Origin of the sequence: Microbacterium sp. CH12i (assembly GCF_000685355.1) — a bacterium.
Classification (GTDB): domain Bacteria; phylum Actinomycetota; class Actinomycetes; order Actinomycetales; family Microbacteriaceae; genus Microbacterium.
Genome location: NZ_JHET01000016.1, coordinates 1 through 56481 on the forward strand (window position 1 = coordinate 1; position 56481 = coordinate 56481).

59 protein-coding genes and 7 pseudogenes (1 of these 66 only partly in view) are annotated in these 56481 nt (G+C 62.7%); 17 read left to right on the plus strand and 49 right to left on the minus strand.

Annotated features, from left to right (window positions below; genetic code table 11):
• Together DC31_RS16065 and DC31_RS16070 are read right to left on the minus strand one after the other, a co-directional pair.
• Positions 1–653: M48 family metalloprotease (locus DC31_RS16065; protein ID WP_152545465.1), on the minus strand; the 653-nt coding region annotated here is incomplete at its 3' end.
• 8 nt (positions 654–661) lie between these two features.
• Entirely contained in the window at positions 662–1018 is a 357-nt protein-coding gene (locus DC31_RS16070) for a BlaI/MecI/CopY family transcriptional regulator (protein WP_036282004.1), read from the minus strand.
• Positions 1019–1213: 195 nt separating this feature from the next.
• Here DC31_RS16070 and DC31_RS16075 point away from each other — a divergent pair.
• A pseudogene (locus DC31_RS16075) lies at positions 1214–2864 on the plus strand (cytochrome ubiquinol oxidase subunit I).
• Positions 2865–2986: 122 nt separating this feature from the next.
• On the plus strand, positions 2987–3949 hold the full coding sequence (gene cydB / locus DC31_RS16080) for a cytochrome d ubiquinol oxidase subunit II (RefSeq protein WP_327036891.1): 963 nt from the start codon (positions 2987–2989) through the stop codon (positions 3947–3949).
• Positions 3950–4207: 258 nt separating this feature from the next.
• Here cydB and DC31_RS16085 read toward each other — a convergent pair whose 3' ends face one another.
• From DC31_RS16085 to DC31_RS16100, 3 genes are all read right to left on the minus strand, one after another.
• Complete coding sequence (locus DC31_RS16085) at positions 4208–4828, minus strand: M23 family metallopeptidase (RefSeq protein ID WP_235201572.1); 621 nt, start codon at positions 4826–4828, stop codon at positions 4208–4210.
• Positions 4829–5251: 423 nt separating this feature from the next.
• Entirely contained in the window at positions 5252–5515 is a 264-nt protein-coding gene (locus tag DC31_RS16090) for a hypothetical protein (RefSeq protein WP_152545466.1), read from the minus strand.
• 1003 nt (positions 5516–6518) lie between these two features.
• The gene (locus DC31_RS16100; RefSeq protein ID WP_051607180.1) at positions 6519–7205 is read right to left on the minus strand and encodes an NAD(P)-binding domain-containing protein; all 687 of its coding nucleotides are present in this window, start codon (positions 7203–7205) and stop codon (positions 6519–6521) included.
• Between the two features lie 430 nt (positions 7206–7635).
• Here DC31_RS16100 and DC31_RS16105 point away from each other — a divergent pair, with 430 nt between their 5' ends.
• A complete protein-coding gene (locus DC31_RS16105; RefSeq protein WP_081813926.1) occupies positions 7636–8796 on the plus strand; it encodes a fatty acid desaturase family protein in 1161 nt (386 codons plus the stop codon).
• Positions 8797–8800: 4 nt separating this feature from the next.
• Here DC31_RS16105 and DC31_RS18860 read toward each other — a convergent pair whose 3' ends face one another.
• The 14 genes from DC31_RS18860 to DC31_RS20385 all read right to left on the minus strand — a co-directional run bounded on the left by DC31_RS18860 (position 8801) and on the right by DC31_RS20385 (position 19816).
• Positions 8801–9067 (minus strand): hypothetical protein, encoded by a 267-nt coding sequence (locus tag DC31_RS18860; RefSeq protein ID WP_051607183.1) that lies wholly within the window; start codon positions 9065–9067, stop codon positions 8801–8803.
• 936 nt (positions 9068–10003) lie between these two features.
• On the minus strand, positions 10004–10657 hold the full coding sequence (locus DC31_RS16115; protein WP_051607184.1) for a copper resistance CopC family protein: 654 nt from the start codon (positions 10655–10657) through the stop codon (positions 10004–10006).
• On the minus strand, positions 10654–12561 hold the full coding sequence (locus DC31_RS16120; RefSeq protein WP_051607186.1) for a cytochrome c oxidase assembly protein: 1908 nt from the start codon (positions 12559–12561) through the stop codon (positions 10654–10656). Before DC31_RS16120 ends, DC31_RS16115 begins: the two co-directional genes overlap by 4 nt.
• Positions 12558–13067 carry a DUF3515 domain-containing protein gene (locus DC31_RS16125; RefSeq protein ID WP_051607188.1) on the minus strand — a complete coding sequence of 170 codons (510 nt, stop codon included), beginning with the start codon at positions 13065–13067 and terminating at the stop codon, positions 12558–12560. The genes DC31_RS16120 and DC31_RS16125 overlap by 4 nt, the downstream gene beginning before the upstream one ends.
• Positions 13067–14572: an apolipoprotein N-acyltransferase gene (gene lnt, locus DC31_RS16130; RefSeq protein ID WP_036282011.1), complete on the minus strand. Its 1506-nt coding sequence runs from the start codon at positions 14570–14572 to the stop codon at positions 13067–13069. Before lnt ends, DC31_RS16125 begins: the two co-directional genes overlap by 1 nt.
• A 79-nt stretch (positions 14573–14651) precedes the next feature.
• A complete protein-coding gene (locus tag DC31_RS16135; RefSeq protein WP_036282014.1) occupies positions 14652–15596 on the minus strand; it encodes a cytochrome c oxidase assembly protein in 945 nt (314 codons plus the stop codon).
• A gap of 78 nt (positions 15597–15674) precedes the next feature.
• Complete coding sequence (locus tag DC31_RS16140; RefSeq protein WP_036282017.1) at positions 15675–16010, minus strand: DUF6804 family protein; 336 nt, start codon at positions 16008–16010, stop codon at positions 15675–15677.
• Positions 16011–16012: 2 nt separating this feature from the next.
• Positions 16013–16549, minus strand: a complete 537-nt coding sequence (gene lspA / locus DC31_RS16145; RefSeq protein WP_081813934.1) for a signal peptidase II — start codon at positions 16547–16549, stop codon at positions 16013–16015.
• On the minus strand, positions 16539–17219 hold the full coding sequence (locus tag DC31_RS20035) for a copper resistance CopC family protein (RefSeq protein WP_051607190.1): 681 nt from the start codon (positions 17217–17219) through the stop codon (positions 16539–16541). Before DC31_RS20035 ends, lspA begins: the two co-directional genes overlap by 11 nt.
• Positions 17212–18126, minus strand: a complete 915-nt coding sequence (locus tag DC31_RS16155) for a cation diffusion facilitator family transporter (RefSeq protein ID WP_036282170.1) — start codon at positions 18124–18126, stop codon at positions 17212–17214. The genes DC31_RS20035 and DC31_RS16155 overlap by 8 nt, the downstream gene beginning before the upstream one ends.
• 16 nt (positions 18127–18142) lie before the next feature.
• Complete coding sequence (locus tag DC31_RS19775; protein ID WP_235201573.1) at positions 18143–18388, minus strand: NAD(P)-binding domain-containing protein; 246 nt, start codon at positions 18386–18388, stop codon at positions 18143–18145.
• 14 nt (positions 18389–18402) lie between these two features.
• On the minus strand, positions 18403–19155 hold the full coding sequence (locus DC31_RS17275; protein ID WP_235201574.1) for an NAD(P)-binding domain-containing protein: 753 nt from the start codon (positions 19153–19155) through the stop codon (positions 18403–18405).
• A gap of 2 nt (positions 19156–19157) precedes the next feature.
• Positions 19158–19535, minus strand: a complete 378-nt coding sequence (locus DC31_RS20380; protein ID WP_327036892.1) for a DsbA family protein — start codon at positions 19533–19535, stop codon at positions 19158–19160.
• Entirely contained in the window at positions 19532–19816 is a 285-nt protein-coding gene (locus tag DC31_RS20385) for a DsbA family protein (protein WP_327036893.1), read from the minus strand. The genes DC31_RS20380 and DC31_RS20385 overlap by 4 nt, the downstream gene beginning before the upstream one ends.
• Before the next feature lie 738 nt (positions 19817–20554).
• Between DC31_RS20385 and DC31_RS16180 the strand changes: the two genes are divergently transcribed.
• On the plus strand, positions 20555–21862 hold the full coding sequence (locus DC31_RS16180) for an Nramp family divalent metal transporter (protein WP_051607192.1): 1308 nt from the start codon (positions 20555–20557) through the stop codon (positions 21860–21862).
• 100 nt (positions 21863–21962) lie between these two features.
• On the opposite strand, the gene DC31_RS16185 is transcribed toward DC31_RS16180, so the two are convergent.
• Positions 21963–22430 carry a hypothetical protein gene (locus DC31_RS16185; RefSeq protein WP_036282027.1) on the minus strand — a complete coding sequence of 156 codons (468 nt, stop codon included), beginning with the start codon at positions 22428–22430 and terminating at the stop codon, positions 21963–21965.
• Positions 22431–22702: 272 nt separating this feature from the next.
• Entirely contained in the window at positions 22703–23563 is an 861-nt protein-coding gene (locus DC31_RS16190) for a cytochrome c oxidase assembly protein (RefSeq protein WP_235201575.1), read from the minus strand.
• A gap of 683 nt (positions 23564–24246) precedes the next feature.
• On the opposite strand from DC31_RS16190, the gene DC31_RS16200 reads away from it, so the two are divergent.
• The gene (locus tag DC31_RS16200) at positions 24247–25620 is read left to right on the plus strand and encodes a M23 family metallopeptidase (RefSeq protein ID WP_051607195.1); all 1374 of its coding nucleotides are present in this window, start codon (positions 24247–24249) and stop codon (positions 25618–25620) included.
• Between the two features lie 11 nt (positions 25621–25631).
• Here the strand turns inward: DC31_RS16200 and DC31_RS16205 are convergent.
• A pseudogene (locus tag DC31_RS16205) lies at positions 25632–26071 on the minus strand (SulP family inorganic anion transporter); the annotation flags it as partial.
• On the opposite strand from DC31_RS16205, the gene ctaE reads away from it, so the two are divergent.
• Both ctaE and DC31_RS20665 read left to right on the plus strand, forming a co-directional pair.
• Positions 26070–26774 carry an aa3-type cytochrome oxidase subunit III gene (ctaE, locus tag DC31_RS16210; protein WP_051607197.1) on the plus strand — a complete coding sequence of 235 codons (705 nt, stop codon included), beginning with the start codon at positions 26070–26072 and terminating at the stop codon, positions 26772–26774. The pseudogene DC31_RS16205 and the gene ctaE sit on opposite strands and share 2 nt — an antisense overlap.
• Positions 26775–26884: 110 nt before the next feature.
• A pseudogene (locus DC31_RS20665) lies at positions 26885–27010 on the plus strand (c-type cytochrome); the annotation flags it as partial.
• Between the two features lie 163 nt (positions 27011–27173).
• Here the strand turns inward: DC31_RS20665 and sdhD are convergent.
• Both sdhD and sdhC read right to left on the minus strand, forming a co-directional pair.
• The gene (sdhD, locus tag DC31_RS16220; protein ID WP_036282036.1) at positions 27174–27626 is read right to left on the minus strand and encodes a succinate dehydrogenase, hydrophobic membrane anchor protein; all 453 of its coding nucleotides are present in this window, start codon (positions 27624–27626) and stop codon (positions 27174–27176) included.
• Positions 27626–28060 carry a succinate dehydrogenase, cytochrome b556 subunit gene (gene sdhC, locus DC31_RS16225; protein WP_081813929.1) on the minus strand — a complete coding sequence of 145 codons (435 nt, stop codon included), beginning with the start codon at positions 28058–28060 and terminating at the stop codon, positions 27626–27628. The genes sdhD and sdhC overlap by 1 nt, the downstream gene beginning before the upstream one ends.
• Positions 28061–28239: 179 nt before the next feature.
• Here sdhC and DC31_RS16230 point away from each other — a divergent pair.
• A pseudogene (locus DC31_RS16230) lies at positions 28240–28548 on the plus strand (sugar phosphate nucleotidyltransferase); the annotation flags it as partial.
• 308 nt (positions 28549–28856) lie between these two features.
• Here DC31_RS16230 and ctaF read toward each other — a convergent pair.
• From ctaF to DC31_RS16260, 7 genes and pseudogenes are all read right to left on the minus strand, one after another.
• Positions 28857–29290 (minus strand): annotated as a pseudogene (gene ctaF, locus DC31_RS16235) (aa3-type cytochrome oxidase subunit IV).
• A 3-nt stretch (positions 29291–29293) separates the two neighbouring features.
• A complete protein-coding gene (gene ctaD, locus DC31_RS16240) occupies positions 29294–31042 on the minus strand; it encodes an aa3-type cytochrome oxidase subunit I (RefSeq protein ID WP_051607199.1) in 1749 nt (582 codons plus the stop codon).
• 126 nt (positions 31043–31168) lie between these two features.
• Positions 31169–31345: a hypothetical protein gene (locus DC31_RS20670; RefSeq protein WP_442921917.1), complete on the minus strand. Its 177-nt coding sequence runs from the start codon at positions 31343–31345 to the stop codon at positions 31169–31171.
• Positions 31346–31360: 15 nt separating this feature from the next.
• Positions 31361–31624, minus strand: a complete 264-nt coding sequence (locus DC31_RS20675) for a hypothetical protein (protein WP_442921916.1) — start codon at positions 31622–31624, stop codon at positions 31361–31363.
• Positions 31625–31841: 217 nt separating this feature from the next.
• Positions 31842–33745: pseudogene (locus DC31_RS16250) on the minus strand (heavy metal translocating P-type ATPase).
• Complete coding sequence (gene cmtR / locus DC31_RS16255) at positions 33742–34101, minus strand: Cd(II)/Pb(II)-sensing metalloregulatory transcriptional regulator CmtR (RefSeq protein WP_036282042.1); 360 nt, start codon at positions 34099–34101, stop codon at positions 33742–33744. Before cmtR ends, DC31_RS16250 begins: the two are co-directional and overlap by 4 nt.
• A 7-nt stretch (positions 34102–34108) precedes the next feature.
• Positions 34109–35091, minus strand: a pseudogene (locus DC31_RS16260) (arsenic resistance protein).
• Between the two features lie 247 nt (positions 35092–35338).
• On the opposite strand from DC31_RS16260, the gene DC31_RS16265 reads away from it, so the two are divergent.
• The 3 genes from DC31_RS16265 (at position 35339) to DC31_RS16275 (ending at position 37244) form a co-directional block, all read left to right on the plus strand.
• Complete coding sequence (locus tag DC31_RS16265) at positions 35339–36274, plus strand: DUF3560 domain-containing protein (protein WP_051607201.1); 936 nt, start codon at positions 35339–35341, stop codon at positions 36272–36274.
• Positions 36275–36372: 98 nt separating this feature from the next.
• Entirely contained in the window at positions 36373–36570 is a 198-nt protein-coding gene (locus DC31_RS16270) for a hypothetical protein (RefSeq protein WP_152545467.1), read from the plus strand.
• Positions 36571–36608: 38 nt separating this feature from the next.
• On the plus strand, positions 36609–37244 hold the full coding sequence (locus DC31_RS16275; protein ID WP_152545468.1) for a hypothetical protein: 636 nt from the start codon (positions 36609–36611) through the stop codon (positions 37242–37244).
• Here the strand turns inward: DC31_RS16275 and DC31_RS19780 are convergent.
• The 3 genes from DC31_RS19780 to DC31_RS18280 all read right to left on the minus strand — a co-directional run bounded on the left by DC31_RS19780 (position 37230) and on the right by DC31_RS18280 (position 40463).
• Entirely contained in the window at positions 37230–38516 is a 1287-nt protein-coding gene (locus DC31_RS19780) for a hypothetical protein (RefSeq protein ID WP_235201576.1), read from the minus strand. The genes DC31_RS16275 and DC31_RS19780 overlap by 15 nt on opposite strands.
• Complete coding sequence (locus DC31_RS16285; RefSeq protein ID WP_036282051.1) at positions 38516–40135, minus strand: hypothetical protein; 1620 nt, start codon at positions 40133–40135, stop codon at positions 38516–38518. The genes DC31_RS19780 and DC31_RS16285 overlap by 1 nt, the downstream gene beginning before the upstream one ends.
• Positions 40136–40232: 97 nt before the next feature.
• On the minus strand, positions 40233–40463 hold the full coding sequence (locus tag DC31_RS18280; protein WP_152545469.1) for a hypothetical protein: 231 nt from the start codon (positions 40461–40463) through the stop codon (positions 40233–40235).
• Positions 40464–40568: 105 nt separating this feature from the next.
• On the opposite strand from DC31_RS18280, the gene DC31_RS16290 reads away from it, so the two are divergent.
• Positions 40569–41045 (plus strand): helix-turn-helix transcriptional regulator, encoded by a 477-nt coding sequence (locus DC31_RS16290; RefSeq protein ID WP_036282197.1) that lies wholly within the window; start codon positions 40569–40571, stop codon positions 41043–41045.
• A gap of 116 nt (positions 41046–41161) precedes the next feature.
• Here the strand turns inward: DC31_RS16290 and DC31_RS16295 are convergent, their stop codons facing one another.
• The 6 genes from DC31_RS16295 to DC31_RS16325 all read right to left on the minus strand — a co-directional run bounded on the left by DC31_RS16295 (position 41162) and on the right by DC31_RS16325 (position 44956).
• Positions 41162–41905: a hypothetical protein gene (locus DC31_RS16295; RefSeq protein WP_036282054.1), complete on the minus strand. Its 744-nt coding sequence runs from the start codon at positions 41903–41905 to the stop codon at positions 41162–41164.
• Between the two features lie 11 nt (positions 41906–41916).
• Complete coding sequence (locus DC31_RS16300; protein WP_036282057.1) at positions 41917–42204, minus strand: hypothetical protein; 288 nt, start codon at positions 42202–42204, stop codon at positions 41917–41919.
• The gene (locus tag DC31_RS16305) at positions 42204–42971 is read right to left on the minus strand and encodes an HNH endonuclease family protein (protein ID WP_036282060.1); all 768 of its coding nucleotides are present in this window, start codon (positions 42969–42971) and stop codon (positions 42204–42206) included. Before DC31_RS16305 ends, DC31_RS16300 begins: the two co-directional genes overlap by 1 nt.
• 52 nt (positions 42972–43023) lie before the next feature.
• A complete protein-coding gene (locus DC31_RS16310) occupies positions 43024–43344 on the minus strand; it encodes a hypothetical protein (RefSeq protein WP_036282063.1) in 321 nt (106 codons plus the stop codon).
• Positions 43334–43636, minus strand: a complete 303-nt coding sequence (locus DC31_RS18555; protein WP_036282066.1) for a hypothetical protein — start codon at positions 43634–43636, stop codon at positions 43334–43336. The genes DC31_RS16310 and DC31_RS18555 overlap by 11 nt, the downstream gene beginning before the upstream one ends.
• A gap of 420 nt (positions 43637–44056) precedes the next feature.
• Positions 44057–44956 (minus strand): hypothetical protein, encoded by a 900-nt coding sequence (locus tag DC31_RS16325; RefSeq protein ID WP_036282071.1) that lies wholly within the window; start codon positions 44954–44956, stop codon positions 44057–44059.
• Between the two features lie 185 nt (positions 44957–45141).
• On the opposite strand from DC31_RS16325, the gene DC31_RS16330 reads away from it, so the two are divergent.
• The 4 genes from DC31_RS16330 (at position 45142) to DC31_RS18290 (ending at position 47377) form a co-directional block, all read left to right on the plus strand.
• On the plus strand, positions 45142–45456 hold the full coding sequence (locus DC31_RS16330; RefSeq protein WP_152545470.1) for a hypothetical protein: 315 nt from the start codon (positions 45142–45144) through the stop codon (positions 45454–45456).
• Positions 45457–45500: 44 nt separating this feature from the next.
• The gene (locus DC31_RS16335; protein WP_036282076.1) at positions 45501–46547 is read left to right on the plus strand and encodes a PDDEXK nuclease domain-containing protein; all 1047 of its coding nucleotides are present in this window, start codon (positions 45501–45503) and stop codon (positions 46545–46547) included.
• Between the two features lie 180 nt (positions 46548–46727).
• A complete protein-coding gene (locus tag DC31_RS18285; protein ID WP_152545471.1) occupies positions 46728–46979 on the plus strand; it encodes a hypothetical protein in 252 nt (83 codons plus the stop codon).
• Entirely contained in the window at positions 46979–47377 is a 399-nt protein-coding gene (locus DC31_RS18290; protein WP_152545472.1) for a hypothetical protein, read from the plus strand. Before DC31_RS18285 ends, DC31_RS18290 begins: the two co-directional genes overlap by 1 nt.
• Positions 47378–47390: 13 nt before the next feature.
• Here the strand turns inward: DC31_RS18290 and DC31_RS16345 are convergent, their stop codons facing one another.
• From DC31_RS16345 to DC31_RS16365, 4 genes are all read right to left on the minus strand, one after another.
• A complete protein-coding gene (locus DC31_RS16345) occupies positions 47391–47849 on the minus strand; it encodes a prepilin peptidase (protein ID WP_036282084.1) in 459 nt (152 codons plus the stop codon).
• Positions 47797–49425, minus strand: a complete 1629-nt coding sequence (locus DC31_RS18560; protein ID WP_160173265.1) for an AfsR/SARP family transcriptional regulator — start codon at positions 49423–49425, stop codon at positions 47797–47799. Before DC31_RS18560 ends, DC31_RS16345 begins: the two co-directional genes overlap by 53 nt.
• A 50-nt stretch (positions 49426–49475) precedes the next feature.
• Positions 49476–50960: a LysM peptidoglycan-binding domain-containing protein gene (locus tag DC31_RS16355; RefSeq protein WP_036282089.1), complete on the minus strand. Its 1485-nt coding sequence runs from the start codon at positions 50958–50960 to the stop codon at positions 49476–49478.
• A gap of 1028 nt (positions 50961–51988) precedes the next feature.
• A complete protein-coding gene (locus tag DC31_RS16365) occupies positions 51989–52633 on the minus strand; it encodes a hypothetical protein (RefSeq protein ID WP_036282094.1) in 645 nt (214 codons plus the stop codon).
• Between the two features lie 29 nt (positions 52634–52662).
• On the opposite strand from DC31_RS16365, the gene DC31_RS20680 reads away from it, so the two are divergent.
• A complete protein-coding gene (locus DC31_RS20680; protein WP_442921918.1) occupies positions 52663–53805 on the plus strand; it encodes an RNA-guided endonuclease InsQ/TnpB family protein in 1143 nt (380 codons plus the stop codon).
• A 25-nt stretch (positions 53806–53830) separates the two neighbouring features.
• Here DC31_RS20680 and DC31_RS17280 read toward each other — a convergent pair whose 3' ends face one another.
• The 5 genes from DC31_RS17280 to DC31_RS16395 all read right to left on the minus strand — a co-directional run.
• Positions 53831–54205 (minus strand): hypothetical protein, encoded by a 375-nt coding sequence (locus tag DC31_RS17280; RefSeq protein ID WP_051607203.1) that lies wholly within the window; start codon positions 54203–54205, stop codon positions 53831–53833.
• A 7-nt stretch (positions 54206–54212) separates the two neighbouring features.
• Complete coding sequence (locus DC31_RS16380; RefSeq protein WP_036282204.1) at positions 54213–54656, minus strand: hypothetical protein; 444 nt, start codon at positions 54654–54656, stop codon at positions 54213–54215.
• Positions 54653–55081: a hypothetical protein gene (locus tag DC31_RS16385; protein WP_081813933.1), complete on the minus strand. Its 429-nt coding sequence runs from the start codon at positions 55079–55081 to the stop codon at positions 54653–54655. Before DC31_RS16385 ends, DC31_RS16380 begins: the two co-directional genes overlap by 4 nt.
• A 136-nt stretch (positions 55082–55217) precedes the next feature.
• Complete coding sequence (locus DC31_RS16390; protein WP_036282097.1) at positions 55218–56105, minus strand: hypothetical protein; 888 nt, start codon at positions 56103–56105, stop codon at positions 55218–55220.
• Positions 56102–56481, minus strand: the 3' portion of a protein-coding gene (locus DC31_RS16395) for a type II secretion system F family protein (RefSeq protein WP_036282100.1). The gene runs 496 nt beyond the window's last position; the window shows 380 of its 876 coding nt (coding positions 497–876); the start codon falls outside the window, past its right edge; it ends in the stop codon at positions 56102–56104. Before DC31_RS16395 ends, DC31_RS16390 begins: the two co-directional genes overlap by 4 nt.

Genomic DNA, 56481 nt, shown 5'->3' on the forward strand with positions numbered 1-56481 from the left:
GCGCCAGGCACGGAACGCCAGCAGCAGGATGCGTGCCGCTGCTCGACGTGCGCGCGCTCGTGCGCGATCACCGCGACGAGCTCGTCGGCGTCGAGCCGGTCGAGCAGGCCCTGCGAGAGCACCGTGACCGAGCCGGCGCCGCGCGGCAGGCAGTAGGCGACGGGCACCGCGTCGTCGAGCACGCGCGTGCGCGCCCGGGTCGGATGCGGCGCGGTGAGCATGTCGAGCAGCTCCAGGTGGCGTCGGCGCTGCCTGGTCACCTGCACGATCGTGACGCCCAGATGCACCAGCAGGTAGATCGCCAGCACCGCCGCTGGCACCAGCGCGAACCACGGCATCGCGGGCGCGACCGCGAGCCCGATGAGCGCGAGCGCACCGATCATCGACAGCCCACCGGCAAGGCCGACGCCCTGCCAGACGAGCAGCGCGATCACGGGCGCCCGCATGGGCCAGCCAGCGCGCGCGAGCCAGATCGGCACGGGCCACGCGAGCAGCAGCGCGACGAGGCCCAGCATCACCGCAGCCCACACGATCGCGCCGTGCGGGATCACGATCGCGCCGTACGGGATCTCAAGCGCGCCCGGCAGCACCCCGAGCGCACCACCCGCGATCGCGCCGTCGATCGCACTCACGGTCGCCAGCAGCACGCTCACGCCTGCGATCAGCTCGTGCCGCGCAGCAGCTGTCGCAGGGTCGTCGCGTCCTCATCGGAGACGCTGCCGACGAAGCGAGCGAGCGCCGCGGAGCGATCCTGCGACTCCCCCAGCACCTCGTGCATGAGCTCGGCTACGTGGTCGGCGCGCGAGGCGACCGCCGTGTAGCGGTAGGGCCGCATGGCGCGGTCGGAGGCGACGAATCCCTTCTTCTCCAGCCGCGAGAGCACCGTCAGCAGCGTCGTCACAGCGAGCGAACGCCCTGCGGCGGCCAGCTGCTCCTGCACGTCGTAGGCGCTCACCGGCGTCGGCGCATCCCAGACCGCATCCATCACCGTGCGCTCCAACTCGCCGAGCGTGCTCATCAACTGCCTCCTGCACCCTGCCGCGCCGAGCGCGACCGGAACGTGTCTGCGGGCGCGTGTCGCCCATCCGTCACCTCGATCCTAGCGCGCGTTCTACCAGCGTCGAAGTTCTTCTATCGATTGTCGAACTAGTTCTACGCTGTGTAGAATTACTGCCGGCGGCATCCATCGCCCGAAACCTCGCAAGGAGACCGCGTGGAAGTCCTCGACATCGCCAGGTGGCAGTTCGGCATCACGACCGTCTACCACTTCATGCTCGTGCCGCTCACGCTGGGCCTGGGCATGACGATCGCCATCATGCAGTCGATCTGGGTGCGCACGGGCGACGAGAAGTACCTGCGCATGGTGAAGTTCTGGGGCAAGCTTTACCTGATCAACTTCATCCTGGGCGTCGCGACGGGCCTCGTGCAGGAGTTCCAGTTCGGCATGGCCTGGAGCGAGTACTCCCGCTTCGTCGGCGACGTCTTCGGTGCCCCGCTCGCGCTCGAGGGGCTGCTGGCGTTCTTCGCCGAATCGACCTTCCTCGGCATCTGGATCTTCGGCTGGGGCCGCTTGCGCAAGAGCCTGCACCTCGCGGCGCTGTGGTGCGCCGTGATCGGATCGTGGCTCTCTGCCTACTTCATCATCGTCGCCAACTCGTGGATGCAGCACCCTGTCGGCGTCGAGATGGGCGCCGACGGCCGCCCGGTCATGACTGACTTCTGGGCCGTGCTCACCAACAGCACCGCGCTCGCCGCCGTCACCCACACCCTCTTCGGCGCGCTCATCGTCGCCGGCATGTTCCTCATCGGCATCAGCTGGTACCACTTGTGGCGGCGGCGCCACGACGGCATCGACACGGTGGCGACCGGTGTGGCGACCGGCGCGAGCACGGGCATGACGGGCACGGCGGGTGCGTCGGGTCGCGTCATCGTCGGCGCCGCGCCCGCGGTGCCGGGCCGCGACCGCACCGACCACGGCGTGTGGCTCTGGTCGCTGCGCTTCGGCGCCGTGATGGCGATCGTCGCCTTTGGCGGCCTGACCCTCACGGGCGACTGGCAGGGCAAGCTCATGTACGAGCAGCAGCCGATGAAGATGGCCTCCGCAGAGGCCGCGTGCCACACCGGCTCGTCGTTCTCGGTCCTCTCGCTCGGCGACCCCGGCTCGACCGACTGCTCGGATGTCATCACGCTCATCGAGATCCCCGGCGTGCTCGGCTTCCTCGGCACCGGCGAGTGGGGCGCCGACATGCCCGGCATCTCCGACCTCGAGCCGCAGTACCAGAACCAGTATGGCGAGACGATCCCGAACGACGAGCTCTACGGCTCGTTCGCGGGCAGCGAGGTGCAGTACGTGCCGCCGATGTGGGTCACCTACTGGGGCTTCCGGCTCATGATCGGCCTGGGCGCCATCACCGCCTTCGGCGCGCTCGTGGCGCTGTGGCTCACCCGCCGAGGCACCGTGCCGCGATCCCCGTGGATCATGCGCCTGGCGATCCTCGGCATCCTGGCGCCCTTCGCGGGCAACATCGCTGGCTGGATCTTCACCGAGATCGGCCGCCAGCCCTTCGTCGTCGCCCCCAACCCCGACCCCTCGGGCATCGACGGCGTGTTCATGTTCACCGCCGCCGCCGTCTCCCCCCGGCGTCACCGCGGGCGAGATGCTCTTCTCCGTCATCACGCTGACCGCCGTCTACGCGGTGCTCATGGTGGTCGAACTGTTCCTGCTCGTGAAGTACGTGCGGGGTGGGGTCGCAAGCGCGATGCCCGAGCTCGCATCGGCGCACCGTGACCCTGACAGCGGCGGCGACACCGAAGAATCCGACGACAACGACCGCCGCGACGACGTGCTCGCCTTCGCCTACTAGCCGCCCGAGAGAAGAACAGGAACCATCATGGAACCGCTCGCCATCACCTGGTTCGTGATCATCGCCGTGCTCTGGATCGGTTTCCTCGTGCTCGAGGGCTTCGATCTCGCGTCGGCATGCGCATGCTCTTCGCCACCCGCGACGAGCGCGAGCGCCGCGTCATGCTCAACACCATCGGGCCCGTCTGGGACGGCAACGAGGTGTGGCTGATCACCGCCGGCGCCGGCATGTTCGCGGCCTTCCCCGAGTGGTACGCGTCGCTGTTCTCGGCCCTCTACGTGCCGCTCACGGTGGCGCTCGTCGGCCTGATCCTGCGCGCGGTCTCGATCGAGTGGCGCGGCAAGGTGCACACCGCGCGCTGGCGCGGCGCGTGGACGGCGGGCATCGGCCTCGGCTCGCTCATCGCCGCCTTCTGCATCGGCGCGATGCTCGCGCTCACCTCACTCGGCCTGCCGATCGACGACAACGGCGACCGCGTCGGCGGCCCCTTCGTGTGGCTCGGTGCGCCCGCAATCATCGGCGGCCTCGCGGTCGTGGGCTTCTCGCTCGCCCACTCGGCGACCTTCCTGGCGCTGAAGGCCGACGGCCCCGTGCGGCAGCGCTCGGCGGCCTTCGCCGCCCGCTGGGCGCCGCTGTGCCTCGTGCCCGCCGCGGTGTGGGCGCTCTGGGTGCAACTCGAGCACGGCGGCAACGCGGTGTCGTGGACGCTCGTGGTGCTCGCCGTCGTCGCCGCCCTGTTTGGCTGGGGCCAAGCGAAGCGCCGCCGAGAAGGCCTCGCGTTCACAGGCTACGCCGCCTTCGGCCTGTTCGGCGTGGCGGCGATCTTCGCCGGCATGTTCCCGCGCCTGCTGCCCTCGACAGTCGACCCGGCCTTCGACCTCACGCTCATGAACGCCGCCAACAGCCCCTACACGCTCGGCGTCATGACGGTCATCACCGCCATCAGCCTTCCGATCATCCTCGCCTACCAGGCGTGGAGCTACTGGGTCTTCCGCCGCCGCGTCACGCCCGACATGATCCCCGACGCCCACATCGTGCTGCCCGCGATCCTGCGCGACAAGGATGCGGTGGCCCCACGCGCGTAACCCCTGCCAGGGGCTAGCGGTTATCTAAATCCTCATCCGTGTACTCGGTACTGCTCGGGGCCTATTCAGAAAACCCAGGTCGTACGGAGCACCACACGAGCAGCAGTGAGATGCCGTCAAGGGAAAGCGTGTCGGTTACGTTCATGGCAGTTCCTCTGGTGATCTGGATTTGGAGCGGTCAGGGGCGGGGTGGGGTGGGTAGCGGGATAGCAAACAAGTACGGCAGCGACACATCCTCGTCGACGGTCAGCTCGTCAATCACCCCGCGTTCGCCTGGAGCCAGGTCAGTGAGTCCACGGCGGTGCCGTCGATGTACACCTCAAAGTGCAGATGGTTCGCGGTAGAGCGGCCGGTGCTTCCGACCAGGCCGATCAGTTCCCCGGCGGAGACGGTTTGCCCGACGGCGACCTGCCGGCTCCCGGTCCGCATATGCGGGTAGACCGTCCTCACCCGCTGACCATTCACCACGGACTCCAGGATGACGGTCACGCCGTACGCGGAGTAGCTGTCCTGGGAAATCCTGACGACACCGTCGACGGCGGCGAAGACGGGGGTGCCCCCCGCGGCCAGCATGTCCGTGCCCATGTGCGCCCCGCCACGGGCCCCGAAGCCGTCGCCCACCGTGAACGGTCCACCCAGTGGCCACCGTACGATCCCGCTGCCCGGTGCCACCATGCTGTAATCGAGCCGAGGCGAGGCGAGCTGCGCGTTCGCGCGTGCGCGCGCCGCGGTCGCTTCGTCCGCTTTCTTCTGCCGGATTTCTTCCGGTGTGGTCGCGGAATAGCTCCCCCGCGTGAGCGGAGCCACAGACACCTCGGAGGCGACGACGAGAGACTGCGTTTCCTCGGAGGCGAGCTGCTGAATCGTCTGAGCGTCCACGTCCGTGGGGCTGACAGCGTATGAAGGCAACGCGAACGCGGTCGTCAGGCCGCAGACCACTGTGAGGACGGTGAGCGTCCGCAGTGAACGTGCGGCTGTCGTGGCGCGGCGGCGCTGTCTAGGGTGCGCTGTCCTTTTCTGGTGGGAGTCAACCCCCCGTCGCCGGTCAGCGTCGAGACGAAGGCTACGTCGAGAGGGAGGCCCCTCGGGCGGTTCACCCCCGAGAAACTGAGCCTGTTCGGTCACGATGACCCTCCTTCGTTCGCAATCCAGTCGATCCTCACGGTGCGTCCTCCGTCGTCCGCCGAGCGCGAACCCGAGCAGCGGCGCCCCGACGAGTCCCGCCCGTCCCCGCAGGCGAGGGTGGAAAGAGCGCTGGGCGATGCCGAAAAGGCCGACAGTAGTGCCTCGAAGACGACCGGCTCACCGCTCCACCGGGATCTCCACGACCTGGAAGTCGCTGACGATATAGTCCTTGTCATTCCCGTCGCGGTACTGCTGCGCGACCGAGTCGCTCGCGGCGCAGCCGGTGAGGATGCCCGCCAGGAGCACCCCAGCAGCGGCCGGGAAGACCACGCGGGTAATGGACTCTCCCCTATTTCTATTGCGACGGGCACGGGCGACGGCACGCGGGCCGCTGGCAAGTCCGCGACCGATCGCGAATTGTCGTATCTGCTTGGGAGTCAATGGGGCGCTCCTCATCTTTCATATCGGGCCTCTGTCGAGAAGACCGGGCTATCGAGAGAACTACGTGTGAGCTCTCGTCGCGTCTGGTGGCTACCCGGGATCGGGCGGTGATGCGCCGGGAGTTTGTATGGTCTCGACGCCGCGATGACACCGGACTCGGATGAGCGTGAATGTCGCCTCGGGTGTGTGGCGAAACGGCGATCCCCTGCGGTCAGCTGACCCGCGACTCGGGACGAGTTCATCGACATTCGCGAGTGCGGTATCCATACGATTCGACGCCATCAAGATACGCCTCGGCGTGAGCGTCAGGCACGGCTACAAAGCGCACCTGTGCACGACTTCGCAGCGCTCTTCGTGAAGGATAGCGAGAATCAGATTCGGGACAAGCTCAGTTGAGTCAGAGACAGTGCGCTTGCTCGCGGACGCGCAAATGGTGCGGGAATCGACGGCAGGACGAATGTGACCGACACGCGGTCAAGAGGAGTGGGTCGCTGTAATAGCCACTTGCGGAGAATTGCGAAGACAAGACCGCACATCACGCCAAGGGCGCAGAGGGCCGATCCAACGAGTGCGCTGGTCCCTGGTGCGCTGTCCAGAACGGCGTCGCCTCGCGGACCCGCATGCGCTGAATCGTCGTCATCGCCGACAGTGTTGTTCTGCGGGCTCGGTTGCACAAGCGTTGCCGAGGCAAAGATTGTGTCATCGGTCTTCTCATAGGTTGCGCACGCTGCCCCGATTGCAAGAAGCATCGTGAAACACACAGTGATGATGAGACTCATTATCACTGGTCGCCCGGACCACTTCTCGAAGTGGAGGCCGCGGGCTGAGGTCATCGCTTCACTATATCTCCCCGCAATTGGCCGATCGAATTCGATCGATGTGTCTTTGCGGAACGTTGAGCACGTGTGAATCGAGCACTCTTCGCGGATATCGGACTCGGTGGGCGATCGGTGGATCGAGCACGCTGCTGCTATGACCTGCGGACATCATGATGACTTTCCTTTCAGGGACGGTCGGTGACGTGTCGAGCGACCGTGAGTGCATCCCGCCATGCACCGTCGATCGTGTCGGCACCTCGGCGGCTGTAACCGGGCATCCCGGCAACGAAAAGACCGGGAATTGTCGTCTTCGTGCGCGACCGCTGCTCGTGCGGCGCCAGGTGAGGAAGCCACGCATCTCCCGGCAGATACCCGGTGGCGAGGATCACCGAAGTCGGCTGCATCTGCGACCCATCAGCGAACGTCACCATCGCACCCTCCGCATTCACCACGGCAGGAGCCCGCGTGATTGCACCGGATACTCCGGCAGAGTGGGTGAATACTGGCTCGGGGCGCCGCCTGCCTGACAGCCATGACACTGTCGTACCTGCGGTCGCGACGTATCGTTCTCGTGGCCGGTATCGGCGCGGTGTTCGTGACGAGAGGGTGACGTCGTGGGAACCACACAGTTCCTCCGCGATCTGCACACCGCTATTGCCTCCGCCGACGATCAGTACGCTCCCGGATGGTATCTGCGCGGGATACTGGTACGCATTCGAGTGCTGCACGATTCCCGGAACGGTCAATGCTCCGGCCCAGCCCGGCATCCATGGCACCGCGGCGGCGCCGGTCGCGCACACGACGTTACGGGTCTGAACAAGCCCGCCGGATGTCGACAGCTGCAGTGCGAAACCCTCACCGAGGCGTTTCACCCCAACGCGATCTCAACCGTTGCGAGGTAGTCAAGCATCTCGTCCGCCCGGGGATAACGGCACTGATCCCCAGGGAACGGGAATGGCGGAAGCGCGCTGCCTAGGTTCCAAGTTAGGAGCTGGGCAGTCATGACGCGACGAGATGGGAGCGCAGGTGCTAGTGGGCCTGTTCGTTAGTTCGTCGAGGTTCAGGTCCAGGCTGTGGGGTCGGCGAGGTAGAGTCCGCAGGCAGTGTCCAGTGCGTCCTCGCGAGCCTTGCCGAAGCGCGTCGCGCGCTCGAAGGGACCCCGCGACGTGCCGGCCGTTCCATACGACAAACGCTGCATCGTCATCTGAGCCCCGCACGTTCCTGACCATCCACGCCAAGCATCCTGCCGTATACGCAGTAGCGTATACGGGTCGGGTTAGCCTTGGACGAAGCGATCGGCAGATGCCCTTGGCTTCACAGCTCAAGGGCTCCGATCGTCAGGAGAGCAACATCTCCACCGCACAGGTCGAACAGACCACAAGCACTCTTGGACGCGTGCGGCAGACCTATGCCAGCAACGCCGATTTTCCTCCGATGGCCAAGGCCTATCAGAACGTCTCGCGGGTCGTGCGTGAGATGGGACTGCTGCAGCGCGCCCCACGCTTCTACAGCTTCGTCGCCGCTGGCATCGCTCTCGCACTCGGCGGAGCGATCACCGGATTCATCCTGCTCGGCGACAGCTGGTTCCAGCTGTTCGTCGCCGGCGCCCTCGGCGTCATCTTCACGCAGATCGCCTTCCTCGCCCACGAGGCCGCCCACCGTCAGATCCTGACCTCGGGACCGGCGAACTTCCGTCTTGCCCGCATCCTCGCGGGCTCCATCGGAATGAGCTACGCATGGTGGGACAACAAGCACACCAAGCACCACGGCAACCCCAACATGGTCGGCAAAGACCCCGACATTGATGTCGACACGATTTCGTTCCTTGAAGAGGACGCTGCAAAGTCGCGCGGTCTCATCCGGCTGATCACTCGCAAGCAGGGCTGGCTGTTCTTCCCGCTGCTCACGCTCGAGGGACTCAACCTGCATTACCTCAGCATCAAGTACCTCCTCACGGAGAAGAAGGTCAAGGGCCGCTGGACCGAGCTCGGGATCATCGCACTGCGGTTCGCCATCGTGCTGACTCCGATCTTCCTCTTCCTGCCGCTGGGTATGGCCTTCGCCTTCATCGGCGTGCAGATGGCCGTGTTCGGCGTCTACATGGGCGCATCGTTCGCCCCGAACCACAAGGGCATGCCGATCATCGAACCGGGTGCTCGTCTCGACTTCTTCACCAAGCAGGTGCGCACCTCTCGCAACGTCAGCGGCGGATGGTGGGCGACGTGGATGTTCGGTGGCCTGAACTACCAGGTTGAGCACCACCTCTTCCCGAACATGCCGCGTCTGCACCTGTCGAAGGCCCGCGGAATCGTTCGTGACTACTGTCTCTCCAACGATGTGCCGTACACCGAGACCACGGTCCTGCGCTCCTACGCGATAGTCATCGATTACCTAAACCGCGTGGGGCTCGCCGCTGGCGACCCGTTCGACTGCCCGGCTGTGACGCAGTTCCAGCGGGCCTAGGCATTCAGGCGGCGCGCGACACCCAGCCGGCCTCGTGCAGGCGCTGGAACGCGTCCAGCAGCAGATCGAGCGTGAACTCGAACTCGGACTGATCGTCGCAGGCTCCCTGCGGATTGCGCATCGCGGCATCCATCGCGACCGCCGTGACGTGCGGATAGTTCGTCGTCATGAACTGCATCATCTGCTGCTCTTCCTCGGATGGCGGCACCGGCGCTGGTGCGGCCGAGAACGCCTCGGGGTTGAATCCCCAGATTGTTATGTCGCAGGACATCGGTGACAGTTCTGTATCAGGACATCGGTGGCAGTTTCGGTGTTTTTGGGGCTCTTCGCAGTTGAGGGTGTAGCTCCTGGCGGGCGCGTCCGGACCGCCAAACCATACAGATCGTGGGTTCGTCGGGTGCGTTCATCGCGATACCGCCAGTGACCGAGTCAGAGCGCGAGCTCGAGAGGACGGGCCCGCTGCGGTGCTGGAGCCGCGATCTCGTCGCCCGAACAGATGATTTTCGGCGGCATCTTGCTCGGACACCGAGAACGCAACGTCAACTACACCCGTCCAACCGACACCGGAACAGTGAACCAACGCGTCGAATATCGCATCACGCCGACGTTGAAAGGCTGAGGGTCAAGTATTCGGCGGCGATTCCCTGGTCGATTTTGACCACATTGCATCGACCTCATCGCCAAGGTTGATCTTGGCCACGCCAGAGTCCCCGAGGAAGCTGTCAACGGTGACTCCGCGAACGCAGATTACGGCCGCAGCGCGCGCAGCTCACTGACTGAGCGTGGCGGAGCCAGCGACCTGTGCGCACGGAGGGAAAGCCGTGGCGAGTGCTTCCCACTGGCAGATACTGCGACTATTGCTCCCGCAACGCCCCCGATTTTCTCCGCTATGCAGCCGCTGCAGCCGAATGGACCACCTCAACAGAAACCAGCTCTGCAAGCGTTGCCTAGCCACGGATCTGCTCGATGCCGTGTTCGACGTAGGGATGCTGACCGTGCAACCAAAATTGGTCGCGCTCGATGAGCATCTACGTGCGGCCAAGCCAGCCTATATCCTCACCATTCGGAAGCGATCTCATGTCTGGCGCGCGGTCATGCGGGTGACGGCGCTACGAGAACCGGTGAGCCAGGAGCATTTGGATGAGATGGGCTCGCCCCGTGCTTGTAAAAGTAGTCGATGATCCAGAACGAGGATGCCACAGCATCGTCATTTGTCCGCGCGTCGCTTCCGGACTCTACTCACGATGAGTGAGATGACGATGATCCCGCCACCGACGATGACTGCCGTGATGATGAGTGGGACTACGATTCCGGCCGCCTCGTCCTGCTGCTGCGGTGCAGTGGAAGGGGTTGCTTCTGGCGTGACTGTTTGATCCGCATCTGGTGAGGGTTCGGCAGGTAGCGCCCCGGGCTGTACCCGAGTGTCCTCGTTTCCACAGGCCGGCAGGTCCCAGCCGAGGCCTGGTTCTGCGTCGTCAGCCGGCGCGTAGGTGAACTCGTATCCCTCGGAGATAGGGTGCCCGTCGCTGGATACGGCGTTCCACACGACGGAGTAGACGCCTGGTTCGCCGAGCTGCACGGGCGTTGACAGCACGTTGAGGTCGATGGTGGAGCACGAGGATTCGTAGAACAGGCCGTCGGGGCCTTGGATCTGCGCGAAGCTCGATTGGCTGAAATCGACGAGCTCACCACTGAACGTGAGGAGCACTTCGTCGACTTGTGTCACGGTCTCCTCTGCGGCAGGTGATGATTCCAATAGGTTGTCGTGCGCATATGCTGCCGGGGCGGCCGTACCGAAGGTCGCGGCGGCGACGAACGCCATGATTGCGCCAGCGAACCAGGGGGCTTTTCGGGTGGTCATTGTGTGGGTGTCCTTTCATATGACTCGTGTGATGCAGGTATAGGTGTCGGAGTCGGCGATTGGTTGCGACGAATAATGACGGCGATGGTCACGATGGCGAGGGTCGCTCCGATGGATAGGGCGATCGTTCCGCCCAAGAATTGGTCCTGTAGCGGGGTGAGTCCCCAGGTTCGTCCCATTGCGCCAAACCATTCCGAAACCATGAGGTCTGAGCGGGTCATGCTGATGACAGCAAAGAGCGTCGAGGTCAGCGTGAGAACAATGAGCGTGCCGAGAATCCATCTGTTTGGCACTCGCGGCATTGAGCCGCCGACACGGAAGAGCGAGGTGACGAACAGGCAGCCCACGACGAGAAGGTGGGTGACGAGCCACTCGTAACCGAGCTGGTCATACAACGACCACCTCAACAGGCCGGTGTAATGAATCAGCCACAATGAGCCAGCGAACAACGCTGCGGTGAAGACGGGGTGAAGAGCCAGTCGCTTCACCGGGCTCTGGGCGACTTGCAGCAACCACTCGCGAATGCCTTGCGTGTCATCGTTTCGTGGATGAATGGCGTTGACCGCGAGGGTGAGGGGTGCGCCCCCAACGAGAAGGAGGGGTATGGCCAGGATCAACAAGCACAGTGAGAGAAGCCGCACGCTCATCAGGTAGTCGTCGTAGACGGCGATGGGGCCGCTGGTCACCCAGAGGAGCAGTCCCATCGCGGCGATCCAGCTCACGGTCCGCCGAACGGGCCAGCTCATCTCTCGGCGTCGCATGCGTCGGACGCCTGCGATGTAGAAGAACACTCCGAACGCTGTCAGGAGCACCCAGAGCAGATCTGGATTCCATGCGGTGAACCACTGTCCGAGGGTGAGCTCGGGCGGCAGCGGGGCCTCATTGAGGATCTCCGCAGCGGTGGTCTGAATGACCGTCTCGGTGTCTGCGGGCGCCGCCGTCCGGGCGAGTGCGGCCGCTGCCCCACTCGCGATTCCCATGAATGCCAGTTCGACGCATACGAACACCCAAAATGCGCCACCCCCGGAGGCCGCTTTCGCGATGAGTCGACGACGATAGAGGGCGCCGAGGGCCCCCATCAGTAGCAAGGCGAAAATCTTGGCGAGCAGCATCAGTCCGTATGGCGATGTCAGGTCCTCCCACCGCCCAATGGCAGTGAGCGCGCGTGCGTATCCCGAGACGGCGACGACAATGAACGCGACTAACGCCAGCGTGGAGTATCTGTTGAGGAGATCGGCAAGTGAGGTCTGCGGGACAACGGGACGAACGATGACGAGCATCGTCAGCCCGCCGAGCCACACGGCAGCGGAGATGACGTGGAGTATGAGTGACATGACGGCGGCGTCATGGTTGGCGAGCTCGCCAGAGTGCCCCTGAGTGGCCATAGGCACAAGAGTGATGAGAGCCAATATCGTCGTGATGATTACTGGACCCTGCCCGCGCACGGCGAAAGCCAGCAATGTCACGCCGGCGGCAAGGACGGTGGTAATCAGCCATGCACGCCCGAGTTCCGTGTCCAACAGAAACCGGCCAAGCTGTGCGCCGAACTCTGCCCCGAGGTTCACTTCCGGGTTGAAAGATGACAAGAACGTGAGGAAGGCGACGGTCCCACTTGCGACGGTGAGGACCGCGGCCCCGGCGGAAGCGACATTCAGCGCCAAGTTGAACGGCTTCGTCCCGGCTTTGAGCCCATACAGGGCGAGGACAAGAGTTCCGACCATCACTGCGCCACACAGGTTGACCAGCAGCTTCGCAAAGGGGAGCCCCCACCGCACCAGAGTCCCGGGATCGTTACTGAACCGCGGGGCCGCACCCCCACCGATCATCAGACCGATAGCGACAGCAATGACGGCGGCAAGCACGAGAATGGTCGGTCCGGTGACGCGCAGAACGGCAGAGTTCACGGGGTATCGTCCTCGGCTTGCACGTCTTCTTCGGTCTCATCTTGGGTGACTGGCGCCGTACACTCACCGTTCTTTGGCAGCTGCTGGACGGCTCCCGCTAGGGACTGGAGCGCACTGTCGGCGGATAGGACCGTTGTGTCGATGTACAACTGCACGGCAGGTTCACGCCCGTAGGTCGTGACCGTCAGATTGGGGGTCTCCGAGTCGTCGACAATCCAATCCACACCGCTCAAACTCACACATTGCAGTGTTGTGGGGGCAGGTGGTTCCAGACCGCACGTGAAGAGCACACTGCTGGGTGTCCCCCACGCGGCCGTCGCCTGAGCGTCGGTCCACACGCGACTCTGGTCGCCGAGAGAGTCAGGAAGGCGCACGGTCACTTCTGCGCACAACGGGTCATTGGCCTCTGGTGCGGGTTCCATGTGAATGGTGGGGGTACATCCACTGAGCCCAGCTAGCACGCCTGCTGCGGCGAGAAGGACGACGAGGCGAGGCATAGTTTTCATCAGTTGTTCCGTTTCCTGCGCGTGGCACCGGCGGTCCGGCTTCGTAATTTAGTGAACGCGGCAGCAAGCAGCGCCACTGCGCTGGTGACGCTCAAGACGGGGCCGATCCAAGGCATCAGAACAACAGCTGGGGTGGTGCCATCGTTGAGGGTCACTTCAGTGACCCGTGCACCAGCCGTGTCCACAGGGATTTCTGAGAGCACCGTTCCATCCTTGCCGATAATTTGACTCGTGCCGGTGGTGGAGACGTTGACAACTGTCCGCCCGGTTTCGATGGCGCGCATACGCGCAGTGGCGAGCTGCTGCAGGTTCTCGTCTGTGCCTCGAAAGTCGGCGTTGTTTGTCTGAAATACATAGAGCTGCGCACCAGCATCCGCGCCTTCTCTGATCACGTCGTCGTAGATCACGTCAAAGCAGATCGCCAACCCGATCCGCGTGCCGTCGACGTCCATCACCGGGGCGTTCGACCCAGGAGTGTATTCCCGCTGGATCATCCCGACGAGGTCGGGGGCTAAGGCTTCATAGAACCACCGATCTGGCACGTACTCCCCGAATGGCACTGGGTTGGCCTTATCGTGAAGCTGAATTGCGCCGTCACCATCCCAGAGCATGGAGGTGTTGTAGGTTTTTCCGTCACGCGTCGTCGCCGCGTTCACCAATGCTGGAGCCCCCATGTTGTCGACGAGCCGGTCAAGTCGGGCGGCGGCCGCGGGATCTTTGAGCGGATCCGCATCGACGGAACCTTCGGGCCACACGAGAAGATCCATCGACGGTCCCACCAGGGGTGCGCTCGCGTCTTCTTGCGCGTCCAGGATGTCTCCGGCGGATTTGGTGTCGAAATAGCCGCTCGGGCCGTTGCCTTGCACCCATCCGACTCTGAACGTCCCGGCCTGCTCGGTAGGGAAAAGCGGCATGAGGAGGGTGAGCAGGACGACGAACACAGGCGGAATCCACCCCTGCCATCGTCGTGTGTTCAATGCCTGGAGCGCGCTGGCGCAGATGACGACCAAGATGAATGACAGCCCCGTTGTTCCCACCCACGAAGCGGCTTCGGAGAAGGGTGAGTCCACGAGCGTGAGACCTGTCCGTGCCCACGGGAATCCGCCGTACGGCCAGTTGCCCATGATCGTTTCTCTCAGCACCCAAAGTCCTGCCACCCATGCAGATACGAGAACTGATCGGTATCGAGAAGTTGTGGCGGCGAACCGATAGGCGAGCGTGATCAAGATGCCACCGGCGCCGAACAGGATCGATTCCAGGCCCGCCAACGCCACCCACGGGATTGGTCCCAGGTATCGGGACACCCACGAGAGGTGTGTGAAGTAGAAGGCCGCACCATAGGCGAGCGAGACGAGGAAGGCGGCCGGAAGCGAACGTCCTTGCAGCGTCCAGAGGGCGACTGTCACGCTCACGAAAGCTACGGGCCACCAGCCGAGTTCGGGGTATGCGAGGTCTAGCCCGGCGCCGGCCAGTACCGCTGCGATCACCGCCACAGGCAGCGGCATCCGGGGCAGGCTGCCACTGGAAGGGCGTTCCTGTAGGTCACGTGACCTTTCGTTGCGCGCGATACGAGAGGTCGAGGTGTCAGCGGTCAACATCATGCGCGTTCAGCTTGTTCAGGTACGTGTTGTATGCATCGAGTTCTGCATTGCCATGGACGTCGGCGTAGCGATCTGCGGCAGCGGCTGAGGTGGTATCGGCGCGGAACCACCTATGCATGATGTACACCAGCATCAACACGGTCGGTGCTTCACCGTAGGACCACGCCAACCCGCCAGCTAGGCGTTGATCGTCGAGCGGGTCGATGCCGAGCGCTTCGGTAGGGGCGACGAAGGAGCCCACGAGAATTGTGCTGCCCATCATGAGGAAGACTCCGAAAAATGCGTGAAGTGCCGCCTCGGCAAAGACATCCAGAGCACGACCGGCGTGCCCGAGCGTGATCGGCAACGGATCTGAGGACAACACCGGGATGGTGAACAGGACCCCGGCAGCAAGAAACCCGACCTCGAGCGCAATGTGCCCTCCGGGCAACGCGAGGATGACGTCCGCGGCATTCGCTAGATACAACCCGTAGAACGCCAGAAGATAGAGCGGGACAGTGCACCACGGACTCAGCACCCAGCGCGCAGCGCGACTCCGTAAACCGAGATGCGCCATCCGGAGGAAAACGCGCCCGATGCCCCGATGCGGTGCCGCGCGCAGCAAGAGCGTCCCGAGGGATCCCAGCACCAGCAATGGCGGCACCATCATCATCAGTGTGAGCTGTTGGAACATGAACACCGACACCAGCGCATACCCGTACGCCTCGACCCCGAGACCAGTGATCGCGGCAAGGAGCACACATCCGAGAAGGAAGCTGACAGTTCGCCACACCGGCCACCGCCTGCCCTTCACCCACAATCTGAGCGCCCCGGCGAGGTAGATGCCGGCGAGAAGGACCGCGATGACCGGCAGCAGGGGGAACGGCGACCCGGTAGGTGCGAGCAGCGTCTCCAGGGTCGGCGGAGTCTCAGGGATCCAGTCGTTCATCGATCCGAATCCACCCAAAGAGCTCGTCCACGGTGACAGTTGATGTGAGTCGCGCCGCTATCAACACCGTCCGCCGATTCATTTTCTTATCACCTTTATTGTTGCGCCAGCCACGATAAAGACGACCGCCGCCGCCGGTTGAGCTGCTATCCAAACCGTTCCGGAAAACGGAAAGGATGCCACGGGGTTCCAGACCACGGCAATGGCCACAAACACCGGAATCCACCACCAGTGGCGCGCTTGCAAGGCAAACCAGGCCACGATCAACGCGAAGATTGCCGCCACAAACTGAACCAGGGGCAACCAGTTCGCCTGGATCAGCGCCGGGGCCATGAACAAGATGGCGGCGGCGATCAGGCTCGGCGCGAGAGCGTTTCGCTGGTAACGGGAAGGGGTCCGTTCTTTCCGGTTCATTGTTAGCTCACCGTCTCCTCGTGTGATGTGTGCTCGGTTGCGATCGTGTCGGGTTCTGCACGACGTGGACGACTCGCTCGAAGGCCGGCGATAACGAGCAGGCAAGCGCCGATGCCGAGGGCGACGTCGGCGAGATTGCCGATGAAAAGGTTCCCGTACGCCAGAAAATCGGTGACATGTCCGATACCGAACCCGGGCGGAGAGAAGAGCCGATCGATGAGGTTGCCGACAGCACCTCCCAGGATGAACCCGAATCCGGTCGCTGCCCAGGCGTTGCGGGTGAGTGCAGCGGCAACGACCAGCCACACGGTTGCACCGACTCCGATGAGCGTGATGAGTCCGGTGACGCTGGCACCAAAGGAAAAGATCGCGCCCGGGTTGAACGCCAACTGAAGCCCCAACACGTCACCCAGCAGCGGAATGCGACGATCTTCACTCAGCTCACTGATCGCCAAGAGCTTGGTGGCTTGATCCACCAGAACTACGACCGCTGCGACGATGACCGCGAGTCCAAATCGACGGACCCGCTCACCCATCATCGCTCGCATTCTCCGCTTCCTCACGGTCGCGACGGCGACGCTGACGGCCCATCAGCACCACCCCAATGACACCGCCAGCGAGGATAAAGGCGAACATTACGAGATAGAGACCAGGAGGAAACACGGCACCACCGGACGGCGTGGATCCATAGCCCTTCGCCGATTCGGGCGCAGAAGCGGTCGGCTCGGGAGTCGGGGCCGCAGCGTCGGACGCTGACGGCGCAGGAGTGGGACTGTTGGACTCGGCAGGGGCAGGGTCCGCAGGGGCAGGGCCCGCGGCGGTATCTTCCACGGTGTACAAGTACTCGCCGCTGATCGGATGTCCGTCGCTGGATACCACCTTCCAGCGGACCGTGAAGACACCGGCGGTCGCGTCGGGTGCGAGATGCTGAGTGATCGAAGCTGCGCTGACTTGGGGTGCGTCGATTGCGACGTTCGTTCCGCCGGCATCGATGACCTCGATAACCGATGCGCTTTCCATGTTCGTGAGGTCCGCGGTGAAGGTCAGAGTGATTTCAGCCGGCGAGCCGTCGATGGTGGCCTCGGCCTGCGGGTACGAGGAAACAAGGTCGTCGTGAGCGGCAGCAGGTGACGTAATGCCGAGCACACTGGCTGTGACGGCCAGCAGTACGACAAGGGCGGCGGTTGGTGCGTTGTGATTCTTACGCATGGGTGAAAGGTTCTCCGGGGTGCGATTCGGGTTCGATTTGGAATGTGGAGTGTTCGATGCTGATGGCGAAATGTTCAGTGACGCATTCCTGGAGCGTTTTCAGTAGCGCAGCGGAGTCGTCCATGGTGACGGTGTCATCGACGACCACATGCGCGCTCAGGGTGGGCAGGTCGGTCGAGACCTGTGTGGCGTGGAGGTCGTGAACGGCAACAACGTGTGGGAGTTCGAGGATGTGTCGTCGAACCTCGTCGAGATCGAGGTCTTTCGGTGTGGATTCCAAGAGAACCCGTCCTGAGGCTCGGAGCAGGATGAGCGTGCGCGGGATGATGAGTAGTGCGATGAGGATCCCGGCGACGGCGTCGGCCTGATACCAGCCCAATGTTGCGATGAGGATGGCGCTGGCGATGACTCCCACCGACCCGAGCGCGTCGTTTATGACTTCAAGGAACGCGGCGCGCATGTTCAGGTTGTGTCCGCGGCCACTCATGAGAACAAGCAGTGATGCGACGTTGGCGACCAGGCCCACGATGCCGAAGAACAGCAGGCTGCCAGAGGCGATCTCCGGCGGTTCGAACAGGCGGCGGATACCTTCGACGAGTGCGAAGATGCCGACGCTGAGCAACAACGCGGCCTGGGCGAGCGCGGCGAGCACCTCAGCGCGCCGCAGTCCGAAGGTATACCGAGGAGTGGGCGGACGGTTCATCAGATGTGCCGCGGTGAGGGCCATCGCCAGGCCGATGACGTCGGTGAGCATGTGCGCAGCGTCGACAAGCAACGCGAGGCTGCCGGTGAGAATTGCCCCGATTACCTCGATGACGAATACCGACGCGGTGATGGTGAACGCGATCAGCAGACGCTTTCGGGGAGTGCCGTCGTCGGAAGCGCCGTGGCTATGACCTGCGGACATCATGATGTCTTTCCTTTCAGGGACGGTCGGTGACGTGTCGAGCGACCGTGAGTGCATCCCGCCATGCACCGTCGATCGTGTCGGCACCTCGGCGGCTGTAACCGGGCATCCCGGCAACGAAAAGACCGGGAATTGTCGTCTTCGTGCGCGACCGCTGCTCGTGCGGCGCCAGGTGAGGAAGCCACGCATCTCCCGGCAGATACCCGGTGGCGAGGATCACCGAAGTCGGCTGCATCTGCGACCCATCAGCGAACGTCACCATCGCACCCTCCGCATTCACCACGCAGGAGCCCGCGTGATTGCACCGGATACTCCGGCAGAGTGGGTGAATACTGGCTCGGGGCGCCGCCTGCCTGACAGCCATGACACTGTCGTACCTGCGGTCGCGACGTACCGTTCACGGGGCCGGTATCGGCGCGGTGTTCGTGACGAAAGGGTGACGTCATGGGAACCACACAGTTCCTCCGCCAGCTGCACACCGCTGTTGCCTCCGCCGACAATCAGTACGCTCCCGGACGGTATCTGCGCGGGATATTGGTATGCACTCGAGTGCTGCACGATTCCTGGAACGGTCAATGATCCGGCCCAGCCCGGAATCCATGGCACCGCGGCGGCGCCGGTCGCGCATACGACGTTACGGGTCTGAACAAGCCCACCGGATGTCGACAGCTGCAGCGTGAAACCCTCGCCCAGGCGTTCCACCCCGAGGGCGCGCGTCCCCCACAGCGTTTTCACCCCCAACGCGGTCTCAACCGTTGCGAGATAGTCAAGCATCTCGTCCGCTCGGGGATAACGGCTCTGATCCCCAGGGAACCGAAATGGCGGAAGTGCGCTGTGACGGGCATTACTGAGGAGCGCCATCGAGTGCCAACGGCTCGCCCAGCTGCGCTGCCCTTGCGGGGCTGCATCGATGACGACGAAGTCCTTCTGAGGCTCAAGTCCTCGCGCGTACAACGCAGCGGCAACGGCCAGCCCCGAGTGCCCGGCGCCCACGATGATGACGCGTCGATGCGATAGTGCCCGGACCATCACTACTTCTCGTTCACCGCTGACTCGATGCTGTCCTCAAGGTCGGTCAATTTCTCTAAGGTGACCGGCTCCCCGTTTACGAAGAATGTCGGGGTACTGTTGACGCCGAGTTGCTCGCCATCGGTCAAGTCCAACTCGACGCGCTCTGCGGTTGCAGGGTTCGCTACAGCCTCATCGAATGCCTCCATATCCAACCCGAGCTCTTCAGCAAAGCCTCGGAACAGGTCAGCGCGTGATTCCTGTGCCTCACCCCACTGCGTCTGCGTCTGGAACAGCCGGTGATACATGTCCTCCAGCCGCCCCTGCTGCGCCGCCGCTTCGGCAGCGATAGCGGCATTCTTAGAGTTGAAGTGACCAGGCAGAGGGAAGTAACGGATCACATACGTGATCTCTCCGTCGTACTTCTCCCGGAGTCTTCGACAAGAGGGTAGAACGACCCGCAGGCCTCACATTCGAAGTCGAGGAACTCGACCACCGTCACCGCGCCCTCACCTCCGTCGTCGAGAACGTGCGAGTTCTCTCGCGTCACCTGCGGGCTATCACCGCTTTCCGCCACGGACGCGGCATTGTTTTGATTGACGAGGACATAGACCAACACAGCAACAAGCAGCACCAACACAATCGCCACGGTGGCGATAGTCGCCTTCACAGAAGATTTCACAAAACACTCCAAACACAGACCAAAGGACACGGATCCCGGCGGCAGCCAGGCGAGAAGTCATCAAACTGATGACCGTGTGCGGTCTATGTCAGGTGCGAGAAAGAGAGAGCTGCGTCAGAGAAAGAGGTGCGATAAAAGCCCGCCCCGTTTGTTGAGCGGGCACACTGGTCCGCGGCAGGCGGCAAAGGGTGCGCAACGTCACCCGCCTGAAGAGTGAGCGTGCGACAACGAAAAGGAGGAAGCAGCAGATGATACCCAGCAGGCATGCCGCAACGCCGAGCATCACGGAGTCGCTGACGACATCAGAGATCGCGGCTCCGGCCAGATTCGCTGTCCCGCCAGCACCAGATGAGTCGGCTTGCGGCAACGTCGCCGATACAAGCGATGAGGAAGCAAGAGGAGTCGATTCTGCCTCGTGATGGCTACCGATCGAAGCTCCAAGGATCAGGAGCAGTGCCAACCCAATCCCCGTAATGATCCTCGTTATCAGAAGCCTGTCGCACAACATCGCATTCGCGCGCCTGCTGGCCGAGTGGTTCATGTCGATACGATTCTAACAGCCGCGTAGGCCAAGACAGCGGCGGCCATCCTCCACCAGGATGGGTCTGACTGATGGTTCCATGCGATGAGGCATGGCACTAAAATTTCGGTGTGCCTAAAAAAGTCGCCGAGGCAGCGGAGCCTCACGCCTACCGTCTTGCACGACGTCCGTCTGCTGCCCCTCGTCTGGCTTGGCTCATGGGCCCGGCTCTCGTGGCTGGGGTGGCCTATCTTGATCCCGGCAATGTGGCCAGCAATATGACTGCTGGTGCCCGCTATGGCTACCTGTTGGTCTGGGTAGTGGTGATCGGCAATGTCATGGCGTGGTTGATCCAGTATCTGTCTGCCAAGCTCGGCATCGTCACGGGGCAGAGCCTGCCCGAAATCCTCGGTCGCTGCATCCGCAATCCCTGGGCGCGACGTGCGTACTGGCTGCAGGCGGAGCTGGTCGCGATGGCCACCGACATCGCTGAGGTCATCGGCGGGGCGGTCGCGCTGTGGCTGCTGTTTGGCATCCCGCTCCTGTGGGGCGGGATAATCACGGGCGCGGTTTCGATCGTGCTGCTGCTGATCCAGTCGCGACGCGGACCACGCACTTTCGAGTTCGTCGTCATCGGGCTCGTCGCGGTCATCGCGATCGGCTTCACGTTCGGAGTGTTCCTCGTACCCCCCGACGCGGTCGGTATCGCCGGCGGTTTGATGCCGCGCTTCGAGGGCGCCGACTCGGTGCTGCTGGCAGCCTCGATCCTGGGGGCCACAATCATGCCGCACGCGATCTATGCCCACAGTGCTCTGAGTCGAGATCGCTTCCACCCAACCAATTCACCCAAGCGCATGTCTGAACTCACGGAGAAGCACGAACCCAGAATCTCGACCGCGTCGCGCGAGGCTACCGCCGACCCTGGCGCCGGCGCGCGGACCGTCATCCCCCTGGAGACGCTCCGCGGCATCCCGACTAGTCGATTGCTCACCGCAACACGATGGGATGTCACGATCGCGATGGGGATCGCGGGCACTGTGAACTTGTGCATCCTGCTGCTGGCCGCTGCGAACCTCGCCGGAAAACCGGGCACCGATTCGCTCGAAGGAGCCTACTTCGCGCTGGAAGCGGGCCTCGGGCCGTTAGTCGCAACGCTGTTCGCTGTCGGTCTGCTCGCGAGCGGCCTGGCCTCCACTTCGGTCGGTGCATACGCAGGCGCCGAGATCATGCACGGCCTACTGAAGGTCCGCCTGCCGCTGCTAGCGCGCCGGCTGGTCACGCTCGGACCAGCGCTGGTGATCCTCGCGACAGGCGTCGATCCCACTCTCGCGCTTGTGCTGAGCCAAGTTGCTCTGTCGTTCGGCATCCCGTTCGCGCTTGTGCCCCTCGTTGCGCTGACGGCAACAGGCAGCGTGCTCGGCCAATACCGCAATCGGCTCATCACCACAGCGGCAGGGATCGCAGCATCCGTCTTCCTCATCGCGCTCAACGCAATCCTGCTGTGGCTCATCTTCACCGGACCGTGAGACGGCGATCAACCGATAATCTGGCAGACCCCCTACTCGAACGCGTCAACCGACACGAACAGATCGCAGCATGCCCCCGACGAACTGACGACCAGCACCACTAGCTCGCGCGGAGGTGGGCAAGGATCAGCCCGATAGGGATGCTGACGACGATAATCGCCACGATGATCCGGTAGGTCCATCGTGCCCATGTTGGGCCAGTTCCGCCGCGTATGGTGCGAATCATCAGCGCGAGGGCGACCAGGAGGAGGACCCCGCCGGCATCGACGACGAGGGGGGTATGGGTCAGGGTGCCGCCGAGGACCGCGACGCTTCCCAGGTTCCAAGTCAGGAGCTGGGCGGTCAAGACTCGACGGGATGGCCGCGCAGGTGCCACCACCGATTGTGCAACGCCCAGCGCTACCTGGCCGACGCCGGCGACCAGAACCTGATACGCGGCCGCCCATGAGCCGTGTTCCAAGGACAATGGCCCGGTCATTGCAGCCACCAATCCGCCGACGATCACCCACGCGGTGCCGATGAAGACGAAGAGATTCTTCTGGGCTGGTGCAGCGCGGTCGTCTTCCATGCGTCGCTTGTTTCTCTAGAGTGGCGTCAACAGTGATGTAGCGCCGACAAAGAGCCGAGTGACCGAGCATAGCTCTGCAGGCACGTTGGTCAAGTGGTCCAAGGTTACCTAGCGGTGCCCCCGGGGTGGATGGATCTGGGGTTGGAAGCCGTCTTCGTCCGGATGCGGCCCCCCTCCGCGAGACCTGGGACCATTCACTGGCCGGGTTTTTGTTAATCGCGACGGCGACGGCTTCGAGTTCCTCGGTTGACCACATGAAAAACTCTCGTGCGCTACTGCCTTTTTGGGGGATTCTCGAGCGATGCGAGGTACTCGTTGTACTGATCGAGTTCTTCGTCATATTGCGATTGTCGGAGTTTTGTCACCTTGATGTCCCTCGTACGCCACCGCGAAAGGGTCACGATGAGAACAATCAACAACGGAAGCTCGGCATACGTCCACGCCAACGTGCCAGCGATTGCCTGATCCTGGAGTGGGTCTATCCCCCAACTCGACGGCAGGTCGGCGAATGCCGAGAACATCGGTTCACCGGTTCGGAGCAGGATCAACCCAAAGATCGCATGAATCTGGATCTCGACGATCACGTCCACAAGGCGTGCGGCATAGGAGGGCGCCCGCGGTAGCGGGTCTGACGACCATAGAGGTACCGCCGCGATGATGCCGCCACTGAGGAAAAGCAATACGAGGAGTTCGTGCCCGAAGGGCAGCACGATGATGAGGCTCACAAGATCTGTCATATACAGCCCCATGAAGAGGGCCGCAGCGACCAGGATCGCAACGACAGGATGCAACAAGTGCCGTGCGATCTTTGAGCGTAGTCCGGCGTGCGCGGCACGCAGGACAGCCCGGCCGATGCCGCGGTGCGGGGTGCTCCGCAAAAGTAGACGCCCGGGAGAACCAACGATCAGCAGAGGCGGAACGACCGTCATCAAGGTGATCTGCTGAAAAACCAGTGCAGCGACGAGCTCGTTGGCATACTCGTTCACCCCAAGACTGCCTACGAGGAACAGGAGCACGCACCCGAGGACGTAGGAGATTGTGCGCGGTACGGACCATTTCCGCTTACGCGACCATAGGAAGATCGCACCACGCACATAGAGCACAAGGAGCACAACGGCGATCGGAGCGACCACGGAGGCATGCTGAGGTACGAACGCCAGCAGATTGTCTATCGTTGGCGGCGGGATGTTGGTCTCATGCATGTTCGACACTGCACATGAGTTACTCCTGGATGATGAACACGACCTACGGTTCCGTATCAATTATGAATTGATTCTATAATCCCGTTACCGACGTCATAGACGCAGGATGGATACCCCCGCAGTTCATCACGCTCGCGACTTCACACCAAGCAAGCACTGGATCCCGTTTACGACCAGGCCGTGGCCGCGATGCTGCTGTGACCCTATGTCCCTCACCTCGGCGGGCCATACGTGTGTACGAGCTGCCACTGCTCATCGTCTGCCTCTCCCGCTGGCACGCACGCGATCGCCGGAGTGCCAGGTTGAACGAGTTCCATGAAGATGCCGAACGCGAAGCGTGCACCGTCTATCTCGCCGAGATCGCTCACAGGGACTGGCGCTGATGAGTTGGGATCTGGTCCGACCGACGCCGAACAGCCACCGAGAGCTCTCCTCGCCGCCGCATAGGGGTCAGCGGAATCCGGAGAGATCGGGGATTGCGGGCGAGCCGCCGCTTCACCACGCGTGTTCCGGGTAACGATGTACACGTCAGCATTCGCTGAATAGACCACAGCACCCCACCTGCAATCGGGATGTTTCACCGCGCTACGAGCACGACCGGCAGAAAGAGACGTGTGAACGATCAGATCGCGAAGGAGGCCACCGCTGCAGCATCCGAGGACTGCGGCTGCGCGCCCACCCCCGCCGAACGAGACGGTCTCTGGAAGCTGAGCCTCAGCCGCCGCGGCGCACTCGGGCTCGGGCTCGGCGCACTCAGCGTCGTCGCTCTGGCTGCCTTCGGCGTCACCTCCGGCATCTCCGCCGCCTATGCCGCCTCTTACCCGAGCTGGGACGATGTCCAGCGCGCGAAGAACAATGAGGCGGCTAAGGCCTCCGAGATCAGCCGCATCGAGGGACTCATCCAGTCCCTGACTCAGAAGGTTGCTGAGACGCAGGCTGCCGCTCAGACGGCGGGCGATGAGTTCTACGAGGCGCAGCAGGCGTACTTCGCCGCAATAACCGAGGCCGAGACGCTGCAGGCGCAAGCAGACGAGCAGGCTGAGATCGCCGATACTGCGGCACGCAAGGCCGGACAGATCGCCGCGCAGCTCTACCGCGATGGCGGCGACGACACCGCACTCCAACTCTTCTTCTCCGGTTCCGCAGCTAACGCCGACGAGCTCCTCTCGCGCCTGGGCACGATGGACAAGTTGCTCGAGTACAACCAGTCGGTCTTCGACGACGCGATCTTGTCCCGCAACACCGCGCAGTCGCTGACTGACCAGGCGAAGGTCGCGCTCGACGAGCGAAACCGACTGCAGCAGGTCGCCGAACAGAAGATGGTCGCAGCCCAGAACGCGGCGGAGGCCGCCCAAGCGGCGCTCGACGAACAAGCAGCGAACCTCGAAACGATGAACGCTCAGCTCGCTGCGCTGAAGGACACCACCACCACGACCGTCGCCTCATACCAGGCTGGTGTCGCCGCTCGCGAGGCGGAGGAGAAAGCCCGCCGCGAACGCGAGGCCGCGGAAGCCGCAGCGAACGGCGGTGGCAACGGCGGCGGCAACGGCGGCGGTGGCGCCGCGGGAACCGGCGGTTGGGTGCGGCCCCACGGCGGCGGCCGCAGCTCGAGCTACGGCCCGCGCACACCGAGCTGCGGCTCACAAGGCTGTTCATCGAGCTACCACTACGGCGCCGACCTGGCCAACGGCTGCGGCGCGGCGATCTACGCCGTGAACTCCGGAACGGTCGACTACGCAGGAGCGAACGGGAACTACGGCAACTACGTTCGCATCCAGCACGGCGGGGGCGTCAGCACCGGGTATGCGCATATCAAGCCCGGAGGCATCATCGTGCGCAGCGGGCAGTGGGTCAACTCCGGTCAGGTCATCGCTTACGCTGGCGACACGGGACGCTCCTTCGGCTGCCACTTGCACTTCGAGGTCTACATCAACGGCGGATACACCAACCCGATCAGATTCATGGAAGAACGAGGCGTCTACATCTGACTCAATCCCACCGGGAGGCTTTCCGGCAGTGCACCCTGGGAACCGACGTTGGGCACGTTCAGCCCGAAGACGACGGCGGCTGCCGTGAGCAGGATGATCGCGACTAGAGTGCGGGAATCACCTTCGTGATGCGCGGCATCAGATACATAGTCAGCAGCCCGACAACCACGAGCGGGTAACCCATCCAGGGCACGTCGAACAGCTGCGGGAGCTGCGAGATAAAGATCAAGATCGCCAGCGCGTTGACGAACCCGACCATCACGCTGCGGGGGATGAAGCGCATGAGCTTCGCGACGCCGAGCGCGGCGAGCACAATCTGGATGAGCCCACCGAGCAGCACGGTGACGATGAAGTAGTCCAAGCCGTACTCGCGGGCCACGGGTGCGACGACGAGCGCGATGGCACCCGTCGCGGCGGTGATCATCGCCGGGTGCCCGCCGAGGAACGCGATGCAAGAATCATCCCAAGAATCACCCTCCAGGATCGGCCATAATGGAGGAGTGACCACCTCAGCGACCTATGCCCCGGCGGCAAGAACGATCAAGCGCCCGAACCCGGTAGCTGTCGGCACCATTGTGTGGCTCGGCAGCGAGGTGATGTTCTTCGCGGGGCTGTTCGCGATCTACTTCACCCTCCGCAGTACCTCTCCCGAGCTCTGGGCGTCGCGAACGGAACTCTTGAACGTTCCCTTCGCCGCAGTCAACACCGCCATCCTGGTGTTGTCCTCTGTGACCTGCCAGATGGGCGTGTTCGCGGCGGAAGACCTGCAGCCCTACCGCATCAAGAAGGGGCAGGTGAACGGCGCAGGCCGTCGGCGCCTGTTCGGCTGGGGAATGGTCGAGTGGTTCTGGCTCACCTTCGCACTCGGCGCAATCTTCGTCTCCGGCCAGGTCTGGGAGTACGCCCAACTCGTCACCGAGGGCATGCCGATCCAGGCTGACGCCTATGCCTCGGCCTTCTACATAACGACGGGCTTCCACGCCCTCCACGTCACCGGCGGGATCGTCGCGTTCCTGCTCATCATGGGACGTGCGTTCGCAGTCAAGAACTTCACGCATAAAGAGGCGACATCCTCGATCGTGGTGTCCTATTACTGGCACTTCGTCGACGTCGTCTGGATCGTGCTGTTCTTCGTCATCTACTTCCTGAAATAAGAGCGGCGCTGAGCGGAGCGGGACTCCTCATCACCGGGGGCATCTACGCCGGTGCGTCCGCGGCGATCGCCGCAACCGATACCCAGACGACGGCGAGCACTCAGCTCACCATCGACGACGGCGAGAAGCTGTTCCAGGCGAACTGCGCCACCTGTCACGGTCTCGACCTGCAGGGGACCGCCAATGGTCCGAGCCTGTACGGCGTCGGAGAGCTGTCGGTGGAGTTCCGGCGGGCCACTGGCCGCATGCCATTGCAGATGCAGGGCCCACAGGCTCCGCAGAAGGCGCCGCAATTCACCCGCGCCGGCCACGACGATGACGACGTCGAACTGGTGTAGTGCACACCGTCGCGGACCACGGAATCCTGAGTTTCGGTAGTCGCTCCTTGTTGCTCTCTTCTCAGTTTCCGACGACGCCCAGGGCCGCGCACTGATCCCACAGCACGCTCGACTCGTTCACGCCGAGGCAGGGGTCGAAGGTGAAGACGACCAGGGTGCCGAGCACGATCAACAGTCCGGCTGCGAGGACGATTGCTCCCACCAGTGCTTTTCGCACCTTGTCGTTGGTCACATAGTCATTGATGATCGTGCGCATGCCGTTGCCGCCGTGGATGAAGGCGAGCCACAGCATCAGAACGTCCCACCACTGCCAGAAAGGCGTGGCGAACTTGCCGGCGACGAACGCGAAGTCGAGGGCGTTGATGCCTTCACCCACCAACAGGTTGACGAAGAGGTGTCCGAAGATCAGAACGATCAGCACGACACCAGAGCCGCGCATGAACAGCCAGCCCCACTTCTCGAAGTTGACCCCACGGCGACGGCGTGCCGGTACAGCGACGGTCTGCGCAGACATCACTCACCCCCTCCGAACCCAGCGAACGCGAGCATGAGATGACGCGGGGCGAAACCGGCCATCAGCACGACCCACACCGCGAGGACACCCCAGAACAGCTGCTTCTGAAAGCGCGCGCCCTTCGGCCAGAAGTCGATCAGGATGATGCGCAGGCCGTTCATGGCGTGGAGGATGATCGCCGCGACCAGCACGACCTCTCCGAGTGCCATGATCGGGTTCTTGTAGGTGCCGATCACGGCGTTATACGCCTCGGGCGAGACCCGGATGAGTGCCGTGTCGAGCACATGCACCAGAAGGAAGAAGAAGATGGCGACTCCGGTGATGCGATGAAGCACCCATGACCACATGCCTTCGCGTCCCCGATAGAGGGTGCCACGCGGCGTCTTTGACGTGGTCTCCGAAATCGACGGTGTCAAGCGAGTGCCTGCGGACACGGTCGTCCTCCCTGATCGATGCGAGGTCGGTGGCACATGCTGTTCTGAGCTGACCGCAGAGGTGCCCGATCGTGTCCCATCCTATTCCTGTTCAAACGCTGTGAGCGACGAAGGCAACCGAAGTGCCTCGACAACAAGTGTCTCGACGTCGAGATTCTTTCGCGGGCTACGCTGAGGGCATGACTGAGCCGCTCGATGACTTCTACGCCGTGATCCCTGCCGGGGGTATCGGCAGCCGCCTGTGGCCCCTCTCGAGGGCGGATGTACCGAAGTTCCTGCACGACACCGGCTCAGGCAACTCGCTCCTGCGCGACACCTGGGATCGCCTGGAGCCGCTCACCGGACCCGATCGAATCTCGGTCGTCACTGGACGCGCACCGCGCCGCCGTCGAAGCGGAGCTTCCCAGCATCCCTGACAGAACGTGTTCCTCGAATCCGAGACTCGCGACTCGGCTTCGGCCATCGGTCTGGCTGCCGCGATTTTGCACTGACGCAACCCGGATGATCGGCGGCTTCGAGTACTGGGCACGCGAGGGATACCCGGTCGCAGACGCCGACGGCATCCATCGGCGTCCCATCGATCCGCCTGCCGGAGTCCCCCGGGTGCGCACGCGCGCATCCTACGGAGAGGGGACTCGCTTAGCCGCTATCCGTCAACGTTGGCGACCAGCTGCGGCCCCCGACGGGAGCGTGACGGCGAACTGCGACCTCTGCCGGGCCCGACCGTGGCGGCGTGCCCAAGCAACGAGAAGGGCCCCTGGAACGATCCAGGGGCCCTCTGACGTACAGAAAGAACTCAGCGGGCGAAGTTGCCCCGGTAGTACTCGTAGACCCACCCCACGATGCGATGCCGAAGATCGCGACGCCGATCGGCAGCAAGAATTGTCCGACGGCCATGCCGACGAGGAATATCGCCGCGGAACCTGCGAGCACGATCGGCCACCAGGACCAGGGGCTGAACTCACCAAGCTCAGGGTCACCGTCGTCGACGTCCGCCGTCAGGATGTCTTCAGGAAGCTCGCCACCCTGCGCCTGGTGTGTGCGCTGCAGGTAGATAGCCACCATCGCGAACATGAACATAGTGAACGTGAGCGCAACGGTTCCTACCCACTCGACCCGGTTGACCGGCGGCAGGTCGGGGTGCGCCACGATATTCCAGATCGTATACGCGGCAGCGACCACGGCGAAGAAGACGGCGAGGACCCACCAGAGAACAACATTTGACCGCATGGCTTACTTCGCCTCTCCGCTGGCAACGGCGGCTGCCGGTTCGGGGGCTGCAACGGGATGCTCAGCAGCCTCGGGGTGGTTCAGATCGAACGCAGGACGCTCACTGCGAATACGCGGGATCGACGTGAAGTTGTGACGCGGCGGCGGGGAGCTGGTCGCCCATTCGAGCGAACCACCGTAGCCCCACGGGTCATTGAGCATGACCTTGGGCGCCTTGCGCGCCGTGATCCAGACGTTCAGGAAGAACGGCAACATCGAAGCACCGAGGATGACCGCGCCGATCGTCGACACCTGGTTGCCCCAGGTCCAACCGTCAGCCTCCGAGTAGTCCGCATAGCGACGCACCATGCCATCCACACCCAACCAGTGCTGAATGAGGAACGTCATGTGGAAGCCGACGAACAGCATCCAGAAATGCACATAGCCGAGCCGCTCGTTCAGCATCCGCCCCGTCCACTTTGGCCACCAGAAATAGAAGCCAGCGAACATCGCGAACACGACAGTTCCGAACACCACGTAGTGGAAGTGCGCGACAACGAAGTACGAATCACTGAGGGCGAAGTCCAACGGTGGGGCCGCGAGGATGACACCCGTCAGACCGCCGAAGACGAACGAGACCAGGAAGCCGAGCGAGAACACCATCGGAGTCTCGAAGGTCACAGACCCTCGCCAGAGTGTTCCAATCCAGTTGAAGATCTTCACACCGGTCGGCACCGCGATGAGCATCGTCATCAACGCGAAGAACGGCAGCAGCACCGAACCCGTGACATACATATGGTGGGCCCACACTGCGACAGAGAGAGCCGCGATAGCGATCGTTGCGTAGATCAGCGTCTTGTAGCCGAAGATCGGCTTGCGGCTAAACACCGGGAAGATCTCCGAGACGATGCCGAAGAACGGCAGCGCGATGATGTACACCTCGGGGTGACCGAAGAACCAGAACAGGTGCTGCCAGAGCAACACACCACCGTTGGCCGGATCGAAGATGTGAGCACCCAGGATTCGGTCCGCGGCGGCGGCGAAGATCGCGGCGGCGAGCACCGGGAACGCCATCAGGATCAGAAGGCTCGTGACCAGCGTGTTCCAGGAGAAGATCGACATGCGCCACATCGTCATACCCGGAGCGCGCATAGTGATGATCGTGGTGATGAAGTTCACCGCACCGAGAATGGTTCCGAACCCAGACAGGCCGAGTCCCACCATCCACAGGTTCCCACCCGCACCCGGCGTGAAGGTCGCGCTGGCGAGCGGCTGATAGGCGAACCACCCGAACGACGCCGCTCCCGAAGGGGTGAGGAAGCCGGCGACCGCCATGATCGACCCGAACAGGAACAGATAGAACGAGAAGGCGTTCAGACGCGGGAACACGACGTCAGGTGCACCGATCTGCAACGGCATGATCGCGTTCGCGAACCCGAAGAACAGCGGCGTCGCGAACATCAGCAACATGATCGTGCCGTGCATGGTGAACAGCTGGTTGTACTGCTCTTTGGTGGGGACGATCTGCATCCCTGGGGCGAACAGCTCCGCGCGGATGACGAGAGCCATCACACCGCCGAGGAGGAAGAAGAGCATCGAGGCGATCAGGTACATGTACCCGATCGTCTTGTGATCAGTGGAGGTGATCCACTTGACGATGATGTTGCCCTTTTGCTCGGTGCGCGAGGTGCTCATCAGAGCGGCCTGGCGGGCCGGCATCGCGGTGGGGCGAGCGTCAGCGGTCTCGCTGGGCCTCTCAGTGGTGGTTGACATAAGGCTTATTCTTCCTCGTCCTCGGAGTCATTCCCAGACGGGCACTGGTACCCCGGGGAAGTTGCTGGGGCGTCGTACGCGTCAGTAATGTCACCGGTGTTGCCCTCGTCGCGAAGCGACTTGACGTTACTCATCGTACTCGTCCTGTTCGACTGCCTTGACGTTGAAGAGCATCATCGAGTGATACTCGCCGCAGAGCTCAGCGCACTTACCGTCGTACTCGCCGACACGGGTCGGGATGAAGGACCAGGAATTGTCTTCCCGATGTACATGTCCTTGTTGTAGAGGAAGTCGATGATCCAGAACGAGTGGATGACGTCACGGGACTGAAGGCTGATGTGCACCTTCTGGTCGACCGGGAGCCAGCGTCGGCAGCTTCTCCGTGTCGACGTTGCCGTTCGCGTCGGGCTGAGCCTGAACGCCCATGGTCCAGACAGCATCGTCGAGATCGTCATCCTCGCCTGCGTACATGAAATCGAAGGCCCACTGCTTGCCGATCGCGGTGATCTCGACATCGGCGTCGCCGCCGCACTGCGTCTCGATCTCAGCCTGGTCGCGCGCAGTAAAGAAGAACATGCCCATGCGGTGAATCGGGATGCCCCGACAGGCACGTCACCAATCTGTCGCAACAGATACGAAACCCCACCGATGTGATCCTCGTAACCATGCGTCAAGAACACCCCGAGAATGTCACCAGCACATGGGCCTACTTCTGGATGATGAACGCGGCCTTCGGATCCGGATCAACTACGGCTTGAAGTTACAATCAAGTTTTTGAGGGCGAGACCGGCGACGGGTATCAGGCCTGCGTTCGTGTGCGTGCTGCGCGGAGCCCGTTGAGGATGACGATAACTTCGGCGATCTCGTGGACGAGGACGACAGCGGCGAGACCGAGTACACCGGTGATCGCGAGCGGGAGCAGCGCGGCGATGATCAGCAGCGACAGAATAATGTTTTGGTTGATGATGACGCGGCCCCGGCGAGCATGCGCGAGAGCTTGCGGAATGAGTCGCATGTCGTGACCGGTAAAAGCCACGTCAGCTGACTCGATCGCAGCATCGGATCCGGTCGCACCCATCGCGATACCGATGTCCGCGGCTGCGAGAGCAGGGGCGTCGTTGATGCCATCACCGATCATCGCGTCGTGCGTGTGCGGGACAGCTCCGCGACAACGATGGCCTTTTCCTCGGGGCGCTGCTCGGCACGCACGTCCTGAATGCCAGCCTTGGCTGCGAGAGCGCGGGCGGTGCGGGTGTTGTCGCCGGTAAGCATCGTGACGCCGATGCCACCCTTCTCGAGGGTGCGGATCACTTCGGGCACTTCGGGGCGCAGTTCGTCGCGCACGCCGATCGCGCCAGCGATGGCACCGTCCCGGTGCACGATCACAACGGTCATTCCCTCGTTTTCGAGTGTCTCGACCTCGTCCGTAAGGGCTCCGGCGTCCAGCCATCGGGGGCTGCCGACGGTGATGGTCGCGTCGCCGATACGGCCGGTGATGCCGCGCCCGGCGGTCTCGGTGACCTCCTCGGCTGCGGCGGCGGTCGGGACGGCGGCGGTGATCGCGGCGGCGAGCGGGTGGGTGCTGTGCTGTTCCACCGCGGCCGCCCAGGCGAGCACCTGCTCATGGTTGGCGTCACCGATGGTGGCGACCTGGGTGACGGTGGGCTGGTTACGGGTGAGGGTGCCGGTTTTGTCTACGGCGAGGTGGCGGATACCTCCGAGCCGTTCGAACGCGGCCCCGGACTTGATCACGACACCGAACTTGCTCGCCGACCCAACGCCAGCGACGACTGTGAGAGGCACGGCGATCGCCAGCGCACACGGGGACGCTGCGACGAGGACGACTAGGGCGCGAGTGATCCACAGTTCCGGATCGCCGAACAGGGATCCGATCACGGCGACAAGGACGGCGAGGATCATCACCCCGGGCACCAGCGGACGGGCGATTCGGTCCGCGAGCCGTGCCCGGTGGCCTTTCTCAGCCTGCGCCCGCTCGACGAGCTCCACGATCGTGGTCAGGGAGTTGTCTGTCCCAGCGGCGGTTGCCTCTATTACGAGGGACCCGGACGTGTTGATCGATCCGGCTGAGACTTGATCACCGGGTGCGGCGTCGACGGGGATTGATTCGCCGGTGATCGCGGAGGTGTCCAGGCTGCTGCGACCCTCACTGATCACGCCGTCCGTCGCGACGCGTTCTCCGGGGCGCACGACCAGCAGGTCCCCGACGTGGAGCTCTTTCGCCTGCACTTCGACGGTGGTGCCTTCGCGGCGGATGGTGGCGGTCTCGGGAACGAGCTTGAGCAGCGCGCGCAGCCCGGAGCGGGCACGGTCCATTGCCTTGTCTTCTAGCGCCTCCGCGATGGAGTACAGGAACGCCAGCGCTGCGGCTTCTTCGACGTAGCCGAGGATCACCGCGCCGGTGGCGCTGATAGTCATCAGCAGCCCGATACCGAGCTTGCCCTTCGTGAACAGCTTCACCAGTGCCCCGGGCACGAAGGTGTATGCGCCCAACAGCAGACCGGCCCAGAACAGCATCAGCGTCGGGATCTCCGCGCCGGACCACTCGCAGATCAGCCCGGCGAGGAATGCGATGCCGGAGAAGATCGGGATCAGTACTTCTCGATCTTTCCACCACGGCCCATCGTCATCGTCATCTTCGTCGAGAGCCGCGCCCTTGACCTGGGAGCCGGTGATCGCGCTCATGCCTTCATCTCTGGAGTGCAGCAGCCCGCGACCTGGCAGGCCGGGTCGATGCAGGGTGCGTCTTCGTCGACGGCGAGGGTCACGTCGACCAGCGCGGTTAGCGCTTGTGCCAGGTGTGGATCAGAGATCTCGTATCGTGTCTGCCGTCCCTCTGGCTCGGCGACGACGATCCCGCAATCGCGCAGACAGGTGAGATGGTTCGACACATTCGACCGTGTCAACTCCAGATCACGCGCCAGCTCGGCCGGATACGCCGGTCTTTCCAGCAGGGTCATCAGAATCCGCGACCGGGTCGGGTCGGCCATCGCCCGCCCCAGGCGATTCATCACATCAAGACGCGAAGTAAGAGTCAGCACACACTGACTATACATTGTTCGCTGTACTAATGCGTGGGCGGATCCACCGTGGCACCAGCGCGACCATGACGACCATCACCACGAGTTCCACCAGGGTTTGAGTCACCACGACCAGCGGGGTCAACGCGAACGACGCCGGTAGGGCGAGCGCGAGCGGGAGCACGACGAGAGAATTCCGTGTGGCACCGCTGAACGTGACAGCTCGACGACCGGGGACATCCAGACGGTAACGCGCCCGAGGAGCGCGCCGAGTGGGGTGACGATGAGTGCGAAGGCGACGAAGACCGGAACCGCGATCATCAGCTGGCCGAGGGCACCGCTCACGCCGAACACTTGTGAGCCGACGACCACGGCGAGAGTGAGCATCATGAGCGGGACCATCGCCGCGAGCATCGTGCCCTCGATCGCACGTGCGATGCGGAACCGCTTGGCCAGCAGCTGTGTGATGGCAGCGAGAACGAGTGGCAGCGCGATCAGCAGCACAAATGCCTCCACGAAGGGATGTGGGTCAAACGCCCCAACGACCTCAGCGCCGGCCATCAACCAGAGATAGAGCGGGAGCAGCAAGATCTGCAGGAGCATCAGCAGCGGTGTGGCAGCGAGAAGTCGAGCGCGGTCACCACCAGCCAGCCCCGTGAAAACGATGACGTAATCCACACAAGGGGTCAACAGCACGAATAAGACCCCGAGTAGGACTGCTTGATTACCCGCCACGAGACGGCTCAGCCCGAACACAACGATCGGCACGACGACGAAGTTCAGGACAAGCACCACACCGAGGAAGCGCCGGTCAGTGAAGGCCCGCCCCATTGCTGTGAACGGCACCCCAAGGAACGTCGCAAACAGCAGCACACCGAGCGTCGGGTTAATCGCCAACTCGAGCGGTCGTGCCAACCCAGGTACCAGCAGGCCAACCACCGCGCCCGCCACGATAGCCAACAGGTAGAGCGCCACCTGACGTCGCTCCCACCACTTCACTAGGTCTCTCACAACCACAACCTTGCCGCGATGTTCAAACTCATCCCAAATCAAAGCGGATAGAACGGACCGAAGCGCCATCCCGCGCGGAGCGCGGAAACCGCCACTTCCAGCGGAACGTACATCCAATATGCAGTTGCTTTGCAATGTGTTGTGGAGTTTGCAAATTCCATTGAGGGCCTTCACTTCGTGTGTACCCAATGTCGAAGACATCAGTTATATTGTAAATGTCAGGTTCACAACTAACTAGGAGATTGAAATGATCACCATCACCCACAACCACGAAGCCGGAACGCTCATCGAAGGCACCGCGAAAGGCGACGGCACCGCCGAAGTCCTCAAGCGCTGCGGATGGCGATGGGGCCGCAGCGTCAGCACCTGGTACGTCCCGAACAGCAGAGATCGCCACGCGAAAATGCACACGATCAACCACACTTCAGCACAGCTGGAAGCATCAGGATTCGAGATCTCCATCGACGTCGACGACACCGCCCGCACCACAGCCGAAGTTGAGGCCGCAAAGATCGAACGCCAGCAAGACCGCGTCGCCGCCCTCCAAACCAAAGCAGAGCGCCGCGGCAACGCCGCAGAGGCCGCACACCAGGAATTCCGCCACCGGCTAGACCAGCTGCCCCCCATGGGCGAGCCAGTGAAGATCGGACACCACTCAGAAGGACGCCACCGTGCAGCCATCAAACACGCCGACACCGCCTTCAACCGCGTCCACACCACCCACGAGGCAGCCGCACACGCTGAAGCCGCCGCGACGATCGCAGCAACGACAACGGCATCTCGGTACAACGTCCGAACAGTCGCCAACCGAATCGAAAAGATCGCCGCCGCGATCCGCAGCTTCCAACGAGACCTGGACGGCTACATCGCCCACCGAGGATCCCCCTACGCCGAACAGATCGCACCAGTCGCCGTGCGCGCTCATGCGGAGATGCTGACTTATTGGGCGTTGGCGGCGGCCCACGGGCTGGGCAATGTGCTGTTGCGGCTCCTTTGGCTGAACGTGACAGCGCGCCCTGTCATTGACAAGGCGTACCCAAAATCGGGCACCTTTCCACCATTCTCTGAGAGCCGCGATGCCTGGCACCAGTCGGCCCAACCCTCATCAAAAACGCGAGAAAGGCGACGAACACCGCATCATCACCTACGGCCGCTGCCATCGTTGACGCCCTGGACTCGTTGACAACGAATCCGCGATGGGATCGCCTTATGGCGCTGCGTGGTGTGAACTTTCACCAGTGGCGCCCTCAGAGCGTTGGCGGGGGCACGCCGAAGCAGTCCATGACGACGAAGGACCCGGCTGGTCGGAACATGATCACCGTAGGCACCAACCCGACAAACGTCGCTCCAGACCACAAAGCCACGATCGCGGACGCAGACGCCGGCCTTGATGCTCTCGTTGAAGCTGCCGAAGTCCTGGACTCGAATCTGCACGCAGGCATCAATGAGCTGATTGGCGTGCAGCTCTTCAAGACTTAACCGGATGGCGTGACGTGGGGTTCGGGTACGGTCTCGGCATGGACAAGCGCAGATCGATTCCCTATCCCATCGCTTCGGTGGGTGCACCGCGGGAGAAGGCGCTGCAGGCCCTGCAGGCATGTGGCTGGTCAGTGCAACGACGCCCATGGTTCTTCGTTCTGGTAGTCGTGACGTTGACACCGTTCGCATTCGTTACGGGGTGGCTCGTGACGTTCTGGTCGCGAACTGGAGCATTCTCGGGCTTGCCATGGTGGATCTTCGCCCTGATCTGCCTGCTCCTCGTCGTCGTGGCCATTCCCCTGGGATTCGTTGTCTTCGCAACGATGGCTCCCGGGTGGGTCAAATACGCAACGAAGGACGCCCGGTTCGGGATCCAAGTGAAATCACGAGGATGGTACGCCGGTGATCATGTCTCACGCCCCGGAACCAAGGATGCTGGCCGCGAGATCCGCCTGCTCGTGCGAGACGATCTCATAACTGTGGCCGATGAACACCGAGTTGTTATCTGGGCCCATACGACGTCAGCAACCCTCGCTCGACGCTACATAGAAGACATTCCCGGCCTCAGAATCGCCAGTCGCGGACGCCGCGGTCGCATCCTCCTAGTTCGTCCTCCACGACCCGTTGCGCTCGTCGAAGGGTCAGCTCAGGTGGATCGATCAATGACGATGTGACGACGGCTCACGCGGAGTATTCCGCCCAGAGCTCTTCGTCAGTAGAGGAATCGATACGCGAACGCCTAAAGCTTGGTCAGCGGCGTTGACGTTTCTTGCCCCAGAAGGCACGGACAGCCATAGTAACCGCTTCGTCATTGGTGAGGCGATCGCCGCGAGCTGCCGCCTCGTTGCGAGCCTGAGCGATGTAGTCCAAGACATCGGGAGGCAACCGGAAGCTCGCGGGCTTCTTGTCCACGCGCTGGACGTTGTACGGGCCGCGCTTCTTGCCAGTTGGCGGAGCTGTTGCCGCCGGTGCGGGGTCGCTGATCGGGTCGACGGGATCCACGCCCTCATCGGCGGCTGGGCGAGGGGCACGTTTGAGGGACGTAGGGCGTTCGGTCTTGCCGTCGCCAGCTGATCCAGCCTTAGCCATAGTGAATCCCTCCCTTCACGATCGTCATGATTGGTTTCCCCCGCGCCGCGTCGTCGTGACTTTGCGGCGTCCAGCTGTGCACGCTGCTGCTGCCGCTGCTTCTCGGCATCCGTGAGCACGCGAGTGCGTCGTGTGCGGTCCCTGGCCGACTCGCGGTGGTACGACTCGGTCTTTGGCACCTGAACGACATTGAGGGTGACGCCGGTGATCGGGACGCTTGTTGTGTCGAGGTTGATATACCTGTTCCCGGCTTCACCAGCGAGCCAAGTGAGGGTGTCACCGCCTGATTCCTTGATGCGCTTCAGCATCGTCGAAGCGTTGTACGTGTTGACTTCCATCTGCCGGCCATTGCCGAACGTGACTCGGGCGGTGATCTGCTTCTGCTTATCTCCGGCCTGCCCCTTCGCTGCGTTTCGGATCAGTGAGACGAGCTGCTCACTCGCGACGGTGCGGCCCTTTGCTGTCTTGCCCTTCGGGATGCGCGCCTCGATGATCCGCCCGCCTTCGGACATGAATGACGTCGAAATCTGCGCTCGGCCACCCTGCTTATCGCCGGTGTAGCGCCCGCCGGGATCGTCGGGGATAACGCTCTTGTTCTCTCCGTCGGTTCTCTTCCCGCGGATCGGCATCAGCGAACCGTCCTTGAGACGGCGGCGCGGTGGAATCTTGGTAGCGCGGCCCGTGTTCGTAATCTCTTCGAGCGTGTCGCGGTAGAGGGCCCCGCTGGTCTCACCGTTCAGGATCTTGCGCACCATTCGAGGGGAACGGTGAAGCTCGGCCGCGAGCTCGGCGGTGGTGATGCCCCGGCCCCGGAGGATCCGGACTAGGTCTTGTGCGCTGCGCTTCTCGTCAGCCATCACTCCACCTCGCTATCGGCGAGCGCTTCGGTGAGTCCGGATCGCTCAGCGCGAGTTTTCAGAGCGGCACGTTGCTTGAGAGTTTCAGGAGTTTGGAAAGACCCGCGTGTGTATCCCTGCAGGCGAAGACGTCCTGTCTTACCGTCGTCGCCGCCACCACTGTCAACGGGCAGCGACCAGACCGGCAGCGATGTTGTGAACACGGCGTCACCCTGGATGCCGATGAGAGTACTGGGATCGAGGCGGAGCGCCCCGGAGGTGCCGTTTCCGAGGGCGCTAGGGCCGTGGAGCACGCGAGCGCGAGCCCGACCCCAGACCTGAGCGGCGAGTTCCGGGTGGTAGAAGCTCGACGTCCTCGAGTTCGGGTTCGACGGCAACCGGTAGATGAAGAGCTTTCCCTGACGGGTAGCGGTGTTCTGATACTCGCGAGGGATCTGGTCAGCGCTTTCTGCGACACGGGTCTCATCGCGCCCACCAGCGGCGAATGCTCCGATGGAGTGCAGCACGATCGAGCGAAGCGCAGCCATGACCGCCTGCCGAATCGTCGGGTTCAGGTCGCGATTCTCGGCGACCTTGGCACGGGCGCGTGTCATCCGGTCGGTGAATGTATCGAGGGGGCGGGCCTTGGTGAAGACGATCGCCTCGTGCGGGATGATCTGCCAGCCGAAGGCGCGGGCGACGTGGATCTCTGACCCATCGGCCCAGGTGTCGGCTGTGGCGCCGGGGCGGTTGGGGTAGTACCAGCCTTCTTCGACGCGTTGGTGTTTCACCGCGAGGAGGCCGACGTGGTTCCAGTCCGCCGGAACTGTGAAGCGTACGTGGAATCGTGCGCGGGCGTATGGATCCTGCTCGAGCAGCTCGTATGCAGCCTCACGGTTCAGTCGACGTGCGGGCCCGATGCCAAGCTCGCGGCCGACCCCGGCGTACATGAAGCGGCCATCCACGTAGGCAAACTCGCCGATCTTCTTCTGCTTGGCGGGGTCGATCAAGGGCACGCAATCCTCGTGCCTGCTGAAGTTCGCACCTGCGACGAGGTGGTCGTAGTGGTGCTGGCCGCTGGTCGCGTGGATCTCGTCGGCGATGTCGGGGTCGACGGGAACGGGGTTGATCGTCTTCGGCAGCGAGAGAGCCCAAAGGTTCGTGCCGGTCGCTGCGGGGCTGTTGAAGAGACGAGCGCGCTCGTCTGCAGCACGGATGATTGCCGCTGTGGTGTCCCAGGCTTCGCGAGCTTGGGCGGGGGTCAGTGGGGAGTCATCGAACCATTCTTCGACGGTGCGGACTTCGATCTTGAAGCCTGTGCTCTCGTGCTCGAACCGCCCTGTGGGAGGGTCGCTGATCCAATGAGATCCTGGCTTCCAGCGCGGCGTCTGAACGTACAACCAGTGCCTCACTCCCGGCAGTGGCTCGGGTCGTTTTCCGGAGAGCATGATCCGGTTCGCACCGTATGACGCAGCGGTGTCGAGCAGATCGGTGAGGTTGGGGTTCTTCCGGCGCTCGCCGATAACGGGGCGGACGGGTGCGCCAGCCTGGGTGACGCCACGACCGGTGGTCTGGTCGACCCAGATGGTGGGGATGTCCTTGGGAGTCCACGGCTTGGGTCGGTAGTCGATCTCGTTCATTGCTGGGCCTCCTCTCGAATCATCCTAGAAGTTATATTAGGGAAGAAATAATGAAAAATGCAAGCACATTTCACCTGAAGTGTTCGCTTTCGTCTGATTAGGAAGCCAAACGATGATTGCGATCGCGGTGAGAGCTGAGCGCTTTCGCAACGCCTCGCTCTGTCATCCCGAGCAGCTGCGCAACCTCACGGAGCGTGAGTGGTGGCGTCTGGGAGCGTGCTTCTTCGATCAGCTCGTCGCGCCGATCGATCAGCTCTTCCTTTTTTGCGAGTTCCACGGCTACTGCCTGGAGCTCCTGGCGGATCTCGTCGACATTGGAGTGGGTCATAGGAACGAGGTTACGGAACCGAGTTCCCATTCGGGTCAAGATCGCGGCGTGTCGGCCACGAGCGTAACTCTGCCCCTTGTCCCCTCTGACGTTATATTCGTGAACATGAGCGACCAGGAGCTTCTCGACAGTGCACAAGTGGCGGCGCGACTTTCCGTGACCATCGGGACCGTCTACAAACTTCGCACCGAGGACGAGGCTTTCCCGAGTCCGGTCCGCTACCAGGGGCGCTCCCCTCTCTACTCCCCTGCGGCGATCGACACCTTCATTGCGCAGCGCTCGACACGCGAGCCCTCCGCGCGGGGCCGGCGTCCGCGCCTGACCCTTCCGGACTCCGTCGACAAGGATCAGTTCTCCGAACGGCTCCGTGACCGCATCGCGGCGGGTGCTGGCACCCCGAGCGTGACCACCCAGGCCGATCTGATCTCCATCCTGGGGCTGAACAGCGTCACCTTCGGTCAGCGCATGCGAGGTCGAACCCGGTGGAAAGACGCGGAGCTCTCGGTAATCGCGGATCGGCTGGACTTGGACGTCACCGATGCCAACGCCGCCCTCAACGCCGCACGAGCTGCCAAGCAGTAAGTTCTCTGTCACATCTATAAGGGGTTCAATCCCTGCTCAGAAACCGACATATTCGGGCGGAGTCAACGCGAATCTCCACTGCTCGCGGATCGCCGACTACCGGAGCGAGGATCTCCTCAGTGGTTCACGCTTTCCGCCAGCTCCCGGAGCCGTTGGTCGTTGAGCGCACGATCGACGATGAGCCCTTCGGTGATGCGCTCATGTGCGACGGCATGCTGTGTCAGCAATAGCTCTGCTTCGGTGCGTGTGGACTCAATCAGAGCTTCGACGGTAAGAGGGCCAGCGTGGCGCTCTGGTCGCTGCCCCGTGGCGATGATGGTCATCATCCGAAGCTGTTGGAGTTCCATGTCGCTCATAGAGCCTTGATCGAAATGCCCGGCACGGTGATCGGCAACCTGCCCGGCAAAGCCGAACACCAACGCATCGAAGGATTGCTCGTGCATGGTGAGATCTTCGTCAGGTTCATAGGTCACTCGCCCGCCCCGGTCCCCCACGGCGTGAATATCAGCGGTAACGGCAGTCATCCCCAACACGATCGCTGCGACTGCATGTGCAGCCTCGTGTCGAGCGAACCTCTCCAGCTCGGGACCAACGGGAGGATCAGCGGTTCTCGCAGCAAACGCACCAGTAGCAATGGGCCGTGGGTGCACCGCGTAATGCCGGGGGCCAAATACGAGCCGGCAGACGAACCAGAACATGGATATGGCCATGACCAGCACAGCACCGTGCTTCAGCGCAGCCTCGGGTTGCGTCATCACCAGGGTCCAGAGCGGCTCGAGCAGTTCGATGATGCTTTCGGTGTTGAACATCAGCACCAAGCAGCCCCCAACGATCACGACGAACCGCGAGACAACACCCATCCTGAGCCCTCTCATTTTCGCGATTCCCGCGCCCGGAACTGGACCCAAGGGATGGCGATCAGCACTCCGATTCCCGCCATACCCAACGTGGCGATGCAGGCAATCGCGAAGAAGACCCAGGCGCCAGCGATAAGCCAGCTGGGGTCGACCAAGGTATCCGCCCAGATGCCGACATGAGCAGTCGCCCAGACGAGAAACGCTACCCAGAGGCCGATAAGGATGAGGCCCTTCCATGCACCACTTGCTCGCTCATCCCCTATGAGCTGATCTTCGGGCTCGATGCGCTTGATATACATCATTATTCGGCCCCACACGTGGTGAGATTCTGGACGAGGGCGTCCCGGTCGGCGACGGTGACAGACAGTCCCCAGGTGTCGACTATCTGCGTGTACTTCAAGACGTATGGGCAGCGATACCAGGTCGCGGGGAGCCAATCCGAGGGCCCGGCGTCTTGCTTGGATTGATTTGCGATGCCGTCGACGGCGATGACGTTGCCGAGGTCGTTGGCGAACTGCAGCCGGCGATCATCGGTCCAAGCCCACGCACCGCCCACGTGCGCAGCTTTGAGACTGACGATGTGCTCTCCCTGCACCCCTTGGCTCCCCGGGTTGCCGGGTTCAGCGACCCGGTCATGCTGAAAGACAATGTCGCCGCCGGTGTAGGGATCATTCACAAGCACGCCGCTCAGGACCGTGCATCCGTTGTCATCAAGAACGACATCGACGAGATCTCTGGCCAACACATCGTCTCGTTGCCGGCAACCATTCCCATCTATGTCAGCCCAGGCGGTGCCGAATGAGTCCCGTTGATACTGCGGAACCGGCGCGTTGGTGTCGTCAACGATGACTGGCAGCGCAGCAGCCTCCACCGCCGCCTCTGCGTAGGAAGCAACCTGATCAGGATCAGCCGGCGCCGGTTCGATCGGCATAGCCGTAGGAGCAGCGGTCGCAGACTCGTGGTTTGCCAGGGCCTGGACATCGGGGAAATTGGCTGTCATAGCTATGACGAAGCCAATGAGGGCGGCGCACGCGCCGGCAGCGCTCTTGATTTTCGTAGAGCTGCGCATCAGGGGATCCTCCGAACAGTGAGAGTGATGGCGAGTGAGGCGAGGCGCTCTCTCATGGCCAGATGAATTCGGCTGGCGTCGGTAAAGGGCCATCGGGATTCCGGATCTCGTACTGCGCGTCCTCGATCATGCCGGTGTAGGCAAGCGCGAAAGCTCCTGGATCACTCGCTCCAGCACCGACCGCGAAGGCGTGAGCATCCGACCACGCGATCCCCGCGAACGAATGATCGTCCGGGAAACCAGACGTAGGCTCCTCGATCGCTTCCGCGACCGCATCGCCCCATTCCCTGCTGCGCTCGATGTCATCGGAGTACTCGACACCTGCTTTGGTCTCGAAGATTTCCACTGCACGCTCATGCTGTTCAGGACTCATTCCGTGCCTCCGTCGTTCGAGTAGCCCGCTCGAGAAAATCGAAGCGGAGCATCGATGTTGCGACGTGCCACTGGCCAGAATCGAGCAGCTCGAAGGCCACGTCGTCGGGTCTTGTGCCCTTTACGCGCTGCGCCATGGTCCGGAGCTCGTCAGCGAGGATGAACAGGGCTGAACTGGCCGTGGTGTCATCGAATTCAGCCGCGCGTGCGGCCTGACGATCAGCACTAGCTGCAAGGTCGATAAGCGTTTCGTACAAGATCGTCAGTGGGCTCTCTACTATCGGGATGGTCATCTGATACTCATTCCTGGCCGGGCTGTGGCTTCGGAGCCCAGGAACCTCTCGAAGGTCTCTTGCATGCGCTCGGTCAACGGCTGCCCAACAACGCGCGAGCAGACAAGCCGAAAGAGGCGGAAGCTCCAACTCACGCGAACGTGAACCCCACATGTCGCGGTCATCTTCTTGGAGAGCTCAGCGGCAGTTTCATCCATCAGCTGCGTCCTTTCGCGTGGCGGAGCATGGTCCAGGTGATCGGCGTTTCTGGACTGAGTTCGTAGAGACGGCTGTAGTGCACCCAAGCGCGATATGCCCGCGAGCACGTGAGATGTTCTCGGCTCCCGTAATTGGGGCAGCCACCACGGCTCTTGCAGCCGGTTTTGAAGCCGGCTGCAGAGCCGTGCACGGCCTGCTCGAGGACATCTAATGTCTTGCTCATCAAGCGGCCGTTTTCGCAGCAGAGCGGAGCCGGGTGACATGCCTGGCAGTGATGCCGACGAACGGGACGATCTCACTGGTGCTCCACCCGAACTCGGGCGCTCTGGCGATGACGATCGCGCGTTCCGCATCGGACAGATGGACGCGCTCGCCGCGCAGCGCAAGTTCCACGGCGATCTCATCGACCAGGTCAGGTTCTGCATCAGTATCTGAGGGCCCGTCGTCCAGGTCGATGTCGTCCCATGTCAGCGCGGGGAGCCACCCTTTCGCTTCGGCGCGTTGTAGTGCGTGGGTGCGGGCAACGCGCTCTCCAAACGTCGTTGCCGGGGCGTCTTTGTCCCAGAGCTCCTCATAGAGATCCGCGATGGCGCGATGCGTCTCTGCGGAGACCCGGCCGCTGATGAGTACGAAATCCAAGCGTTTCCGGTCATAGGAGGTTCGTCGAGCCAGCACGGAGATTGCCCATCCGCGTGTCCCGAGCGCCTGCAGACGACGTCGGGCTCCTCGCGAGTCCACCCAGTGCCCGTCTGGGACAGTGCTTAGGTCCGCGGTGATTGCGAGGATCTTCTCGGCGGTGGCCGCGTAGACCATCGGAGCGCGGAAACGCTTGGTCCCGTGCCTACCCCGCATGATTCGAACCAGGGTCGACTTATCAATGCCAGCAGCCGCGGCTATCGCCGCTGGTCTCATGCCGGCCATCGCGAGCTCTCCGATGTGTTCCTGGACAGGGCGTGCTGAGATGAGCGATCCTGTCGGGCGGCCGTACGCGACGAGCTTCTTGTACTCATAGCAACGGCGACGGTTGGCATCCCGGCAAACCAGGCAAGCGCAGCTGTGGCTGCGGTAACAGGTCGGCGTCTCGCCGTGCTTGTGGTCCTCGGGGCAAATGTGGGTGCGCATGGCCACCTCCAATGATTATATTCCCGAATATAACTTATTACGAAGGCGTCGTAAAGCTCCTTCACCGATAAGGGGTGCGCCCTCGTGACGGAAACCGACAAGTTCGCCTTGAGATCGCGACACGCAGTGATGAATGCTGCCTTTTTAGAGGCAGCTAAGACGCCTCTCTGCGGCACAATGGGGAGATGCCCCGACTGGTCGCCGCGCCTTCAGATATGCCGGTGAATGCCGCGCGCGCTCAACGGGTAATAGCCGCTACCACGCGTACCGAGGTCCTTCACTATCTGCTGAATCAGCCAAGCTCGACGATCAACGAGATCATTGCCGGCAGTGGGTTCGGCCGCGAGACTGTCCGCGCAGCTCTTGAAGAACTCGAGCAGACCTACGTGTCGGGGTCCCTCGAGCGAGGGAAGCGCCGCGGCCGGCACGTCACTTTCACCGTCGACCGGTCCACTCTGGCATCAGATCTCGGCGCGCTGACGGCGTATCTCCTCGGATAGTGGCAGATCTTCCAATGTCCCTCTCTCGTGCCAGGGTTGGGAGCATGTCAGAGCTGATCCCCAACGACTACGCTTCAACACTCGACGAGCTCAAACGGCAGGTGTTGGCTGCGCGGTACCAGGCGCAACGGAAGGTCAACACCGAACTATTGGTTCTGTGGTGGAAGATCGGCCGCACAATTCTGGACCGGCAGAAGCACCAGAAGTGGGGATCAGGAGTGCTGGGCCAGCTGGCCGACGGTCTGCGGGCAGAGTTCCCGTCAATGAAGGGATTCTCTCGATCGAATCTTTCGTATATGCGAGCGTTCGCTGCCGCATGGCCAGATCAGGATTCAATTGTCCAACGACCCGTTGGACAATTGCCGTGGGGTCACGTCACCGAGCTTCTCAACAAGCTCGACGATCAAGATCTGCGGGACTGGTACGCCGCGAAGGACGCTGCTCACGGGTGGAGTCGAGCTGTGCTCGCCCATCAGATCACTACACGCCTGCACGAACGTGAGGGGGCGGCTCAGACGAACTTCTCCGGGGCACTCGAAACTCCGGATTCAGAGCTGGCGCAGCAGCTCACGAAAGATCCGTACACGCTCGATTTCTTGGCTCTCGATGGTGACGCGAGTGAGCGCGACCTGGAAGACCGTCTGATCGCACGCATCATCGAGACGCTCCGCGAGCTCGGTCCTGGATTCGCCTTCGTTGGCAGGCAAGTTCATTTGGATATCGACGGAGATGACTTCTATATCGATTTGTTGTTCTTCCACGTCGAGCAGCTGCGGTACGTCGTCATCGAGTTGAAGACGACCGTCTTCGACCCGCGCGATGCTGGCCAGTTGGGTTTCTATGTCGCCGTCGTCGACGACCAGATCCGCAACCATGACAAGCACGCCCCCACTGTGGGGATCCTCCTCGTCGCCAGCAAGAATGAGTCTGTGGTCCGGTACGCTCTCGCTTCCTCTCAACATCCCGTCGCCGTCAGCCGGTATGAGCTTGCCGAAGAGGCACAAGCTGCGCTCCCCGATGAGCAAGCCATGCTGGACGCCTTCGCGCGTGAGCTCGAGCAAACCGAGGCCAAGACTGACGTGGAGGGTTAGCCATGGAGGTTGCGAGGAACGACGCCGGAGATCTCATCACGATCGACATGATTCGTGGGCTGGCCACGGTCCCTGTCTTGTGGTGTCCGGGTGAGCTGCCTGATGGCAGTGAGTGTGGGGCAAAGGTTCACGTGAAGGCGCTTAACAGCAAGGTCATGGCGGCGCATTTCGCGGCGCAGCATGAGCCCCAGTGCGATCGCACCTCCGAGCGTTCAGACGATCAACCCGGAGATCAGGGCCATCCGTTCGCACAAGGGTTACGCCCCGTCAGGTGGCGACTTCGCCTGGGTGAGTCTGGAGCCTCCCAGGGTCCTGACGGTCGTCGCCGCCCCGATGACACCGATGCAGGCACGAGGACTCGTCGACGTCGCGCCGATTCGTCGCACGGGATCGAAGACACTGCAGATGACAGATCCTTCTCCACCCTCTTGATGAACATCCTCGCCGGCAAGATCCCACCCAGCCTCGAAGTCGTTATCGGTGCACGTCCCCCGGAACCAGCTTCCTCGATCATCACCGATGCGCCGTCTGCGCATGCGAAGACGTTTACGGACCGAGACGTTATCTTGTGGGGCAAGGTCCGTCAGGTGAAGACGAGTAGCTACGGCAGCCTGATCCTCAAACTTGAGGATGCCGCCGACGACGTCGCCATTCTCGTCGACAAGGCCAACATGCACCGGCTCGGCATCGACGCGAGCACCCAACTAGTCGGGCGCCACGTCATCGCCTACGGGAAATACACGGTCCCCGACACTGGCCGGCCACACCTGCGGGTAGAGCGCGATGCGCTTGCGTTCAACCCGCGGCTACGCAGGCCGCGACGGAGCTAGACGCCCCCGGCTCCTACACCGGCATAAATGCGGAGTCGATCTGCAGCATGCTCACCATGAGCACGAGGCTGGCAATCGCGAGTGACATCCCATGAGGGTGCTTCCGCGGCCGGTGACGAACATTGCGGCCGATCACACGAAGGGCGCTGATCGCGAAGGCAAGGGGCACCAAGTAGATGGTGAAGATGCCCGTGATTGGCACGATAGTCAGCGCGAGAGCAACAGCAAATTTCATGTCCCCGAATCCGCAGCTCCCCGTGAGCGCCAACACGAAGTAGACCGCACCGACGATACCCACGATGGCAGCCGCTGAGAGAGCGAGAGACGGACTCCCTTGCCAGATTGACACTCCGATGACCTGGGATGCCCCAAAGGCTGCCAGGAGCGCTGTGAGGCGGTTCGGGAGCGTGTATGTGTGCTCATCGACGGCAGCGAGGCGGAGCGCGATGAGTGCCCCAATCCCGTAGAGCACCCAGCCGTACGCCGGCCAGCTGATTCTGGGCACCAGGTCGACGACCAGCGCGCCGAGGATCGCTCCGGCAAGTGCGAGCGTCCACGCCCCTCTGGAGCGCCGCAGGGGGGTAATTGCGGGCTCCAGAGGTGTCGTGGACAGAGAGGTCATCGTGCTGCCAACCAGGGAGCTTGGCGTGAGCGTCGTCAATCAGCTGTTGCGTCGCGTCGTCGATATCGACGTCGGTGCCGATGACCTCGTACATGGCGTCGATGATCTTGTTGAAGGCGTCGACGTCGCCGTTGGACATTGCTGTCTCGATCTCGAGTCGCCAGCCTGCCTCATTGAGCGGGTCGGCAGATTGTGCGATACGGGCAGCGAAACGGGCATCGTCGAGCCTCCCGGTGCGAAGCGCCCGGTGCGTGAGCTCGTCGGCAGCGTCGAGAATTGCGGCGCGCATAGTCTCCTCGATCGGGCCACGCCAGGCCCACCAGCCGCGGCGTCGGGAGACGCCATCGAATGGCTGGCCGCGAACGAGGCGGATCGCTTGGATCAGGTTCTCGCTGAGCGTCGTGCTCAGGTCGGGGCCAATGAGGTCGCAGAAGTCATGCCAGTCGGTGCGCACATGTGGATACATCGAGAAGCCGACACTGCTGCGCTCGGGAGGTAGCGGCTTGCCATCAGGGTCATGACCGAGGACGAGACGGATCTGCTTTGCGAGCTGGCGAGCGTTGTTGTTGTCCGAAGAGAACGTGTCCGGCCAGAGCTTCTTCTGAACGAGAGCACCCGGGACGGATGCGGTGTTCTGAAGCAGCAGGAAGGCAAGGAACTCGATACCGCGACCGGGGAGTGCGTCCTGGTCTGCGACGTTGAGTGCGTCGACCGGGCCAAGGATCCTGATATACGGGGCAGGCCAGTCAGGCACCTTGGCGGCCGCAGCCTCCTCGACAAGGTGCTCTCCAGTCTCTTCGACGTCTGCGACCGCAACCGTCTCTGCAATCTCTTCGTCTTCAGCAGGTGCAACATCAACAGCCGCAGGAGAGTCAGCACTTGTCATGTCATCGTCGCTCACCTCGTCGACGACCGGAGCAGCCTCAGTGTGCGGATGCTCTTCCTCGAGGTCAACCGGCTGCGCGTCGAGAGTCGTGGTCGAGAACAGCGAACGCACGAGCTCGAGCTCGTCACCACCAAGAATCTGCGGACGGAACGGCAGAGGGAGCAGAGCACCACCGCTGCGGTACTCGGCTTCCTCCTTTGAGGTGACAACGACGGTTGCGCCGGCCACAAGTGCATCGCCCTGAGCAATCGTCGCGATTCCGAGGCGCGGCATCCGCGCAACCAGCTCAGCCAGATCATCACGGAGGGATCCGATTGGAGTTTCCGCGAGGATCACAATGTGAGGAGCCCACGATTCCATGTCTGTCGCCCGCGATCGCGCCTCGAGCACGCCGCCGACACCATACGAATTCAGCGCATCACGACGGTCCTCAAGATCGGCGCGGAGGTTCCTCACCAGCGCCGACACATCAGCGACCTGGTGGATGCGGAACCGATCGAGATCTCTGGCGAGTGCATCGTCTAGACCGACCGTGGTCACCTGGATCTGATCGGACCAAGGGTTGGTTGCAAACTCGCAAGCTAGGGCATTCAGCACCCCGCGCGCGGTCTCCTCGTCACCGACGACGTGAGGGATCCGATCTGCTCAAGATCAAGCAGCAAGTACCCGCCCTGAGCGTCCGTGCCAATCGTCGCCAGTGCCGGGTATGGCGAAACAGTCGGCCGGTCGGGCGCCTGCGCCATCCCGGGACGTACAACCCAAGCTGTCCCGTCTTCATGCATCGATTCGAACGGTGCCGGCAGATCCGCGGGAGCCGCAAGATAAAGCGCGACCTCATCGTCCGCGACCCGAACGGCGAGCAGCTCGGGCAGCTGCTCCCCGTTGTCCTCAGCCCACGCCTGCAGTGTCCGCAGAGCGTTGTCGACGTCAGCGACACCGATGGGATTTTCTACCATCCGCATCTCGAGCTCAAGATCCGCGACCTCAGGATCCGGCAGCGCGATTCGCTCCCCCTTGGCGCGCTTGCGGCGTTGCTGTAGTCGGCGCGCTCCAATGGCGACAAGAAGACCAGCTGCGAGCATCCCCGCGATGCCACCGATCGTCATCAAGGGGATCGACGCGTCAATCTCATCACTCGCCGACTCGGCCGCTTCGACTGGGGCCTCCCTAACTGGAGGAGCCTGTTCGGCAACCTGGCGCTCAACCGCCCGGCCATCAAGAGCGCTGCCCTGGGTCTCCCCTACTGAGCCCGCGCTTCCCGCGCCACCAGCACCCTCAGAACCACCCTCTTCACCATCGAGCACAGGAGCATCTGTTGGCGACTGAATCGTCTCCTCCGGACTCGGAGCAGGCGTTGTCGGAGCAGGCGTTTCCTCGACGGGAGCCGTTGCATAGACACCAGGGACGGTCATCTGCCACCCGGGCAAAATCAGATCCGGATCTGTCAATGCCTGACCATCCGGCTGCACACCCAAACTGGCATTGAAGATCTCCGTGAACCGTTCACCCGCCCCGTAGTACTGCACCGCCAGATCCCACAGCGTGTCGCCCTCCACCACAACATGCGACAAAAATTGCTGCTCTGGAGCCGCCTGCTGCACCTGTGCCGCCTGAACGGCCTGCGCAGCAGCCACCGCCTGCGAGAAGTCCAACGTGCTCGCCGTAGTGTCCACCGTGGCCGCCGCGAAGGTGTCAGCAGCGGCGGGGGCGGGGGCAGAAAGCGCGCCGGCACCACCAGCGAACATCACGGCGACCGCGGCGATCAGTCCAGCTGAGAACTTTTGCTGCACGCGGAATGCGGCGACCTTCTTCGTTGTCGGCCGTCCACGCATCGCCGCGAACAGTTCGATGATGAAGGGGACCGCAAAGGCTGCCCAGAAGACCCAGATCACCAACGGAAGGATCTTGGTGAACATGATCACGTTGCCGTAGTCGGGCGTGAGCGTGATGATCGCGTGCCACTGTTCACCGGTCGGGAACGGACTCCCGGCAATAGTGATCAACAGCAGAGGAATACCGGCGAGGATCCCCGCAAGGGCCAAGAGCGCAGCAGCACCTGTGAGCAGCTTCTTCATGGTTTTTCCTTCCGGGTCACCCGTTGAAGGTATCGCCGTCTTGTGACACGTTCACCGACTGGAGCTCACTAACCGTGACCGTCGTCGACGATGTCGTCGTGGGCATCTGGATCCTTCCCGACTGTCCACCACCGGCCCACTCAACGGCCCAATTCGTCGTGGCTGAGAGAGTGAACGACCCATTCCCCGAAGTCTGCTGGTACCGGAACCCACAGTCGGGCGAATCCACCGCAGCAACATTGGCCATCGAAACCGCATCGAAAGGAGTCCCCGCACCACAACCAATCGTCTGGCCATCGCCGGAAGACCACGTCAGCGACTGCACGCTCGCCGTTCCCGACACTGTCACCCCACCGTAAGTTGCAGTCCGAGTGATTGGGCCCCATGTGCTCTCCGTAGGATGATCTACCCACAGCCAGACCGGGATCCCCACCCAGGTGCGTCGATACGGTGTCGTCCCGGCGGGGTCATCTGAATGCACCTTTGACTGAGGCGCATCCCGATCTGGATGGGATGGAGCTCGAACGTGCGGGCGAGCATACCCGCTGCCTGCCCAGGTGTGTACCGGTTCACACCGGGTGGGGGCGTCTCGCGCCAGACGCTCGTGCCGTAGCAAAGTCGACCGCCGCAGTCCTGCGGCTCGATCGGGATGCAGGAGTACCACGCACCTACGCTGGCGTCTCGGCCGGTTGGGGCAGGACGCTGCGGGTCGTCCAAGGTCCAGTAGCACTGCAGGTCGTTCGCCCACCAGCCACCATTCGAGGAACAGGGAACCTCACGCGGCTTGCCCTCCTTGGGTGTGTACGTGCAGGTCGTCGGGCCCGGCGTGAAGTCAGCCGGTCCGGTTCCTGGTGTTCCGCCTCCCGGGTTTCCCGGCACTTCCACCTCAACATCGCACACAACCTGGCCCTGAGAGTTGGTGTGACAGTTATTGTTCGCCGCAGCGGCAGGAACCGATATAGAAACCGAGACTGCGATCACCGCGACCAAGCCCACCAGAATGGCTGCGGCGCGGCGCGCCCATGAACTCAACACAGTGGCGCCCCTTCCTGCCCCGTAATCTCAGTCGAGTTCGAGACGAACCATCCCTCGAAATCAGGGCTGTAGAGCAGCTCCACGTGGTACGGGAAGCTGCCCTTGGGAATGTCGGCGTTCTCCACGCCGCCTACGAGAAAGGTCGTGCCGGTGTTGTCGCTGCAACCAAAGAGGTTAACCGAGCCGAGAGGATCCACCTCTCCAGTGCTCTGGTTGGTGAGTGGCGATACGTACGACAGTGCCTCATTGGCCTGCCATCCGAACGGCTCACCCTGCACCGATGTCTTCATCTCGACCTTGTTGTTGTATGTGTCCTGCATGATCGTTTCCATGCGGGTTCCCGGCCAGACGAAGTTCTCCAGATAATCCGTTCCGAGCTCAGGATCGGCCATGAAATCGAACTGGGCCTGCTGGAAGGCAATGTAGGCGGTGTTCGCTGCCGCGACGGCCTCTGACTCGTCCTTCGGAGCTGCGACAGGCGCCTGCGTCGGCGCTCCGGTCTGCTCGGGTGTCGGCATCGCGCTCGCTGTGGGCGTCTTGGTCGGTGTCGCCTCGCTGGGCGTGCATGCCGTGAGCATCATCGCGGTGACGGCGAGGACTCCGGCAATGGCGGTTGCTGTGCTGCGATGACGTGTCATGTCGATACTCCGGGTCTATGGTGATGGGCATGAAGGAGACGGTGCGCTACACCTACCGATTGCGCCCTGGCGCGACCGCGGTTGAAGCACTCGTCGCTGAATGGCACAGAAGCCGATATGTGTGGAACGAGGCCGTTGAGTTGCTGAGAAGCGGCACGAAACCGACCTACCCCTCTCTTTCGAAGCGCCTCACCGCGTCGCGGGCTGAGCACCAATGGCTCAGGGAGGGCTCGCAGGTCGCCCAACAACAGACGCTCCGCACTTTTACGGTGGCCCTTTCTCAGTCGTTCTCGGTCAAAGGGCGCAGAAGACCACGGTTCAAGTCCGCCCGACGAACTGCGCCCAGTCTTGAATATTCGACTCGAGGATTCTCGATTCGAGATGGTCGGCTCAGGCTGCCTAAAGGGGTGTCGGTACCGGTTGTGTGGTCCAGGCAGTTGCCCTCGGACCCAACATCTGTTCGCATCTACCGGGACGCTTTGGGTCACTGGTACGCATCCTTCGTTACGCGACGAGAGGTAATCGCCCCGTCTGTTGCGACGGACGCAATCGGAATTGACTGGGGCGTTTCCACCACTGCGACCACAACCAACGCAGACTACGACCTGCAGCCAAGTGAGTATCGCCGAGCAGCTGCGCAAGATCTCGCACATGCTCAGCGAAAGATGGCTCGGCGACGGCGCCCTCGCGGTCAGAGCGTGTCGACGGGTTACAGACGCGCAAAGCGGGAAGCCGCCAGAGTTTCCATGACCGCCGCCCGGCGCAACCTGCATGCCAGCCGCGTCTGGGCAAGACGGATCGTTGCCGACCATGAGCTCATCGCGGTTGAAGACTTCCGTCCGATGTTCCTCGCGAAGTCCCAGATGGCTCGAAAAGCCGCGGACGCTGCCGTGGGAACTCTGAAACGTACGTTGATCGAGTATGCCCAGCGGGCTGGCCGCACGGTGGTGATCGTTGAGCCCGCGTACACGACTATGACGTGCAGCAGGTGCTTTGCGAGAACCAAGCGAGTGCCGCTGCACGAACGCATTTTCAGATGTGCCTGCGGCCTCGAGATAGGCAGAGACAGGAACGCCGCCAGGACGATCTTGGCTGTGGCAGAACGGGGCCACACTTCTGTAGACGGTGTCAGACATTCGCTATCTCCTTCCGAGATGGTGGGTGCTACCTGAGGTTGAAATCCCTAATTGGGAGCCGTTAATTTCCGATCAATCGTGCAGAGCCAGTTGCTTCAACAGGGATAAGCGGTAGCTCGATGGGCCCGAGCATATGAGGCTGGTAGGTCATCTCCACCGTGACAGTCACAGTGTCTCCGGCGACGGAGGCCGTGCCGAAAACACCTGCAGAGGCGAGGTAGTTCTGCGCTGCGGTCACTGCCATCTGTGATGAGAGGTCGAAAGCATCACCGTTGACGCTGCTGCCGGTAGCGGCGTTGGTGCCGGCCCGGGCAGCGCTCTGAGCGATCGAGATTGCTTGCTGCAGGGTCTGGATCTTGCCGAGGGAATCGGTGACGAATCCCGCGAGAAGGATGAGGACGAGGAAGACGCCGACGTACCAGGTGAGGAATTTCATGGGTTACTTACCTCTCTCGGTAAGGGTCGACGGGGCTGTGGGCGGTCTTCGTGACGGTGAAGGATCCGGGGAGCTGTAGGCCAGGGAAGACGAGGTCGCTGTAGGAGACGATGCACGTGACGGTGGCGGAGACGGTGCCTGCTTCTCCCAGGCCTGTGCTCAGGCCGTTGCCTCCGACGGTGACGTCGAGATCTGTGCAGGTGACGTTGTCGCCGAGGGCGACTTGCGCGGCGCTGATGGCATGAGGGACGGCATCGGCGCCGCGGGAGAGGGAGGCGTCCCGGGCTGCTGCGTACGCTGCGGCTTGGACAGTGTTTTCTACCACTCCGGCGCGGCCGAAGAGTATCCCCATGCTGATCAGTGCGATCGCGAAGATGGAGAGGATCGTCCAGCCGGGAAGGTCGTCGAGATCTCCGCGGTCGTCGCGGATGATCCGTTTGATGATGTTCATGGCGCCGGCACCCACCGCTCGACAGGTCCGGTGTGCGTGTAGGTAACTGGCTGGAGTAGGAGTTCAATACCAGGAAGCACAGCAGTCGCATTGCCAGTAACGGTGACCGTGACGGTGTCGGCCGTGCGATTGATGCTCACTGATGGGTCGCGGAGCGATAGGGGGATCCCGGCGATGAGTTGCAGTGCTGTGGATTTGCCGGCATCGGCGTTCGATTCATAGGCGCGAGCAACCGAGTATCCGGATTGCACGGCTGCCTGTGCGACGTTGACGGCATTGAACCAGAGGGCGACCTGGAGTCCGCCCAGCACCAGGAATATTGTGCCGAGGATGAGCACTACCGTGCTCGCCCAGCCGCCTTCGCTTTCGAGCTTTGCTCGAAAGCGGGCGAGGCGTTCCTGGTGCTGGCGGATTCCCCTGGTCATCCGGGAAGCACGCCCCCGATGTATTCCATTGCCCAGGGGCTGAGGAGGCCGATGATGGCGAGGCCGGCGAGAACTCCGCCGACGATCCAGACGGCTTTCCAGGGAACTTCGTCCATGATGATTTCCTTTCGTTGGGTTAGAGCGTGAAGAGGCTGTAGATGGGCGGGAGGAGCACGATCAGGATGATCGGGAACAACGTCATGTAGACGGGTAGATGGCTCCGCTTGGTGATCTTCTCGGCCGCAGACTTGTCAGCTGCGGCGACCACGGAGCGGAGGTTCTCGTCAGTGGCGAGGAGCTGGTCGCGAAGACCAACGCGCGCTTCGGATAGTCGCATCGTTCGCCCGAGCTCGATCAGCGTAGGAATCTCGATTTGTGAGCCGAGCCGCTCGATCGCATCCCATTTGGTTGTGCGAGTGAGATCCGCCTGGGCGTACTCACGACGGATGCGACGGAACACCCACGTGTCCGAGACCGACGCAGCGTCAGTAAGCGCCGAATCCGCCGTCGTGTTACCCAGGAGCGCCACGGCGACGAGCTTGAGGTACACGCTGACGAATCTCGTGAACTCACGACGCGCAGCCGCCGCTCGCGCCTTGATCTGCCCGTCGGTGATCACCCACATGATGATCGCGAAGAACGGGCTGACTATCAGTGGGAGGGCGAATGGGCGCCCCGTGATGATCTGAACGAACAGCGCAAGGATGACTGGCGCGAAGAAGCCGAGGAGCGCCAGCTGGAGTTTCCGAGCGTAGAACCGGGAGACAGAGATCTCCAGCAAGTCGAGATCCCTAACCGGCGGGGCGAGGAACTTCACCTGCGGCAGGTGCTGCGACAGCCAGCTGCCGGCACGATCCCAAAGCGATAGAGGTGCGGCAGCTGTGACTGGTGTGACAGCAGCTTGTCCAAGACGGATGAGTGCATCTCCGGCACGCACTGTGCGAGGGGCGAGGACGAACATCATGATGGCCAGACCGCCAGCGACTAGGAGTCCGGGAATCGTTGCGATCAGCGTCGGGTTCATCGCTGGGCTCCTGTCTCAACTGATGCCTGAGGCTGGAGAATTCGCGGTTCCGGGGCTACCCGCGTGATGTTCTTTGCCCAGACCATCAGGCCGACATACATGCTGAGGATGAGGGCCAAGGCGATGCCGCCCAGAGGCGTTCGATAGAAGTCCATTTGTCCGGAGCCAGCGAAGAGCACGAGGGCGGCGAGGGTGATTCCGATGATGAACGTCATCGTGATCATGGTCTCGCGTGGCTTGTTGCGCTCGACCTCCACCTCGATCTTCCGCTTCGCGTTTCCGCTGAGTCCATCGGCGACACTGTTGAGGGCCTTCGACAATCCACCGGCGTTGAATTCGGCAGCCTGAATCAGGTAGATGGTGACTTCGTCGGCAT

Bases quoted from the DNA above. Each gene is read 5' to 3' on its own strand.
- cydB (WP_327036891.1), top strand. From the start codon at position 2,987: ATGCTCTTCGCCACCCGCGACGAGCGCGAGCGCCGCGTCATGCTCAAC.
- DC31_RS16105 (WP_081813926.1), top strand. From the start codon at position 7,636: ATGCCCTTGGCTTCACAGCTCAAGGGCTCCGATCGTCAGGAGAGCAAC.
- ctaE (WP_051607197.1), top strand. From the start codon at position 26,070: ATGCAAGAATCATCCCAAGAATCACCCTCCAGGATCGGCCATAATGGA.
- DC31_RS17280 (WP_051607203.1), bottom strand. From the start codon at position 54,205: ATGAAATTCCTCACCTGGTACGTCGGCGTCTTCCTCGTCCTCATCCTT.
- DC31_RS16270 (WP_152545467.1), top strand. From the start codon at position 36,373: ATGACGACGAAGGACCCGGCTGGTCGGAACATGATCACCGTAGGCACC.
- DC31_RS16310 (WP_036282063.1), bottom strand. From the start codon at position 43,344: ATGAGTCCTGAACAGCATGAGCGTGCAGTGGAAATCTTCGAGACCAAA.
- DC31_RS16140 (WP_036282017.1), bottom strand. From the start codon at position 16,010: ATGAACCGGAAAGAACGGACCCCTTCCCGTTACCAGCGAAACGCTCTC.
- DC31_RS16135 (WP_036282014.1), bottom strand. From the start codon at position 15,596: ATGAACGACTGGATCCCTGAGACTCCGCCGACCCTGGAGACGCTGCTC.
- ctaD (WP_051607199.1), bottom strand. From the start codon at position 31,042: ATGTCAACCACCACTGAGAGGCCCAGCGAGACCGCTGACGCTCGCCCC.
- DC31_RS16185 (WP_036282027.1), bottom strand. From the start codon at position 22,430: ATGGAAGACGACCGCGCTGCACCAGCCCAGAAGAATCTCTTCGTCTTC.
- DC31_RS16380 (WP_036282204.1), bottom strand. From the start codon at position 54,656: ATGAACATCATCAAACGGATCATCCGCGACGACCGCGGAGATCTCGAC.
- DC31_RS18285 (WP_152545471.1), top strand. From the start codon at position 46,728: ATGAGCCCCAGTGCGATCGCACCTCCGAGCGTTCAGACGATCAACCCG.
- lnt (WP_036282011.1), bottom strand. From the start codon at position 14,572: ATGCCGCTGCCTGTGGCGGTGATCGCAGCGGTACTGGCCGGCGCCGGG.
- DC31_RS16285 (WP_036282051.1), bottom strand. From the start codon at position 40,135: ATGAACGAGATCGACTACCGACCCAAGCCGTGGACTCCCAAGGACATC.
- DC31_RS16275 (WP_152545468.1), top strand. From the start codon at position 36,609: ATGGACAAGCGCAGATCGATTCCCTATCCCATCGCTTCGGTGGGTGCA.
- sdhD (WP_036282036.1), bottom strand. From the start codon at position 27,626: ATGTCTGCGCAGACCGTCGCTGTACCGGCACGCCGTCGCCGTGGGGTC.
- DC31_RS17275 (WP_235201574.1), bottom strand. From the start codon at position 19,155: ATGGTCCGGGCACTATCGCATCGACGCGTCATCATCGTGGGCGCCGGG.
- DC31_RS16305 (WP_036282060.1), bottom strand. From the start codon at position 42,971: ATGCGCAGCTCTACGAAAATCAAGAGCGCTGCCGGCGCGTGCGCCGCC.
- DC31_RS16155 (WP_036282170.1), bottom strand. From the start codon at position 18,126: ATGTCCGCAGGTCATAGCCACGGCGCTTCCGACGACGGCACTCCCCGA.
- DC31_RS16330 (WP_152545470.1), top strand. From the start codon at position 45,142: ATGCCCCGACTGGTCGCCGCGCCTTCAGATATGCCGGTGAATGCCGCG.
- DC31_RS16390 (WP_036282097.1), bottom strand. From the start codon at position 56,105: ATGAACCCGACGCTGATCGCAACGATTCCCGGACTCCTAGTCGCTGGC.
- DC31_RS19775 (WP_235201573.1), bottom strand. From the start codon at position 18,388: ATGGTGACGTTCGCTGATGGGTCGCAGATGCAGCCGACTTCGGTGATC.
- DC31_RS16385 (WP_081813933.1), bottom strand. From the start codon at position 55,081: ATGACCAGGGGAATCCGCCAGCACCAGGAACGCCTCGCCCGCTTTCGA.
- DC31_RS18555 (WP_036282066.1), bottom strand. From the start codon at position 43,636: ATGACCATCCCGATAGTAGAGAGCCCACTGACGATCTTGTACGAAACG.
- DC31_RS16365 (WP_036282094.1), bottom strand. From the start codon at position 52,633: ATGACACGTCATCGCAGCACAGCAACCGCCATTGCCGGAGTCCTCGCC.
- DC31_RS16070 (WP_036282004.1), bottom strand. From the start codon at position 1,018: ATGAGCACGCTCGGCGAGTTGGAGCGCACGGTGATGGATGCGGTCTGG.
- DC31_RS18280 (WP_152545469.1), bottom strand. From the start codon at position 40,463: ATGACCCACTCCAATGTCGACGAGATCCGCCAGGAGCTCCAGGCAGTA.
- DC31_RS16125 (WP_051607188.1), bottom strand. From the start codon at position 13,067: ATGAAAACTATGCCTCGCCTCGTCGTCCTTCTCGCCGCAGCAGGCGTG.
- DC31_RS16355 (WP_036282089.1), bottom strand. From the start codon at position 50,960: ATGAAGAAGCTGCTCACAGGTGCTGCTGCGCTCTTGGCCCTTGCGGGG.
- DC31_RS18290 (WP_152545472.1), top strand. From the start codon at position 46,979: ATGAACATCCTCGCCGGCAAGATCCCACCCAGCCTCGAAGTCGTTATC.
- DC31_RS16265 (WP_051607201.1), top strand. From the start codon at position 35,339: ATGATCACCATCACCCACAACCACGAAGCCGGAACGCTCATCGAAGGC.
- DC31_RS16290 (WP_036282197.1), top strand. From the start codon at position 40,569: ATGAGCGACCAGGAGCTTCTCGACAGTGCACAAGTGGCGGCGCGACTT.
- DC31_RS19780 (WP_235201576.1), bottom strand. From the start codon at position 38,516: ATGGCTGACGAGAAGCGCAGCGCACAAGACCTAGTCCGGATCCTCCGG.
- DC31_RS16325 (WP_036282071.1), bottom strand. From the start codon at position 44,956: ATGCGCACCCACATTTGCCCCGAGGACCACAAGCACGGCGAGACGCCG.
- lspA (WP_081813934.1), bottom strand. From the start codon at position 16,549: ATGATGGGTGAGCGGGTCCGTCGATTTGGACTCGCGGTCATCGTCGCA.
- DC31_RS20675 (WP_442921916.1), bottom strand. From the start codon at position 31,624: ATGGGCATGTTCTTCTTTACTGCGCGCGACCAGGCTGAGATCGAGACG.
- DC31_RS18860 (WP_051607183.1), bottom strand. From the start codon at position 9,067: ATGTCCTGCGACATAACAATCTGGGGATTCAACCCCGAGGCGTTCTCG.
- DC31_RS20035 (WP_051607190.1), bottom strand. From the start codon at position 17,219: ATGCGTAAGAATCACAACGCACCAACCGCCGCCCTTGTCGTACTGCTG.
- DC31_RS16115 (WP_051607184.1), bottom strand. From the start codon at position 10,657: ATGACCACCCGAAAAGCCCCCTGGTTCGCTGGCGCAATCATGGCGTTC.
- DC31_RS16180 (WP_051607192.1), top strand. From the start codon at position 20,555: ATGGGCCCGGCTCTCGTGGCTGGGGTGGCCTATCTTGATCCCGGCAAT.
- DC31_RS20680 (WP_442921918.1), top strand. From the start codon at position 52,663: ATGAAGGAGACGGTGCGCTACACCTACCGATTGCGCCCTGGCGCGACC.
- DC31_RS16335 (WP_036282076.1), top strand. From the start codon at position 45,501: ATGTCAGAGCTGATCCCCAACGACTACGCTTCAACACTCGACGAGCTC.
- DC31_RS16295 (WP_036282054.1), bottom strand. From the start codon at position 41,905: ATGGGTGTTGTCTCGCGGTTCGTCGTGATCGTTGGGGGCTGCTTGGTG.
- DC31_RS16300 (WP_036282057.1), bottom strand. From the start codon at position 42,204: ATGATGTATATCAAGCGCATCGAGCCCGAAGATCAGCTCATAGGGGAT.